Raw genomic sequence first — 45187 nt, forward strand, 5'->3', positions numbered from 1 at the left:
ACTGTCCAGCTTCGCGTGAAATCGCTGTCCAGCTTGCCGTGAAATCCGTGCCCACCTTCGCGTGAAATGCCTGTCCAGCTTGGCGCGAAATCGCTGTCCAGCTTGGTGTGAAATACGCAATCTAGGGGTCGCGCTAAGCACGAGCATCTCTACCTGCTCGCCCGCGACGCGATCGATTTCGTGCCGGCGATGTCGGGCAACTATCTGCCCGACGATGGCGTGGACGTCGTGACAGTCAGCTACGCCGTCGTCGGTAAGACATTCGATGTCCATTTGCGGGACGGCAACTGCTGCGGCGGGACCATCTTCACCTTCCGACGCAAAGGTCAATGACGGTGCCGCATCATGCTCCCCAACGTAAGGCCACGAGTGCAGCGGCGGCGTTAGTAATCGCCTGAATGACCGCCGCTGACGAGCCGAGCCACGTTAATGAAAGCACGGGGAAAGAATCACAAAAAATCGCTGAATTAATATCCGACGTCATCGCCTGCTGGCGGATAATCCTGTGACGGGCGCATGTGTCGCATACGTACGGAAAGTCTCGATGGACCTAGTCGCGGTTTGCGTAAGCAATCTGAAAAACTACCGATCGCGCTGTAGTTGAAACGCACCATGCGCAAGCTACATTGCCGCATTGGTTTGTCCAAAGCTTTTTTCAGCCTTGATCCATGAAATCCAGATACATCCCAGTTATTCCATTTCTGGCGCTAGGGCTTGCTGGATACGCTCAAACGGGCAATTGCGCAGACAATGTTTCTTCATTGGCCGGTGTCTACAGCTCAGCGCACCCAATTACGATCGACGGCGCCAAGGTGCCGACCAATGGGTACATCGAAATCGACCAGAATGGTCGAATCACGGCCTTCGAACAAGATGATGAAGGCCCCGCGTCCGTCGGGAGTGGATGCTACAGGTTGGCAGCCGGGACGGCGACCAACGCGGGGCTGCAGGGGCGCATTCTTACACTTGGCGTTTCGCCGCGCGGCGATGCCGTATATCAAACTCTCGCCGGTGACGGCGATACATTTGGGATTCTGGTTAAGCCCGCCGCGAGTGGAGACATGCAATGGTTCTTCCATTGGGGGCGCGCGAACAGTACGGTCACAATCAACGGAAGTAAGAATGTCGTCAATTCTCTGCAGCAGTTGTCCTATTCCATAAGCGGCCCTGCTTTAACTTCGCCGACGCCAGCGCAGTTGCGCGGCATGCTTTGCCACAGTGACACGTCGGAGCTGCCACACGTAAAGGTAAAACCAGATCCTGGTATTGCGGCGGCGAGCAATGCGGTGGCGGCGAATGCCCTCCATCAAAGGACCCTTCCAGCGAGCGTTGGCAACTCGTCCTCACCGCTGGCCGCCGCACTTCCGTTTGAGATCGGCAAACCTATCGACACCACCGCGTTAGGTAGGTTCGGCATTCCTTCAGGATCATCCAGGGCGAAGATCCTCATGGACTGGGCCCAAAAACTCGTATCCGACCCGGGCATCAAAGCTTACTTTTCCACCACCAATACCGATCCAACTACCGCGAGCACATTGGCCTTGTCGCATGCATCGGACATGCTGGACGGAATGCAGCGAATTTCGCGGGAAGACCGTGAGCAACTGATCGGCATCACAACACGCGCTCTCGACAGAGCGCCGCCGGATTGTGGAGGCGTGGGGAGTCTCCAGGCGATTATGTCGCGCTATCTCTCACTGGAAACGGAGAGTGACGAGGAGTTTCAGGCCCAATTGCACGCAACATTCGATCTGCTTAAACAGTCAACCCAGAACACGCCACCACCACAGATCACTGCGGCACAGCGGTTGCAGGGGCAACTTGCAGTCTCCACGTCTATCGCGAATGCTTTGAAGCAAGACCCCTCGGAGGCAGACGATCTTGGGCTGTTGATGAGCGGCAAACAGGCGGACCTTTCTCCCGCGGCATGGTGCAGGGCCACACGTTTCTATCGCGATGCTTTCAACAAGACCCCCCAGCCGGCACGTGACTGGGTCATGCTCGCCGCGCTCGAAGACCAGAAACGTCTTGCCTCCATACTCGTCCCGATGCTAAAGAACTTCAGTTCAATGCCTCGGGCCTCCCAGCAACCAATTGCGCCAACAGTGTTCGATTATGCAGAAGCGGTCCGACACCGTGTGCGTCCATGCATCGTCTGGAATGGAAAACCCGTTCATGGTGAAACGGTCCTCGAAGTGCGTTGCACGTCTTCGGGCAATCTCGAGTCGGTGAGAATTGTTCATTCAAGTGGCGATATGAACTGGGACCGTGCCGCTGTCATGGCGGTCAGACAAGCTGATCCAATGCCGCTGGATGAAAACGGCGAGGCTCCCCGCTCGTTCAAAATAACGCTGAGGCCCGGCATCTGATTCGCTTGCGGCGCGATTTTGCCGTCGCGAAACGCGATCTTCACCGGGAAATAGCCGTCGATGCCGCCTTGCGCGGCAACTTCCGCGAGACGGCGATCGGCGTCTCACGGCGATTCGATATCGACGTCGGCCAGTAAGAGATCAGCTAAACCGGCGCCCGCGACGAACCAGGCCGCGCCGTATCCGCCGCGCGCGGCGGCAGGCCAAGCTCCTCCGCATAGGAGTGAGCGCCGCCCGTCTCGCCGAGCGCGTATTGCAGGGCATGCCGGATCCGCAGCATTTCCAGTGGCGTGGACGCCCGCGCGACCAGCTTCAGGCCCGCGCCCAAGGTGCCTTTCTCGTGAGCGGGACGGATGAGCGGCTCCGAGATTCCATGCTTGGCGAGCAACTGCAAACCCGAAACATGCAAACGGCCCCCGCACGCGGCGTCCAGCGTGCGCTCGAAATCCTTCAGCACGTTGGCGTCACGGTGGTCCTCGCCCAGCATCTTCGCCGCGTCGGGCCATGCACCCCACAGCGCCTTTGCGATGAGCCGGCCGTGGTTGGCATGCTGACCTTGCGAACAGACTTCGTGAATAGCTTGCAGCACGCTCGCCGCATCGCCGCGCGTCGTGATGCGGCCGTCGTGCATCGCAACGAGTCCGTGCAGGTCGTGTCCCGTCCGGGCCGCGAGTTCGGTGCGCAGAAGCACCCACGGGTCCTGCGGCGCGGCCTCGAGTCCCGACGCGACATGACCCAGGAAGGAGCCGGTGTTCGCGCGCCGGATCACGCTCAGCGCGGCGATCAGCCCCGACCGGTAAGCCATGCTTTCGATCAGTCCGACCGTGGCTTCATAGCGCGTCTTGGGCTCGGGCGACAGCTTGAGCAGTTGCAGCGTATCGGCGTCGAAGTTTTGCGTGTGCTGCCGAACGTGGACGGCTTCGTGAAACACGCCTTCGGCCAGCGTCAGGAAGCCTTGGCGAAACGCGGGATCGAACACGTCGACGCGCGCACTGCGGTCGTAGGTTTTCATCAGCGAGCCTTCATCGGCGACCGACTGCTCGCCCGCGTAGCGGACCTTGCTGCGGATGCCGAACGCGTCGTTGACGTGCCGGCCGAATGCGTTGATCGCCTGCTCACGCTGCCGCGCGTTCCACTGCGACGGCGGCGTCGCGCGCAACTGGCTCAATTCGGGATCCGCGTCGATTGCGGACGCGTAGTGTTCCGCGCTGCCGAAGATGGCGCCAGCGAACGCGGCATCGAACACGCCCTTGGTCGTCGCCTCGCGCGCCCATGATCGGGACGTGCCGAACGGCTTCGCGATGTCGATCATCCGGGCGACGCCGCGCAGGCTGAGATGCTCGAAACCTTCGTGCGACTGAATCCGCGCCGACACGTCCTGCCAGGCGGGAGAACGGCGCAGCGCCTGAAGCTCGCGCAGAACGGTCGGATGCGCGGCGGGCAGCGGGCCTGGCGATTCGGCGCCCGCCAGCGCGCCCGCGTAAGCCGCCGCGGCGTCGCCGGATTTCAGCCCGTGCAGCAGCATATTCCACGGATTGACGGGGAGCGGCGAGGGCGCGGCGGTCCCCAACTGCCTGAGCCTTGCGAGCGCCTCGCCGCGCTGCGCGTGTCCGCCGGCGGCCGTCCTGACGGGCGCGTGCGCGAGCGGTTCCAGCGCCGCGTCCGACGACGACGCGCGGCGGGATGGCGACGCCTTCGAACCGGTCGCGCGGTTCGGCGATTCGGGCGCGGTGCCCGACACCGGCAGCGGAGTAGACGACGGATTCTGGATTCGGGAATTGAACATGGTCACACCGGCAATGTCGCGTAGTGGCGATATTGCGGGCAACGGGCGCGCGGGATAGGGCGGTCGCGGCGAAACACTATGCGGGGGAGCGAACCGAGCGGTGCTCGCGGACATCCGGCTCGCAGGGGAGCGCCGTGCCGGTCGCGCGAGGATGTTATGACCGACGGAGCCGAGCCAATGAAAAAGGAGTCACAGAAACCTGGAAGCGGAGCTCACGAACTTGCGCAGTTCGTCGAACTGGGTGACCAGTTCGAGACAGAGGATAAATGCCAGCATCGCGGACGGGCCGGGATGGCGTTCGATCCATCGCAACGATTGAGTCGCGTAACGCGCTCTAACGGAGCGCCGCGTCATGACATAGGTAATCGCGATGCCGATGGCGGCGCCCGCCAGGATATCGGTCGGATAGTGATAGCCGAGATAAGCGCGCGGAAGGCAAATGAAGATGGCGGTGTACAGGAGCGCAAGCACGCCGATTCCGCGCCAGACAATGAAAATGCCGGTCGCGACGGACATCCACAGCATGGCGTGATCGCTCGGAAACGAACTCCACGCCGTCAGCATGGCGTCCTGTTGCGCGGCGAATGGAAAGTGCAGATGAAGGTCGGGGTTCTGGATAGGACGTACCCGGAATGGCAACAGATCAGCGAGAAGCCTTCCCACGGCGAGCGCCAACAGACCGCTCATGATCGTCGCAATGACCATTTCGCGTTGCCGCTCGCGATGCTCGCCGGGTCGAAACCATATCCACCACAAAATGGGTATGAGCACGAGACCCTTGAACATATACAGATCGGCGACGGCTTTTATTGCATGGTTAACCAGAAGGCCGAAGCTCGGCCTGGTAAGCCACGTCTCGATGACCGCATCAAAGTTGTTCATGTTCTTGTCGGCAGTATGGAGCAGCGCGAGCAGGACGATGGCGCGGGGAAATCGGCCGCCGTCACTGGGTAACCCAGACTACCTCTGGTGTTGTGGCGTTGCAATCGATGCATTCGCTACTATGACGAATGATCGTAAGAAAATGATCTCGTGAACGGACGGATGCGATATAGACGATTGTTTTCCCGAGTCTTACGCCGCGACGCCTTCCACGAATTCTATGCGCAGGAATCTACGATAAAGTTTACAACCCACTCACCTCAAGAAAGAAAGCCCATGTTCGATCACGTCAAATTCGGAGTCAGCGACTATGCAGCAAGCAAAGCGTTCTTCCTCAAGGCACTCGAACCGCTTGGCGTAGCGATTGTCTCGGAGGGGACGCCGACGTACGGTGTCGAGCTTAGCTCACAGGGTGACGCTTCGTTGTGCCTGTACCAGACCGAGGAGAAGCCGGCGCATCTTCACCTGGCCTTTACGGCTGAGAACCGCCAGCAAGTCGAGGCTTTCTATCGCGCGGCTCTGGAGGCGGGTGGCATCGACAACGGTGCGCCTGGTCTGCGCCCGCACTACCACGCCAACTACTATGCAGCGTTTGTCATTGGTCCGGACGGGCATAACATCGAAGTGGTTTGCCACCAAGCCGAAGCCTAGGCCCGCCAAATAGAAAGCCACCCCCAATCAATCTTTTTTCTCCATGCCGAGTTTCGTTTAGCATCACTGCCACTTTCACAAGAAACACCACGAGACAATGGCACTCATCGCACGAAACATCCTCGGTATCGCCGTACTTCTTTTCATCGCCTACCTCTTCTCGACCAACCGCCGCGCCATTCGCTTACGGACTGTAATCAGCGCACTGCTGGTGCAGATCGGAATCGGCGCATTCATTCTCTTCGTGCCGCTCGGCAAGACCATCCTCGCGGCCGCGGCCTCCGGCGTCAATCATGTACTCGGCTACGGCAATGCGGGCATCGAGTTCCTGTTCGGCGGGCTCGTGCAATCGAAGATGTTTCAGGTATTCGGCGACGGCGGTTTCGTATTCGCCGTGCGCGTGCTACCGGCCATCATCTTCGTTACCGCGTTGATCTCCGTGCTGTATTACCTCGGCGTGATGCGCTGGATCGTGATCGTGCTCGGCACGCTGTTCCAGAAGCTGCTCGGCGTGTCGAAGCTCGAATCGTTCTCCGCCGTCACCACGATCTTTCTCGGCCAAAGCGAAATGCCCGCGGTGGTCAAGCCGTTCGCGCGCGACATGACCGGCGCCGAACTGTTCGCGGTGATGTCGAGCGGCATGGCGGCCGTCGCCGGCTCGGTGCTCGCGGGTTACGCGGGCCTCGGCGTGCGGATCGAATATCTGCTGGCCGCGTCGTTCATGGCGGTGCCGGGCGGCCTGCTGTTCGCCAAGATCATTCACCCGACGACGGAACCGAGCCGCGTGCAGCTCGACAACCTCCACTTCGATGAAAAACGTCCCGCCAACGTGATCGAAGCCGCGAGTTCCGGCGCGACCGTGGGCCTGAAAATCGCGGTGATGGTCGGCGCGATGCTGATCGCATTCGTCGGCTTGATCGCGTTGCTGAACGGCGTGGTGAGCGGCATCGGCGGCTGGTTCGGCCATCCGCAACTGTCGATGCAAGCGGTGCTCGGCACGGTGTTCGCGCCGCTCGCGTATCTGATCGGCGTGCCCTGGAACGAAGCGGCCGTCGCCGGCAATTTTCTCGGGCAGAAGGTCATTCTCAACGAGTTCGTCGCGTATGCGTCGCTCTCGCCGTATCTGAAGGACGCCGCGAGCGTGAGCGCGGCCGGTCTGCAAGCGCTCGATCCGCGTACCATTGCTATTCTGTCGTTTGCGTTGTGCGGCTTCGCGAACTTTTCGTCGATCGCGGTGTTGACCGGCGGTTTTAGCGCCGTCGCGCCGGGACGCCGCGCCGAAGTCGCGCGCTACGGCCTGCGTGTCGTGCTCGCCGCGACGCTCTCGAACCTGATGAGCGCGACGATCGCGGGCATGTTCGTTACGCTCAATTGAATCGAGGATCGCTGCATGAACATGGAACAACTGCTGGAGCGCGCGGGCGTCGCGCGCGACAAGGCTTATGCGCCTTATTCGAAATTCAAGGTCGGCGCCGCGCTGCTGACAAAAGACGGCAAGATATTCGACGGTTGCAACGTCGAGAACGCGTCTTACGGTTTGTGCAATTGCGCTGAACGTACCGCGTTTTTCAGCGCGATCGCCGCCGGTTATCAACGCAACCAGTTCGCCGCGCTCGCCGTGATCGGCGATACGGACGGCCCCATCGCGCCGTGCGGCGCGTGCCGCCAGGTGATCATCGAACTCGGCGGACCCGAGTTGCCGATTCGCCTCGGCAATCTGCGCGGCGTCACACGCGACACCACCGCGCGCGAACAACTGCCGGACGCGTTCTATCTATGAGCAAGCACAAGGTCATCTACGACACCGATCCGGGCGTGGACGATGCAATGGCGCTCGTTTTTCAGGCGCTACATCCGGACATTGAATTGCTCGGGCTGACGAGTGTGTTCGGCAACGCCACGATCGAAACGACCACGCACAATGCCCGTTTTCTCGCCGGACGGTTTGCGCCGGGCGTGCCGGTCGCGCAAGGCGCGGCGGCGCCGCTCAAGTGCCTCGCGCCAGAACCGCTCGCATGGATTCACGGCGACAACGGGCTCGGCAACATCGCGCTAGAAACCGGCGGGGAAGCGGCGCTCGACACGCGCCCCGCACATCGCTTCATCATCGACACGGTGCGCGCGCATCCCGGCGAGGTCACGCTGATCGCGGTCGGCCCGCTGACCAATCTTGCATTGGCGCTCGCCGACGATCCCGGAATCGCCTCGCTCGTCAAGCAGGTGGTGATCATGGGCGGCGCGTTCGGCACGGACGGGGTGTTCGGCAACGTCACGCCCGCGGCGGAAGCCAACATTCTCGGCGACCCGGATGCCGCCGACATCGTTTTCGGCGCGCCGTGGCCGGTGGCGATCGTCGGGCTCGACGTCACGCAGCGCACGATCATGAGCCGCGATTATCTGGCTTCGCTGCGCGATCGCGGCGACGCGGCGGGGCAGTTCGTGTGGGACGTGTCGCGTCATTACGAAAGTTTTCACGAGCAAAGCGCGCGGCTCGCTGGAATCTACACGCACGATTCGTCCGCGGTCGCCTATCTGTTGGCGCCGCATCTCTACACGACGCGCAGCGGTCCCGTGCGCGTGTTGACGGAAGGCATCGCGGCGGGGCACACCCTTCAGAAGCCTTCCACTATGCCGGTGCCCGCGCCGGATTGGGACAGCCGCCCCGAGTGCGAGGTTTGCGTGGACGTGGACGCGGCGGGAATGCTCGCGCTTTACGAACACACGATCTGCGGCACGCTTTAACCGGTCTATCGCATGGCACGGCGCCAACGATTGATAGGACAAAAACGCCAACGCCAGCCGTCATTGCATTGCAGCAAACCGCGCACGCGCAATCGTGGCCGATGTCGATCATCAATCTTTGCTACATTTCTGCACACGCACTGCGCCTGCGGCCCCGGAGTTTTCGCTTCCCGGCGCGGCGCGCGTGATCCATCTTCATCAAGAGGCGAAAGATGCGAATTCTAGTAGTAGGGGCAGGCGCGGTGGGCGGCTATTTCGGCGGACGTCTCGCGGCGGCGGGCCAGGACGTGACCTTTCTCGTGCGCGCGGGCCGTGCCGAAAAACTGCGGCGTGACGGGCTCGTCATCAGCAGCCCGCGCGGCGATCTGACGCTGCGCGACGTCAAGACGATTCTCGCCGGCGTGAGCGCCGAGCCGTTCGATCTGGTGCTGCTCAGTTGCAAAGCCTTTAGTCTCGACGACGCGATCGACTCCTTCGCGCCGCTCGTCGGCGAGTCCACGCTGATTCTGCCGATGCTCAACGGCATGCGCCATATCGACGTACTCACGGAAAAATTCGGCGCCGCGCGCGTGCTCGGCGGTCAGTGCGTGATCGCGGCGACGCTCAACCCCGAGCAGCACGTCGTACATCTGAACGAAATGCACGCGATCACCTTCGGCGAACTGGCGGGCGGCGCATCCGAGCGCGTGCAAGCGATCGCGGACGCGATGACCGGCGCGAATTTCGACGTGGTGGTGAGCGAGAACATTCTGCTGCGCATGTGGGAGAAGTGGGTGTTCCTCGCCACGCTGGCGGCGAGTACCTGCTCGATGCGCGGCTCGGTCGGCGATATTCTGGCGGCGCCGGACGGCAAGCGCGTGATCGAAAATCTGCTGGGCGAGTGCCGCGCGGTTGCCGAGCATAACGGCTTCACGATGGGGCCGGACTTCGACGCCCGCGCCACACAAACGCTGTTCACGCCGTCGCCGCTCACGGCTTCCATGTTGCGCGACATGGAAAACCACTCGCATACCGAGGCGGATCACATTCTCGGCGACCTGATCTCGCGCGGCGGCGACGCGCAAAAGGGCGAGCACGGCTTGTCGCTGTTACGTATCGCCTATACCCACCTGAAGACGTATGAAGCGAGGCAAACCCGCACGTCCTGAATGAACGGGCGGCGCGTCACGAAGCCTGATAATCGGAGGTGAAGCATGCCGAGCCCAACCGGATCGGTGCCCGCGCTCAGTGCCGCGTCGGCCACGATCTTTTCGATCGGCATTGTCTTTCTCGGCTACTGGGGCCTCTACGAGCCGACGGGATGGCGAGCCATCGACGTGATCGTGTTCGTGTTCGCGCTGATCGGTTTCGGCTGCCTCGGCCTCGTGCCGTGGATGGCGACGAGCCCCGTCGAGCCTGAAACGAGCGACGCGCGTATCCGCATCGCGCGCCACATGTTTCTTGCCGGCGTCGTGGCGATCTGGCTGGCGGTGGCGCTGTCGGTGATCTTCTGAGGCTCGTTGCACGGGCAAAAAAACGCGCGCCTTGCAGCAAACAAGGCGCGCGTTTCATTCAACGGAAAGCCGGCTTCAACGCTCGATCTGCCTGTTCCAGCGCGTGTCCCACTGCGCGCGATGCGCGTTGATCGTGTCCCAATCCACTACGGTCACCTTGCGCACCAGATCCTCGACATTGCCGAGACTTTGCTGCATCGGCGGCGTCATCTTGGCGAGACGATTGGTCGGAATCTGGCGGCCGGCTTCGGCGGCTTTCGTCTGCGCCGGCGCGGACAGCAGGAATTGCGCGAGCTTCTGCGCCAGTTGCGGATCGGGGCTATTGTTGACCACGCACAGATCCACCAGCAGCAACACCGGGCCTTCTTTCGGATTCACATAGCCGACCGGAATGCCCTTGTCCTGCAGATCGCCCACGGCGGTCGGCGTCAACGGGAACAGGCCCGCTTCGCCGGTCTGCACCATTTCGGAAATCTTCGCGGAGTTCGGAATGTACTCCACCACGTTCGGGCCCACCGTGCTCGCCCATTTCGTGAAGCCCGGCTCGACGTTCTGCTCGCTGCCGCCCATCAGGCGGTTGATCGCGAGAAAGCCGTGCAGGCCGAACGTGCTGCTCGACGCCGATTGAAACACCACTTTGCCCTTGTATTTCGGATCGCTGAAATCCATCCACGAAGTCGGCGGCGCCCAGCCTTTTTCTGCAAACAGCTTCTTGTTGTACGCGATGCCGGTCATGCCCAGTTGCACGCCCGCGCCCATGTCGTCCTTCATGCGCGCGAACGGATAGAGCTCCTTGAGCACCGGCGCGTCGTCGAGCTTCTTGCACACGCCCATGCTGACCGCGCGCGCCATCACGCCATCGTCGAGAAACACCACGTGGATTTGCGGATTGGTTTTGTTGGCGAGCAGCTTGGCGAGAATGTCCGACGACGTGCCGGGCACGACCACCACCTTCACGTTATTGGCTTTCTCGAACTCGGGCAGCACCTGGCTCGTATAGGCCTTTTCCATCGGGCCGCCGTTCATGCCGATGTAGATCGTTTTGGTCTGCGACCAGGCCGGCGCGGCCGCGCCGAACGCACACAATGCGGCGAGCGCCGCGATCGTCTTGAACAGTTTCATGGATCGACTCCTGGGGTTTCACTAAACGATGACTAGCGTTGATTCAAGCGGACAATCAAGCGACCGGTGAGGCAACAGCGGCAAAGCGATTGATCGAGAAAGCGTCGAGCGGTGTGGCCGTGGCGCCGTCGATCACGAGGTCGGCGAGCACTTCGCCGACGCCCGGCGCGAGTAAAAACCCGCCGCCCGAAAAACCGAACGCATGCAAGAGGCGCGGCGCCGTGCGGCTCGCGCCGATGATCGGATTGCCGTCCGGCGTTTCGCCCTCCACGCCGCTCCACGTGCGGATCAGCAGCGCCTCGCGCAGCGCGGGCAGCAGCGCGCAGGCGTCGCGCATCACGGCGCGCGTGGTTTCCGTCGACGGCTGACCGTATTCGCCGTCGCCCTGTCCGCGCCCGCCGCCGATCACGCAGTTGCCGCGCGCCACTTGCCGCGCGTAGATGCCGCCGCCATACACGCCGAGGTTGTGCGTGATGAAGAGCGGCAAGGGTTCGGTGACCCACAGGTTCGGGTAGATCGGTTTCATCGGCACCGTTTCGCCGAAGTAACCCGCCACCGTATTCGCCCATGCGCCGGCGGAATTGATGAGCCAGTCGGCGCTCATGCGCGTGTCGCCCGCGCGCAATTGAAAGCGCGTGCCGTCGTGCTGGATGTCGGTGAGTTCGGTTTGCTCGCGCACGTCCGCGCCCGCCGCGCGGGCCGCTCGCGCGAACGCGGGCGACACGAGACGCGGATTCGCATGACCGTCCGTCGCGCACAACGAGCCGCCGATTGCCGCCGCGCCGAGCCAGGGGTAGCGTTGGCGGAACGCCGCGCCGCTGATCAACTGCGCATGCAGTCCGTGGCCGCGCGCCATGTCGGCCCACGCCTGTAGCGCGACGAGATCGCCTTCGATGCGCGCAAGCCGCAAATGTCCCGACACGGTGAATTCGCCGTCGATGCCGATCAGCTCCGGCAAGCGGTCCCAGATGCGCCGCGCGCGCATGGCGAGCGGCATCTGTTCGGCCGGACGTCCCTGGCAGCGCACGCCGCCGTAGTTCACGCCGCTTGCTTGCGCGCCGCAATAGCGCCGCTCGAACAGGCCCACGCGCAAGCCGCGCCGCGCCAGCGCCAACGCGGCCGATGAACCGACCAGGCCGCCGCCCGCGATTGCGACGTCGTAGTGCAGGGCGTCACTCATCGCGCGCCTCCTCGGGAATCTCGGCGACGCCGTCGGCGTACAGGGCGGGTGAGAGCGGAATCGGCTTGACGGGCGGCTGGCTGCGCAGACGGCCAAGCGCATCGAGCGGCTTGCCGGTTTCCTCGCTCAGCAGCGTCAACGCGGCTTCGCCGCACATGCGTCCCTGGCAGCGGCCCATGCCGACGCGCGTGAGCGCTTTCAGGCGATTGATCTCGTTCGCTTCGCTGTCGCGGATGCAGCGACGCAAGGCGCCCGCGTCGATCTCCTCGCAGCGGCACACGATCATGTCGTCGGGCCATTGCGCGGCGCAGTGGGCAGGCGGCGCAAACGCCGTTTCGATGCCCTCGCGAAACACGGCGATGCGTTGCAGGCCGCGTTCGAGCGAGGCCGCGTCGCGCAGGCCGGGGCCACGCGGATGCGCGACGCCGAGGTCGTCGAGCAAGGCCAATGCGGCGCGGCGTCCGGCGAGTTCGGCGGCATCGGCGCCGGCAATGCCCGCGCCGTCGCCGGCGAGGTAGATGCCGCGCACGGAGCTGCGGCCGGCGGCGTCGAGTTCGGGCAGCCAGCAGCGGTTGCCGGCGTCGAAACGAAAGCGGCAACCGGCGAGATCGGCGAGTTGCGTTTCGGGCTTCAGGCCGAAGCTGATGCCGACCGCGTCGCAAGCGATGGTTTCGGTTGGCGCGCCGGAGCCTGACGCGCGCCATTCGATCGCCTGCACGCTTGCTTCGCCGCGTACGGCCAGCGAGTTCACCTTGCGTTCGATGCGCACGCCATGCGTTGTCAGCCAGGCGACGTAATAGAGGCCCTTGGCGAACGTGGCCGGCAGACGCGCGAGTTTCGGCGCGGCGGCGATCTGCTGCGACAGAGGACTCGTATCGAGCACGGCCGCCACATGCGCGCCCGCTTTCACGTATTGATACGCGACCAGGTACAGCAATGGCCCGGTGCCCGCGAGCACCACGCGTCGACCGATCGCGCAGCCTTGCGACTTCAACGCGACTTGCGCCGCGCCGAGCGTGTAGACGCCGGGCAAGGTCCAGCCCGGCACCGGCAGCACGCGATCCGTCGCGCCGCTCGCGATGATCAGATGCGAGAACGGCACGCCGATTTCGCGTCCCGCGTTAAGCGTATCCAGGCGGCCCGCTTCGCACGCCCAGGCCAGCGTGTCGGGACGATAGTCGAGATGCGGCAGAAGCGCGGCCATCGTCGTATGCAGGGCGTCGGCCTTGCGTGCCTCGAAGCCGTAGAGTGCTTTTTTCGAGCGCTGAAAGCCGCCGTTTGCGGGCGGTTGCCGATAGATCTGACCGCCCCAGCGCGCGTTTTCATCGAGCACGATCGGCCTGACGCCCGCTGCGACCAGCGTCTCGGCGGCGCGCACGCCCGCCGGTCCCGCGCCGACTATTACGATGCTGCGTGCGTCGGTCATTGGGCGTCTCCGTTCGTCACGGTGGCAACGCCAGTAGCCAGCCGCGTCACCACGCGCATGCCCTCGGCCACCAGCGTCGAGCATGCGCGCAAACGCAATCCGTCTTCGGTGCGCATCCAGCAGTCCTGGCATGCGCCGATCAAACAGAAGCCCGCGCGCGGCGCGCCGCTGAATTCGCTTTCGCGCACGCGGCGTTGCTGCATCAGCACCGCGGTCAATAAGGTATCGCCGTGCAGCGCGGTGACTTCCTGACCGTCGAGAAAGAAGCGCAGCGGTTCACGCTGCGTTTCCGCGACGCGCACGAATTGCGGCTCACGCCTCGGCGTGGCGGCATCGGGAGACGGCAAGTTCGACGGCATGGGAGAGCGTGCGGTGGAGGACATCAATGCTGGCCGATCAGAATCCGGTTGAGCCCATACACGCGATCGAGCAGCAGCATCGCGCCGGCGGTGATGAAGATCACCAGCGCGGACACGGAGGCCATCATCGGATCGATCGATTCGGTCGCGTACATGTACATGCGCACCGGCAGCGTGACGGTTTGCGGCGAGGTGACGAAAATCGACATCGTCAATTCGTCGAAGCTGTTGATGAAGGCGAGCAGCCAGCCGCCGGTAATGCCCGGCAGAATCATCGGAAAGGTGATGCGGCGAAACGTGGTCCACGCATCGGCGCCGAGCGAGTGCGCCGCGTGTTCGACGCTGCGGTCCTGTCCGCTGATCGAGGCCAGCACCAGGCGCATCACGAACGGCGTGATGATGATCATGTGCGCGAGCACGAGCCACGCGAACGAGCCGGTCGCGCCGATGAGCGCGAAAAAGCGCAGCAGCGCGATGCCGAGCACGAGGCCGGGAATCACCAGCGGCGAGAGCAGCAGGCCGTTGAGAAAGCCGCGGCCCGGAAAGCGCGCGCGGCCGATCGCCAACGCGGCGGGCAGTGCGACGATCAACGACAAGGTTGCGGAGGCGAACGCCAGCTTCAGGCTGTTGACGAACGCCGAGATGAAATCGGGGTAGTTGAGGATCGCGCGAAACCACCGCAGCGAGACGCCGTGCGTGGGCAGCGTGAGCGTTTCGTCCGGTGTGAAGGCGACCAGCACGACGATCACGAGCGGCGCGAGCACGAACGCAATGACGAGCGTGTGGAAAATCAGCGCGATGGGTCCGTTCTTTCTCATGATGTTCTCACTCGGCGGGCCGATTAATTAACCCAGGCTTCTGGTGTACTTGCGTTCCAGAACCCGGTAGTAAGTGAGCATCACGATCAGATTCGCGACCAGCAACAGCAGCGCGATGGTCGCGCCGAGCGGCCAGTTCAGCGAGCCGAGGAATTCGTCATAGACGGCGGTGGCGGCAACTTTCAGCCGCCGTCCGCCGAGCAGGCCGGGAATCGCGAAGGCGCTCGCGGAAAGCCCGAACACCATCAGGCTGCCCGACAGAATGCCCGGCGTGAGTTGCGGCAGCACGATGCGGCGCAGCGTGGTGGCGGGCGAGGCCATCAGCGAAAGCGCGGCGTTTTCCGTTTGCGGGTCGAGCTTTTGCAACGCGGTCCACACCGGAATCACCATGAACGGCAGCATCACGTGCACCAGTGCGATGACGATCGCGAAGGTGGTGTATTCGAGCTTGTACGGCCCGAGTCCGAACAGGCCGAACGCCTGATTCACGAGGCCGTTGGTGTTGAGTAGCATGCTCCAGCCGAAGGCGCGCACCACCACCGACACCAGCAAGGGCGCGAGAATCACCAGCAGGAACATCGAGCGATACGGATCGCGCATGCGCGACAGCACATACGCTTCGGGCGTGCCGATCACGACGCACAGCAGCGTGACCAGAGATGCGATGCCGAAGGTGCGCAGGAAAATCGTGTGGAAATACGACGAGCCCAGCACTTCCGCGTAATTGCCGAACTGGAATGCCGCGAGCGGCCCGCTGGCCGGGTCGAAGCGATAGAAGGTGAGCACGAGCGTCATCAGGAGCGGCACCAGCACGAGCGCCGCGAAGAGCAGGAACGCGGGCAGGCACATCAGCCATAGCGGCAAGAACGCGTGCCACGGCGCGCGCCTGGCGTGGCCGGCGTTCATGCCGCTGTCGTCGGCAGCGGGCAGCGTGCTAGCCATGTTGCGCATCCCGTTGAATGAAGCGGATCGCTTCGCTGTTCCAGTCGACGCCGACCGCCGCGCCTTCCGGCAGCGGCTCGCTGCCTTCGTTCTGACAGCACACCAGCACTTCGCCGAGGCGGCTGTCGAGGCGATACAGCCATTGGCTGCCGAGGAAGAAGCGGCTCGTCACGGTGGCCGGCACGCGTCCCGCGTTCGGCGCGCACAGGCGCAGCTTTTCCGGGCGGATGCACAAGGTCACCGCATCGCCGACGTCGATCACGCGCTCGCGCATCGGCAGTTGCCTGGTGTGGCCGGTTTCGGCGAGGTCGTGGCCGAGGTCGATGCGGATCGCGTCGCCGTCGCGCGCGATCACGGTGCCCGGCAGCATGTTGGCCTTGCCGATGAACTGCGAAACGAAGCGGTTCTCGGGGCGTTCATAGGCTTCGTATGGCGTGTCGATCTGCGTGATGCGGCCGGCTTCCATCACCACCACGCGATCGCTGATCGACAGCGCTTCCGACTGATCGTGCGTGACCATGATGGTGGTCGTGCCGATCTTGCGTTGAATCGCGCGCAGTTCGAACTGCATGTCCTCGCGCAGTTTGGCGTCGAGATTCGACATGGGTTCGTCGAGCAGCAGCACCGGCGGCGCGATCACGATTGCGCGGGCCAGCGCCACGCGTTGCCGCTGTCCGCCGGACAACTCGCGCGGAAAGCGATGCGCGAGCGTGTCGAGCCGCACCAGCGCGAGCACTTCACGCACGCGTTCGTTGCGCTCGGCCTTGCCGACGTTGCGCATTTCCAGCCCGAAGCCGACGTTGTCGGCCACGCTCATGTGCGGAAACAGCGCATAGCTCTGGAACACGATGCCGAGGCCGCGCCGGTTCGGCTTCATGTGCGTGATGTCGCGGCCGTCGAGCGTGATGCGCCCGCGTGTCGTTTCCACGAAGCCCGCGATCATTTGCAGCGTGGTGGTCTTGCCGCAGCCGGACGGCCCGAGCAACGAAACGAACTCGCCTTTTTCCACCGACAGGTTCACGTCGGCGACTGCTTGCAGGTCGCCGAACGATTTCGTTACGTCCGTGAGTGTGAGGAACGACATGATCTTGCCTTTGGATGTGCGACGCCCGTTCAATCGACTGCTGCCTCGATGGAGCCGACTCTAGCCAGCCAAATTACATGGCGTCAATTTCAAATTCCGTTTGGCGGTAGAGGATTAGAAAAAATTCCATTCGATGGAATGTATTCGGGCGAAGCCACGGCAACCGTTCCGCTGCGTGAGCTACGGAAAACCCCTATGAATTACCGCGCTCACCGTCTTGTAAAAGGATCGGCCCGAACATTCCATTCGAAGATAAAACGCTCTATAGTGTTCCGGCCAATGAAATAGCTGAGATCGCTAACGATGAATGCCGCCGCCAAACGAGATACCGACACCGCACTCGCCGAAACGGGCAATGCGCCCGGCACAGGCATGTTGGAGCGCGCGTTCGCGGTGGTCCGCGCGTTATCCGAAGCGCAACCCGAGGGCGGCCGCGTCACGCGTCTCGCGAAAGCGGTGGGGCTCACGCAAGGCACCGTGCATCGCATCCTGCATGCGTTGATCGCCCAGGGCATCGTCGAACAGGACGAGAACTCGAAGCTGTACCGTCTGAGTGTCGACTTTTTCGCGCTCGCCGCGCAGGCCGGCAATCCGAGCGGCATGCGCACGCTATGCCGTCCCGCCTTGCTGCGGCTGTGCGCCAGTCTGGGCGACACGATCTTTCTATTGGTCAAAAGCAGTTTCGACGCGGTGTGTCTCGACATCTGCGAAGGGCCGTTTCCGATCCGCTCGTTCACCGGCGATATCGGCGGGCGCGTGGCATTGGGCGTTGGCCAAGGGAGTCTCGCGATTCTCGCGTTCCTGCCGGAAGCGGAGCGTGAGGAGATCATTCGCTTCAACGTGCCGCGTATTCGCGGCTACGGCGTGCTCGACGAAGTGTATTTGCGCACCGAGATCGAACGCGTGCGTCAGTTGGGCTACGCGGGCCGCAACAGCGGCGTACTCGACGGCATGGCGGGCGTGGCCGTGCCGATTCTGGACCGTACCGGCGTGGCGGTGGCGGCCTTGAGCGTCGGCACGCTGGCGGCGCGTCTCGGCGACGACCGCTTGCCGATGGTGGTCGAATTGCTGCGCCGTCAGGCGGATGCGATCGGTCCGCAAACCAATCCGTTCGATGTCGCGTTGCGCCGGCCGATGCACGGCTTGTCGCGCGCGATGACAACCGAGCGGATCACCGGCTAGACGAGGCATGAAAAAGGCGTCACGTGGAATCAACCGGCGTGACGCCATTCGGAAGCCGCGAAAACCGTTGCGTTTAGCGCCTAGAACACCTTCACCGGCACATTCACCACCAGCCGGTATTCCATGTTGTTGCCGTCCGAGTAGTGGTACTGGCCGTTGTGCCACATCGCGATGAAGGTGATCTTCGTGTCCTTGAAGCGGCCGCTTTGCAGCGTATAGCTCGGAATGAAGCCGAACTCGTGATGATGGCCGTGCACGGGCTCACCGTTCTTCCAGTACAGATCATGCAGCGGGGCCGAAGGCGAGGCATTCTCCGCCGCGCCCGCCGACCCGTCCGCGCCCCAGCCATAGGCGCCCCAGAACATCGCCTTGAGTCCCGGCAAGCCGGCGTACTTGCCGTCGAACGTATAGCGCAATTGCAACGACTGCTCGTGCGGCGCGTTGTAGTCCACATCCATCGAGTTGGTGAGGTAGATGCCGTTGGTCTCGTTGATGTAGTCGAAGAACTGGTCGCCGAGCACCTGCTGGTAGCCGAGCAGCAGCGCGTGCGGGCCGTGCTGCGCGGACACCGAGAGGCTGTACGCGTTGCTGTTGATATGCCCCTGGCGCGAGGCGCCGGTGTCGTGCGTCGAGTAGACGTTCGCGAGGCCGCTCCACTTGATCGTGCCGGGATCGCCGAACGATTGCGACACGGAACCGTAGTATTGACGCCAGACGTCGTCGGCCTGGTCGATATATAAGGACATCTCGCCGTTTTTGGCGTAATGCCAGGTGCCGCCCACATAGGTCACGCGGTCGATACGCGTGCCGCCGTAGGAAGTCGTCAGGTTGCTCAGGTTCGTATGGCCGCGGGCATCGACCTTGGTGAAGCTGCCGGCTTCGAGCGTGGTGTGCACCAGATCGTTGCTGACCAGCGAGACACCCAGGAAAGTCGGCGGCAACGCGCGATTGTCGTGGGGTTCGAGGAACGGATTGGCGACCGTCTGCAAGCCGTACTTCACCACCGTTTCCGAAATGCGCCCCTTGATGTCGTACATGCCGGGGTAGGCCCACGCGAGTTGCCGCGAACCCCCGCCGTCCTTGCCGACGTGCACCATGTTGCCCGCGCCGTTGCCGCCGTCGAGCTTGAGCGCGGCGAACAGCGACGCGTCCACGCCGAAGCCGATCAGCCCTTGCGTGTAGCCCGATTCATAGTTGACTTGCGCGCCTTGCACCCACGCGTGGCGATAAAGCGAGGGCGGCCCCTCGAAGTAATCCGAGTAGTTGCGGAACTGCAGGTTCAAATGGCTATCGGCGATGAAGCCCTTGCTCGCTGCCTGGCTCGACGGCGGCGTGGGCGGCGTGACGGTCTGATCGGCTTCCGCGTTGACGATTGCGTTGGTGGTATCCGGCTGATCGTTGCGCACCTGGCCGCCCGAATTCGCCCTGCGCTTGTTCGCGGTCTCGGCTTGCGCCTGCTGCGTGGGGGACGACAACGTTTGCGCGAGTGTTTGAGTGCTGGACGTGCTGGAGGTGGGCTGCGTTACGGCATCGTCGGCGTAGGCACTCGCGGCGACAGTTAGAGCGGGGAGGGTGAATGCGCAGCAAAGGAGGGTAGCTGTGCCGGATTTTTTTGAGCGGTTTTTTGTTGGGTTATTCATTAACGGTGTCTCCGTTTATTGTGGTGAATCCTTGGCTGGCGGTTAGCCAGTCCACGTTTACCGCTCGTCACAGAAACGACAGGACGAGCGGATCCAACGGCGCGACGGCCCGTCGCGCCGGGGAATACGGTTTTAAGTTCTCAGGCTGTGTGCTTTAGCTGTTCGCCAAGGGCGCTTCCTCCGGGGCGTGCCCCACGCGAATGCAGGCCACGCGCGTCGCGTTCGCACCGTGCGTGACGGGCTGCGGAATCTGCGTGGCGCAAGCGTCGATCGCATCCGGGCAGCGCGTGCGAAACGCGCAACCGGAAGGCGGATTCAGCGGCGACGCGATCTCGCCGCGCAACAGCAGATGACGCCGCGCGCGTTCGACGGCCGGATCGGGCACCGGCACGGCGGAGAGCAACGCGCGCGTGTACGGATGACGCGGCGTGCGGTACACGTCGCGCTTGTCGCCGAACTCCATCACACGTCCGAGGTACATCACCAGCACGCGGTGGCTGATCGCCTTGACGACCGCGAGATCGTGCGCGACGAACAGCAGCGAGAGCGACAACTCGCGTTGCAGATCGCGCAGCAGGTTGACGATCTGCGCCTGGATTGACACATCGAGCGCGGACACCGGTTCGTCGCAGATCACCAGTTGCGGCTCGCCGATCAAGGCGCGCGCGATGCCGACGCGCTGGCACTGTCCGCCGGAAAACTCATGGGGATAGCGGCGCAAGTGCTGCGCGTTGAGGCCGACGCGTTCGAGCATGGTCAGCACGCGCCGCTGCACGTCGGTGCGCGCAAGGTTCTGGCCGTGCGTGAGCAGCGGCTCCGCGACGATCTGTTCGATCGTCATGCGCGGGTCGAGCGAGGCGAGCGGGTCCTGGAAAATCATCTGCACGTCGCGGCGCAAGCGCGAGGTATTGCGTGTCGTGCTCGAAGTCGACGCGGGCAGCACGGTTTCGTCGCCGAGCCAGCGCACGCTGCCGCTCGCCACCGGCGCGAGTCCGACGATCGCGCGCGCGAGCGTGGATTTGCCGCAACCCGATTCGCCGACGAGCCCGACGGTTTCGCCGCGCCGCACGTCGAACGACACGCCGTCCACCGCGCGCAGCGTCGTCTTGCCGGACCACGGAAAGCCGCCGCGCGGCACGCCGAATTGCACCTTGAGATTCTCGACCGACAGCAGCGTGGCCGCGTTCTGGTTAGCAAGAGGAGTCGCGTTCATGCGTGTTGTGCCTCGATGATTTCCGCAACCGGCCGATGGCACGCGCGCAACGCGTCGAGATAGCCCTCTGCCGCGGCAAGCGGCGGACGCGATTCGCGGCACCGCTCGCTGCAAAACGCGCAGCGCGGCGCGAATGCGCAGCCCGCGCCGACTTCGCCGGGCAGCGGCGGATTGCCGGGAATGGTTTGCAGCGGACGGTCGTCGTCTTCGTCGGTGAGGCGCGGCAGCGCGTTCAGCAAGCCGAGCGTGTACGGATGCGTCGGCGCGGCGAACAGCGCGGCGGCGCTCGCCTGCTCGACGGTCTGGCCGGCGTACATCACCATCACGTCGTCGCATAGACCGGCGACCACGCCCATGTCGTGCGTGATCAGAATGATCGCGGTGCCGCGTTCGCGATTCAGCTCGCGCAGCAATTCGATGATCTGCGCCTGCACGGTGACGTCGAGCGCGGTGGTGGGTTCGTCGGCGATCAGGATTTCCGGCTCGGAGAGCAGCGCCATGGCGATCATCACGCGCTGGCGCATGCCGCCGGAGAACTCGTGCGGATACATGCCGATGCGCCGCGCGGCGTCGGGAATGCGCACGGATTCGAGCGTTTCGATCGCACGGCGGCGCGCTTCGCGGCGCGGCATCTTGCGGTGCAGTTGCAGCGTTTCGGTCATCTGCCGTTCGATCGTGAGGAACGGATTGAGCGAGGTCATCGGGTCCTGGAAGATCATGCCGATGCGGTCGCCGCGAATCCTGTTGAGCTCCGCTTCAGTCATGGTCAGCAGATTTTTGCCGCGATAGCTCGCCGTGCCCGACACGCGGCCGTTGCCCGCCAGCAGACCCAGCAGCGCCATCACGGTCTGACTCTTGCCCGATCCCGATTCGCCGACAATGCCGAACGTCCGGCCGGCTTCCAATGAAAACGACACGCCCTGCACCGCGTCGACGGGTGCGCCTTCGCGGCGCGTAAAGCGCACGCCGAGGTCCTTGACTTCGAGTAGCGGCATGTCAGCGGTCCTTCGGATCGAATGCGTCGCGCAAACCGTCGCCGACGAAATTCACGCAATACAGCGTCACGCACAGCATCACGGCGGGGCACAGCAGGAGCCACGGCATGGATTCGAGCTTCTGCGCGCCGTCCTGGATCAGCACGCCCCAGCTCGTCATCGGTTCCTGCACGCCGAGGCCGAGAAACGACAGCACCGATTCGGTCAGCACGATGTTCGGCACCGTCACGCTCGCGTACACGACGACCACGCCGAACAGATTCGGCACGATGTGGCGCGCGATGATCGAGCGCGAACTCACGCCGATCGCGCGGGCCGCGTCGATGAATTCGCGCGAGCGCAGCGACAGCGTCTGGCCGCGCACCACGCGCGCCATGTCGAGCCAGGAGAATGCGCTGATCGTCAGCACGACCAGATAGAACGCGCGGCCGAATAGGGTCATCATCAGGATCGCGATCAGCATGTAGGGGATCGCGTACATCATGTCGACGATGCGCATCATCACCGCGTCGACGCGGCCGCCCAGATAGCCGGCGCTCGCGCCGTAGGCGACGCCGATCAGCCCCGATACCAGCGTGCCGAGCAGGCCGACTTCGAGCGACACGCGCCCGCCTTGCAGCGTGCGCGCGAGCAGGTCGCGGCCGAGTTCGTCGGTGCCGAACCAGTGCGCGTTTTGCCAGGTGGGCGGCAGGCTGATCGCGCTCCAGTCGCTGTCGATCGGTCCGTTCGGCAAGAGCCACGGACCGGCCACGCAGGCGATCACGATCAGAAGCAGCACGACGGAGCCGGTCAACGCCGCGCGATTGCGCACGAAGCGCATGGCGGCGGTGGCGAGCGGCCCGCGCGAGCGCGGCGCTCCGGCGATGGCCGCGAGCGGATCGAGCGCCGCGGCGGTCGTTTGAAGAGAGCGGGACATGGATCAGTACCGGATGCGCGGATCGAGCCATGCATACGCGAGGTCGACCAGCAGATTGAACAGCACGGCGATCGCCGTGGTCAGCACGACGAGGCCGAGCACGAGCGTGTAGTCGCGATTGATCGCCCCGTTGACGACCAGTTGGCCGACGCCCGGCAGCGCGAACACCGATTCGGTGACCACCGCCGCGGTGATCGACGAGATGCACACCGAGCCGAGCAGCGACACGACCGGCATCAACGCGGGCTTGAGCGCGTGGCGCAACACGATCGTGCGGCCCGGCAGACCCTTGGCGCGCGCCGTGCGGATGAAGTTGCCCGACAGCACCTCGATCATGCTGCCGCGCATCACGCGGGCGATCGCGGCGACGTTGATGAAGGTGAGCAGCACGATCGGCAGCACGCGATAGCGCCATTCGCCTTCGCCCCAGCCGCCGGCCGGCAGCCAGCCGTGACCTTCGGAGGTTCTGAGCAGAATCGCGAAGATCCACACCAGCACCGGGCCGAGAACGAACGGCGGCACCACGTTGCCGATATTGCCGAGCACCATCACCGCGTGATCGACGAAACGGTCGCGCCGCACGGCGGCGAGCGTGCCGAGCGTGACGCCGATCACGAGCGCGATCGGCACCGACACGCCGCCCACGCCGAGGCTCACCGGCAACGCCTTCCACACCAGATCGTTGACCGACCAGTCGGCGTAGCGGAACGACGGCCCGAGATCGCCGTGCAGCAGCGAGCCGAGGTAGTGCAGGTATTGCAGCCACAACGGTTCGTCGAGGTGATATTTGGCGTTGAGGTTCGCGAGCACGGCCGCCGACAATTGCTTCTCGGTGTCGAACGGCCCGCCCGGCGTGAGGTGCAGCAGCAGGTAGCACGCGGTGATCACGGCGAGAATCGTCGGGATCGCCCAGAGCGTGCGGCGCAGCGTGTAAGCCAGCATGACGGTGCTCCCGCGCTTAGTGCTTGATCAGATACATGTCTTGCGTGGCGCGCTGATCGACGTAATTGGTCGACGTGTAGCCGCCGACATACGGCTTCACCAGCCGCACCGCCGAATACTGGAAGAGCGGCACCATCGGGTAGTCGTTCATCGCCAGATCGTGCGCCTGCGTGAGCATGGCGGTGCGTTTCGCGTCGTCGAGTTGCTGGTTGGCTTCATCGACCAGTTTGTCGACTTGCGGATTGCAATAGCGCTGATCGTTCTGCACGCTGTGGCAGCGTATCAAGTCAAAATACGACATGGCGTCGTTGTAGTCGACGAACCAGCCGTCGCGCGAGGCTTGCACCTTGCCGTCGTGGCGCTGCTTGAGCAGCACCTTGTACTCCACGTTCTCCAGTTTCGCGTTCACGCCGAGCTTGGTGCGCCATTCGGAGGAGGCGAATAGCGCGACCTTTTTATGCAGATCGTTGGTGTTGTACGTGAAGGTGAAGGTGAGCGGCTTCGCGTCCGAATAGCCGGCGGCCTTCAGCAGATTGCGTGCGTATTCCACGCGCCTGGGCATCGGCCAGGCGGCCCAGTCAGGCTTGAAGACCGCCGCGCCTTGCGTGCCCTTGGAGATCAGGCCGTACATCGGCAATTCGCCGTCCGCGGTCAGACGCTGGGTCAGCAGGTCGCGATCCAGCACCATCGACAGCGCCTGGCGCACGCGCTTGTCCTTGAACACCGGGTCTTCGTTGTTCAGGCTGTAGTAATACGTGGCGATCTGCAGGCCGGTTTTCAGTTCGGAGCCGAACTGCTTGCCGACTTGCGTATAGACGCCCGACGGAATCGTATAGGTGTAGTCGAACTGGCCGGCCTGATACATGCGCATCGCCGTTTCGTCGTTTTCGATCGGCAGGTAGGTCACTTTCGTGATCACGACCTTGCCGGCATTCCAGTACGTGCTGCTTTTCGTGCCCACGAGGCGGTTGCTCGGCTGCCAGTCGGTCAGCGCATAAGGACCGTTGCCGACGAAGTTGCCGGGCCGGGTCCACTCGCCGCCGAACTTCGTCACGACCGCGCGGTTGACCGGAACCATCGTCGGCATGGCGGTGAGTTGCGGGAAGAACGCGGCCGGCACCTCGGTGGTGACTTCCAGCGTGTACGGATCGGGCGCGCGCACGCCGAGGCTCGTCATCGGCGCTTTGCCGGCGAGAATCGCCTTGGCGTTCTTCACGAATTCGACCAGCACCGTGTACTTCGAGCCGGTTTTCGGATCGAGCACGCGCTGCCATGCATAGACGAAGTCCGCCGCCGTGACCGGCTGCCCGTTGCTCCAGCGCGCGTCGTGGCGCAGCTTGAACACCCATGTGTCGGGCCCGGTGCGCGTCCACGATTGGGCGACGCCCGGCACGACCGCGCCGGCCGCGTCGATGCGCGTCAGACCTTCGAACAGGTCGAGCGCGATCGTATTGCCGGTCCAGGATTCGACGTGCGCGGGGTCGAGCGATTCGGTTTCGGCGGGCACCTGGCGGGTCAATTCCTGGCTGGCGGCGAGCGTGACGCCGGCGGGCACGTTGACTGCGAATGCGGAAGACTGAAACGTAAGGACGAGCGCGGTCAGCGCCGTCGCGTAGGCAAACGGGGTTTTCATCGGTTGAGATCGCGGATAAGGTCGAGAGAAGAACGCGTGGCGCGAGAGCGCCTGGTTATCTGCGTGGCTCGGGCCAGGGCGGCCCTTGTTGCTTGTCCGGCATCGAGGATTCCTTGCATTTGTTAATGCAGGCAATCCCTGACCGGCTCAACCGGAAAAGTTGCCTGCTCTTTAGAACAGTCTCGGTGTGCCCACCCAGACGACCACCGACTCGATACGCGCGGTGTTCATCCAGCTATGCGGCACCGTCGATTCGTAATGCGCGCTGTCTCCCGCGTGCAATACGAACGTCTTGCCTTCCAGCGTCAACGACACTTCGCCGTCGATCACGTAAATGAACTCTTCTCCGGCATGCGTCGTGACCTCGGAGCGCTTCTGCCCTGGCGGCATCCTGACGAGGATCGCTTCAAGCTGACGACCGCCCGTCAGATTGGTCAGCCGCGCGAACAGATTGGCCGAATCCGCAAAACCGAAAAACTTCAACTGATCCCCGCGACTCACGCAGCGTTCCTCGCTGGGTGTGTCGACGAAATACTGCACCGTTACGCCAAGCGCGCCGGCAATCCCGGCCAGCGAAGTGATGGACGGTGACGCCAGGCCGCGCTCGACTTGCGACAGGAACGGCTTGGAAATACCCGCCGCGGTTGCCGTGTCATCCAGCGTGCGCTTGAGCCGTTGCCGCAGCGCGCGGATCTTGCTGCCTAGTTCAAGTGCCGGATTGCTCTTTTGAATTGTCGTGACCATAGCAGGAGGAAATTAGCCCGTCAAAATTTGTTTGATATAAGTAAATATGGTTTGATCGCGGCTTGGACCGAGGCGCGGGCGATTGAACCCCTGGTCGTGGAAGGAACCGCTTTTAGAGACAGGCTCTATGTTGCCAGAAGCGAACGCGGCTCCCGCCAATTCGGCTTTGACGATGCCGAAAACAGCAGTGTTGCAAAGGGTGACGGCATTTATGCTGACTGAGTATTAGCGGGAATAAACGCATGGCGTCTTGAAGGGCGTATGCCGGGTAAACGCCGCGAGCGAGAACAAAAAAATGGCGCGCCGTTTCACACGGCGCGCCATTTTGCATTTATCCGCAGCGCGTCAGCGCCGCGTATCCAACGCTTTACTCCGGCATCTTCCTGAACGAAACCGCAATCCGGTTCCAGCCGTTGATCGCGATGAGCAACAAGGTCAGATCGCTGATCTCCTGATCGGTGAAATGCGGTTTGACCGCTTCCCACACCGCGTCCGGCACATGCGTTTGCGCGACCAGCGTGACGGCTTCCGTCCATTCGAGCGCCGCGCGTTCGCGCTCGGTGAAAAACGGCGCTTCACGCCAGGCGGCTATCGTGGCGAGACGCCGGTCGGTTTCGCCGTGCTTGCGCGCGTCCGCGACGTGCATGTCGAGGCAGAACGCGCAGCCGTTCAGTTGCGACGCGCGAATCCGCACCAGTTCCGCAAGCGTCTTGTCGACCGTGCTTTTGCCGATGGTTTCCTCGAGCGCGAGCATCGCGCGCGTGCCGCTCGGGTTGGCCTTGTAGAAGTCGAGACGTGCCTGCATGAGTTTCTCCTTTCGTAAATGTCCGCTCGTGGCGCGACGACGGAGGTAAGCTTACGATCGCCATTGGTCTTTCGGAATAACCATTTTCTGGATATTCGAGGTAACCACTCAAATGGAAATCCACATCGCCGTCGAAGGGCATCACGATCTGTCGGGACAGATTTATCGGCAGTTGCGCGCCGGCATTCTCGAAGGACGTCTTGCCGGCGGCACGCGCTTGCCGTCCACGCGCGATCTCGCCACGCAACTGGGCGTGTCGCGCAAGACCACGCTCGACGTATTCGAGCGGCTTCTGTCCGAGGGCTATCTCAGCGCTCGCGCGGGTTCGGGCACCTTCGTCGCCGACGGCCTGGAGCGTCTGCCCTCGGAGCGCTCGCCGCACGCGCGGGCCGCCGAAGCGGCCCGCGAACGGGCCAAGGCGAGGGCGAAGGGCGCGGCGCGCGCGCAACCGCTGTGGGAAGCGATGCCCGAGACCCTGCCGTTGCCGCGACCTTCGGTGAGGTCGCCGCAAGACTTCGTCGGCGGCGCGACGGACAAGACGCTGTTTCCCTTCGACGTCTGGCGCCGCTGCGTGAATCACGCGTTGCGTGCGCAAGCGCGCGCGCCGGGCACCTATCGCGATGCGGCGGGCGAGCAGGAGTTGCGCCTCGCGATCTCGCGCTACCTCGCGTTCAACCGCGCGGTGTCGAGCAACTGGGAAGACGTGATCGTGACGCAAGGCGCGCAGCACGCACTCGATCTGATGGCGCGCATCACGTTGCGCCCCGGCGAGATCGCGGCTGTCGAAGACCCCGGCTATCCGCCGGCGCTCGCGTGTTTCAAAGCCACGGGCGCGCGCGTCGCGCCGGTGCCGGTGGATGGCGAAGGGCTGATCGTGAGCAAGCTGCCGGACAAGGCGCGGCTCGTCTACGTGACCCCTTCGCATCAGTTTCCGCTCGGCATGCCGATGAGTCTGGAGCGGCGCGTCGAGTTGCTCGAATGGGCGCAGAAACGCGGCGCGGTGATCATCGAGGACGACTACGACTGCGAGTACCGTTTCGAGGGCCGTCCGATGGAGCCGCTGAAAAGCCTCGATCGCGCCGGGCTCGTCGCCTACGTCGGCACGTTTTCGAAGACGATCTTTCCCGAGTTGCGGGTCGGCTACATGGTGCCGCCGGCTTCGCTGTTCGGCGCGCTCTTCAAGGCGCGGCAGATCGCGGACTGGCACGGCTGCACGCTCACGCAAACCGCGCTTGCGTCTTTCATGCTCAACGGCGACTTCGCCAAGCATCTGCGGCGCACGCACAAGGCGTATGCGGCGCGGCGCGCGATGTTGCTGGAGCATCTGCGCGGCGGCCTCGCGCCGTGGCTGGAACCGATCGTGCCGACGGCCGGTATCCACATGGCTGCGCGCCTAAGAGCGCCGTTGACGGAGCAGGCGGTCGTGGGCGCGGCGCGTGAAGCGTCGATCGGTCTGTACGGAATCGCGCCGTTTTATCAGCGCGTGAAGCCGCAGGCAGGCTTGATATTCGGCTATGGCGCCATCGCCGTGGAGCACATCGACGCGGCGCTCACGAGGCTCGCGCAGATACTTCCGCGCCTTGTGCGCTGATCGTCTCGCGAAGAAAACACCGCTATTCATGCGGTGAAATGGCTTGTAACGCGCGTTACGAGTTCGTATCGCCGACCTCGCGAGATTCGCTAACGGACCGGTTTACCCGCTAAAACAAGCCTCAAAATGCGTTGCGCAGTCTGCGCCACGCAACAAACCTTGGCCGTTATACATAAAAGAGTCGCGCAAATCGTGCGAGCGCTTGTAGAATCCGGCGTTGAAGCGTGCACATACCGTGTGCGCTTCGTGCAATTCACTGACCACAACAGGTAGGAGAAACATGCCGACTTCCGCAAAAAAGGTGGCCAAGAAGGCTGCCCCGGTACCGACCAAAAAGGTTGCTGCAAAGAAAGCCCCTGCGAAGAAAGCCGTCGCAGCTAAGAAGGTCGCCGTGAAGGCGTCCAGCGCACCGTCGCCGATCAAGGACACCTTCACGAAGGCCTCGCTGGCTGCACACGTCGCTGAACGCGCCGCGGTGGAACCGAAGGCTGCCAAGGCCGTGCTGGCCGCGCTCGAAGACACGATCCTCGGCGCCGTGCACAAGAAGGGCGCTGGCGAATTCACGCTGTCGGGTCTTCTGAAGATCGTCGTGCAAGCCGTGCCGGCGAAGAAGCGCCGCTTCGGCAAGGACCCGTTCTCGGGCGAAGAGCGTTGGTTCCCGGCCAAGCCGGCTAGCGTGCGCATCAAGGCACGTCCGCTGAAGAAACTGAAAGACGCTGCCGCAGGCTGATCGCGCTTCATGCGTTGGCAGGGGGTTAACGCCACGGCGCTTAACCTTCGCTTAACCTTCGCTTAACGTTGTTAACGTCGCGAGGTTAACATTGCGAAGTTAAGTTGCTTAACGCTTGAGCCGATCCCTGGTGCAAGAAGCTGTCCGAATCCCCGTGGGTGCAAATCCACGGGGATTTTTCATGCGCGTGCGAAGCAGCTTGCGAATTCCGCCGCCGCGCCAGGATGCATTCTCCTGAGCGCGCACCGCCGTCGCCGGGGATGCACCGTACTAGCGCATCATGGGCCGCCGCAGTACGATGGCGACGAGGGCCATGCCGGTCGGATGCGCTGTTCGCGTGCATAGTCAGCGTTTCACGCGCGGGCAAGCCCAATGGCATAGCGCTTGCTTCAACGATTGTCGAACACCGAATGCGCAGCGCATTCGCCTTCTATCCGACAACAAGAGCGGGGCGTGACATGCGATGCTATGACGAGATGCGTCATCACGACGATGCCGTGCGGCCACACTACGCACGCTTCGAGCGATGGCTGGTGAAGCAGGGTAATGAAGCGATCGCGCGCAAGCGCGCGGAAGCCGACCTGCTGTTTCGCCGGGTCGGCATCACCTTCGCGGTGAACGGCGACCTGTCGGGCACCGAACGGCTGATTCCCTTCGATCTGATTCCGCGCATCATTCCGCGCAGCGAATGGCAGACACTCGAAGCCGGTTTGCGCCAACGGGTGCGGGCACTCAATCTGTTCATCCACGACGTCTATCACGAGCGCAATATCGTGCGCGCCGGCATCGTGCCGGCCGAGCAGGTTTATACCAACGCGCAGTACCGGCCGGAGATGCAGGGCGTGGACGTGCCGCTCGGTGTTTACGCGCATATCGCCGGCGTCGACGTGGTGCGCGCGGGCGACGACGGTGCGTTCTACGTGCTCGAAGACAACCTGCGGGTGCCGTCGGGCGTGTCGTACATGCTCGAAAACCGCAAGATGATGATGCGGCTGTTCCCCGAACTGTTCGTGCAGAACCGCATCGCGCCGGTCGCGCATTATCCCGATCTGCTGCTCGACACGTTGCGCTCCGTCGCGCCGGAAGGCGTCGACGATCCGGTCGTGGTCGTGCTCACGCCGGGCATGTACAACTCCGCGTATTTCGAGCACACGTTCCTTGCGCAGCAGATGGGCGTGGAACTGGTGGAAGGCAAGGATCTCTTCGTCGACGACAACTACGTGTTCATGCGCACCACCCAGGGGCCGAAGCGCGTGGACGTGATCTACCGCCGCGTCGACGACGATTTTCTCGACCCGCTCGCGTTTCGCAACGATTCGGCGCTGGGCGTGCCCGGCTTGCTGACCGCGTATCGCGCCGGTCGCGTCGCGCTGGCGAACGCGATGGGCACCGGCATCGCCGACGACAAATCGATCTACCCGTTCGTGCCGGAGATGATCGAGTTTTACCTCGGCGAAAAGCCGATCCTCAATAACGTCCCCACGTTCCAGTGCCGCAAGCCGGACGATCTGGCCTACACGCTCGCGCATCTGCCGGAACTGGTCGTCAAGGAAGTGCACGGCGCGGGCGGCTACGGGATGCTGGTGGGACCGGCTTCGACGAAGGCCGAAATCGAGTCGTTCCGCGAGCGCCTGATCGCGCGGCCGGCGGGTTATATCGCGCAGCCCACGCTGGCGCTTTCCGCGTGCCCGACGTTCGTTGAGTCGGGCATCGCGCCGCGCCATATCGACTTGCGTCCGTTCGTGCTGTCCGGCAAGACCGTCACGATGGTGGCGGGCGGCCTGACGCGCGTGGCGTTGCAGGAAGGCTCGCTCGTCGTCAATTCGTCGCAGGGAGGCGGCACCAAGGATACCTGGATGGTCGACTGACGCGGTTGCCGTCGCGGTTGCCCGTGCCGCTGCATTTCATGCCGCGATTCATGCGGCGGTTCATGCAGTGCTTCACGCAACCGCGCCCGCAGCCCAACGCGCCGGCCGGCGCTCGACGCGCCGCCGGCGCACACGGATAACCAGCGCGGACCCTTTACCTTTGCAAAGGTCCCGCGTCATCAGATACGGAACGCCGTCATGCTAAGCCGCACCGCCGATCACCTCTTCTGGATGGCCCGCTACATGGAGCGCGCGGAGAACACCGCCCGCATGCTCGACATCAACCTCAAGGCGCTGCTGTTGCCGCAGACGCCCGAACAGGAGGCGCGCGCGCAACGCTCGGTGCTGCGCATCTCCGAACTGGAAAGCGCGTTCTCGCAGCGCTACGACGAACCGACTCGCGAGCACGTGCTCGATTTCATGGTGGCGGATGCGACCAACCCGTCGAGCATCCATTCGTGCCTGCATGCCGCGCGTGAGAACGCCCGCGCCGTGCGCGGCACCTTGACCACCGAATGGTGGGAAACCATCAACGATACGTGGCTCGAATTCAACGAACGCGCGGCGTCAGGGCAAGCCGCGAGCAATCCGGGCGCGCTGTTCGAGTGGGTCAAGTTCCGCTCGCATCTTTCGCGCGGCGTGACGATCGGCACCGCGCTGCAGGACGACGCGTTCTTCTTCACGCAGCTCGGTACTTTTCTCGAGCGCGCGGACAACACCGCGCGGATTCTCGACGTGCGCTTTGCCGACGTCGAGCCGAATTCACGCGACGCGGCGCGCCAGCTCGAAGACTTCTATTACTGGACCTCGATCCTGAGTTCGGTGTCGGCGCTGGAAATCTATCGCAAGGTGTATCGCGACGTGGTCACGCCGGCGCGCGTGGTCGAACTGATGATCCTGAATCAGCAAATGCCGCGTTCGCTGCTTGCGTCGCTGGAAGGCGTCTGCGCCAATCTGGCGATGCTGCGCACCTCGGGCTCGAACCAGTGCGAGCGGTTTGCCGGCAAGCTGCGCGCCGAACTGCTGTACTCCGACATCCGGCAGATTTTCGAAACCGGCCTGCACGCCTATCTGACGCAGTTCCTTGCTCGCGTGTTCGAGCTCGGCAATCTGGTTGCGCGTACCTATCTGATGCTGCCAGTCGCCTGACGGAGTTCTTTTTATGTACCTGACGATCCGCCACGACACTTCCTATCGCTACGAAGCGACTGTCCATTACTCGATCCAGCAACTGCGTCTGACGCCGATGAGCGGCGCCTCGCAGGTGGTGCGGCGCTGGAGCATCGACGCGCCCGGCAAGCTCGACGCGACCTTCGACGCCTACGGCAACGCGCTGCACACGCTCGTGATCAACAAGCCGCATAGCGAGATTCGTCTGCACGTGTCGGGAGAGGTGGACACGATTCCGCTCGTCGACGGCTATCTGCCCGACGGCGTGGGCCCGATTCCGCTCGAGCATTTCACCTGCGCCACGCGGCTCACCGAAGCCGATGCGGCGATCCGCGAACTGGCCGATTCCGTGCCGAGCCTCGCGAGTTCGAGCAATCTGATCGCGCTGTCCGAACAGATTCTGCAGCGCGTGAAGTACAACCCCGGCATCACCGAGGTCACCAGCACCGCCGCGCAGGCGCTCGAACTCGGCAACGGCGTGTGCCAGGACCATGCGCATCTGATGCTGGCGTGCTGCCGCGCGCGCGGCGTTCCGGCGCGCTACGTGAGCGGCTACATCGAACCGGGCGACGTTCCGCATGCGGCGAGCCACGCATGGGTCGACGTGTGGCTGGAAGGCAAGGGCTGGATTTCCGTCGACGTCACGCACGCGGCGTTTGCCAGCGAGATCTACTGCCGGCTCGCGGTCGCGCGCGACTATGAAGCCGCCGCGCCGGTGCGCGGCCGGCGCATCGGCGGGCTGGAAGAACAGCTCAAGGTGTCCGTTACCGTGAGCGCGCAACTGTCGCAATAGCGGCCGGCGGCCGCGGAGGGTGGCGTGCTCCCGGCTTGCCGGGGACGCCGGCGAGCGCCAGCCCTCACAACCATTCAGTTTGGACCTGCAAAGGCCGTAATACGGCATGGATGCGCGTGCGCGCCGCATTACAATAGCGCCGTTCAGTCGTTTTTTTGCGGGTACTTCCTATGACTTATTGTGTCGCGATGTCCGTCGAAGAAGGGCTCGTGTTCCTCTCGGACACGCGCACCAATGCGGGCGTCGATCACATCAGCACCGCGCGCAAGATGTCGGTGTTCGAGCAGCCCGGCGAGCGCATGCTCGTGCTGCTTGGGGCCGGCAATCTGTCGCTCACGCAGGCGGTGCTGCACGAGTTGTCCGAGCCCGTGGATGCTTCGCAGCCGACACTTTGGAGCGCGCCCACCATGGCCGACGCCGCGCGCGTGATCGGCCGCGCGGTGCGTTCCGTGCATCAGCGCGAGGCCGAGGCGTTGCAGGAATTCGGCGTCGACTTCAATTGCAGCTTCATTCTCGGCGGGCAGATCGCCGGCAACCGGCCGCGCCTGTTCATGATTTACGCGGCGGGCAACTTCATCGAAGCGTCGGCCGTGAATCCGTATTTCCAGATCGGCGAGGCCAAGTACGGCAAGCCGATCATCGATCGCGTGTTGACGCCGTCCACACCGCTCGACGAAGCCGCCAAGTGCGCGCTGATCTCGATGGATTCGACGCTGCGCTCGAACCTGTCTGTCGGGCTGCCGCTCGATCTGCTGGTCTACGAAAAGGACGCGCTGTGCGTCACGCGTTTCGTCTCGGTCGACCACGACAACGCGTACTTCGAGATGATCCACCGCACGTGGGGCGAGCGGCTGCGCCAGGTGTTCGGCGAGATCCCCGATCCCGACTGGCAGGCTTCGCCCAATGTGCCGCTGTTGCAGCGCGAGCGGGCGCTAGTGCTGCACCGCGCGCCGGTGGGCGCGGATGGTATCGAGCATGAGTTCGACGCCACGCCTGCGCAGACGTTGGCGCAGGCGGACAAAGGCAAGGGGCAGCGGCGGTAGCCGGTTAACTATGACCGCGCTTGCCGGCTCTCGGCGGCGCGAATTGGATCAAGGTCGTCACGGGTCTTATCCAGGGCTTGCTGGCGGCCTTTTTTGTTTCCGTCGCGGATCTTGCGGCGCGAAAGCGGCGCTTCCTCAGGTTAAGCGCCGTGCCCGGGCCAGTGCACACCGCGCGCACCCCAACCACGGGACGAAAAAAACCAGCCACGGGCTTTCGCCCGTGGCTGGTTTTCAACTGCGTGTTGCTTCAGCAGTCCGTCAAGCTCGATTAGAACTTGTGGCGGATGCCCAGGCTGACGATCTCTTGCGAGCTGGTAGCCGAGTTGTAGCCATACGAGCCGATTGCCGCGCCGGCGTTGACCAGCGTGCCGTCCGAAGCACGTTGCTGGCCGCTTGCGTGTTGATACGCGCCGACCAGGTAGATGTCCGTGCGCTTCGACAGGTTGTAGTCGCCGCCGATGGAAGCCTGGTGGTACGTTGCGCTCGAGTCGCCGTTGGCCTTCGTGTACGTGTAGCCCACGCCAACCAGCATGGCCGGCGTTGCCTGGTAACCCAGGTATGCGCCGATGACGTGGAACTTCTCGGTCGAACCGAAGCCCGAGTTCGCGTCCGGCTTGTACTGTGCGTTGCTGTAACGCACGTTGGCCGTGAACGGACCTGCCACGTATTGCGCAGCGACCGAAGCAATGCCGATCGACTTGGCAGCGGCGTATGCGCCGTTGATCTGGTTGTCGAACGTGCCGTCCGACGTGCTGCCGTTCCAGCCCGGCGTGCCGGCCACCGTGCGGCTAGCCAGCGTGTTGCCGTTGTTGGCGCGGAAGTAGCCCGCTGCCACGCTGAACGGACCCGTTGCGAACGTTGCGGCGCCCGACCACGTTTGGCCCGAACCCGTTTGACCGGCCACGCCGCCGAATGCGTACATGCCTTCGAACTGGAAGCCGCCCCACACCGGCGAGGTGTACTTGACGGCGCTATTCGTGCGCGAGGAGTTGTCGTTGTTGTCGACGTCGCCCGGCGTGGTGAAGGTCGAACCGAAGTAGTTGTCAGCCGTCAGCGGTTGAACGAGGTCGACCACCGGATCGTACTGACGACCCAGCGTGACGGTACCGAACGAGTCGTTCGTCAGACCGACATACGCTTGACGACCGAACATCTTGCCGCCCTGACCGAGCCTGCCGCTATTGATGTCGAAGCCGTTTTCCAACTGGAAGATCGCCTTCAGACCGCCGCCCAGGTCTTCCGTACCCTTCAAGCCGAAACGGTTGCCTTGCAGGTTGCCGCCCACCAGGCCGACCTGGTTGCTGTTCTTGCCGGAAGCGTCGACGGTGTTGTGTGCGTACTGGATCGATTCATCGATCAAACCGTACAGGGTAACGCTGCTTTGAGCATGTGCCACGCCGGTGACGCTCAGAAGCGCCAGCGAGAGGGTAGACAGTGCGAGTCGTTTCATCCATTTCTCCACGCAGATGATTGGTTTCGTTGTTGCGAAAAGGAGAATAGCTCACCGGCTCTATCGGCACGAACTGGAAAAAAAAGAGTGTCGCCAAAATGTGACAAACAGCGGAAAGCCTTGTATTTACAGCGCGTTAAGAATTGTTGCCATTTGAGCAATAGTTATTCGTTGACTGAGCATTATTGTTGTTTTCCTGACAGTGGCGGCTGCACTACCTCCACTTTGGGTAGAGATTTGAAGGTTGTTTGTAATCTAGTCGTCTAACTGGAGGCCCTGGTCGCTGGCGTCGCTATCAAGAAGGCGGCGTGCTTCGTTTGATGAGCGTGCTGGACAGACTTCCAGCGTTGTGCGTTGGCGCAATTCACCAGCGGAGCGACGGCTCGGCAGGTCATTGCCGACGCGTGTTCTCGTCCGCGTGGCGGCGGCGTGCCAGCGCCACGGCGGCCAGCCCCGAAGCGGCTGCGAGCAGCACCGAAGTCCACGGGTGCCGCTTGACGTAGCGGTCGGCCGCGGCCGCCTTGCGACCGGCTTCGAGCAGCGCTACCGCGGCGACACGGATGGCCTGTTCCTCGGCGAGGGCAACGCTGCGGCTGACCTTGGCCGCAGCCGTGGTCACACCCGCCGAACCTTGCTTGCGCGGTCGCACGCGTAAACCCGAGCCTGCCGACGCGCCGGCAAGCGCCCCGGCGCTCGACGTGCGGACCGTCCGCGCCGCGCCATCGGCGGCGGCCGCCTCGCCCGTTCGTGGCGCCGCATCATCCGCGGATACCGTCGACGCCGCCAGCACCGAAGCGAGCTTCGCGCGGCTGCCGGGCGGCGTGTTGTCCTGCATGCCCCAGCCTCCGCGCGGATCGTGCATGCGCCCGCGCGCCGCCGAAAACTCCGCGCCGAGCAGGAGCACGGCGGCCGAGAAATACAGCCACATGAGCAGCACGGCGAGCGAACCGGCCGCGCCGAACGAACTGGTGATGCCCGCGTGCGCGAGATACAGCGCGAACAGCTTCTTGCCGGCCGAAAACAGCACGGCCGCAACGACTCCGCCGACCAAGGCATCGCGCCAGCGCACGTGCGCGTCCGGCAGAAATTTGAGCAGGCCGGCGAAGGCGAACGCCAGCACCACCAGACCGACGCTGAGTTGCAGCAGATTGCCGATCACCACATAAGGCGAGTCGCCCCACAGCCATTTGCCGACGAACGTGATGACCGTATCGAGCACCAGCGACACGATCAGCAGAAACGCGACGCCGAGCACCAGCCCGAACGAGATCAGCCGCACCCGCACCAGCGCGACGAGGCTCGACCAGCGCGGTCCGGTATACGGCCATACCACATTGAGCGCGCTATTGAGCGACGAGAAGGTGGCCGACGCGCCGATCGCCAGCATCGTGAACGAAATGATCGCCGCGACGCCGCCCGCGCTGCCGCTGTGATGCGCGTTCTCGACGATGGTCTGGACGCCCGCGGCGGCCTGGTCGCCGAGCAGGCCGTGAATGTGATCGAACAGTTCGCCGCGCGCGGCTTCGGCGCCGAAGAACCAGCCGGCCACCGCGATTACCATGACCAGGGTCGGCGCAAGCGAGAAGGCCGCGTAGAACGCGATGCTGGCGGCCATCGCGGCGCAGCGATTTTCGGAGAACTGCCTGAAGGCGCCGATTGCCCAGTTGGCCTGCTTGCGTGCCACGAGTTGCAGGTGCTCTGCGGAAAGCGTGTCGATATCCATGATCGTCGTTCTCGATGAGTCCGTCCTCGCGGCGGATGCGGCGTGCCCGCGCGGTGAACTACCTCGGCGCGGCGTTCGCATCCTGCCTTTCGCAAGCCTTATGCCTGTGACTATAACAAGCGCCGTCAGCGGGACGTGCCGTTAGAATGCCGGGAATCCTTGCTCCCTCTGATCACCATGCACTCGCACGAACTCGTACAGCAGCTCGACATCATTGCCGCGGAGAACCTTGGCTCGCACTTGCCGGCGCACGTCGTCGCCCAGTTGCCGGCACGCGGTGTGACCGTCTTCGCCGTCAGCGACGACGCCTCGGACACCGCCGAATTCAGCGCACGCTACGGCTTCGGCCTGGAGGACTGCGCGAACACGATCGTGATCCGCTACAGGAAGGAGGGCGCCGAACATTACGCGGCGTTGGTCTCGCTGGGTTCGCTGCGCCTGGACATCAACGGCGCGGTGAAGACGGCGCTCGGCGCGCAGCGGCTTTCGTTCGCCAAACGCGAGGCCGCGGTGGAGCATAGCGGCATGGAGTTCGGCGGCATTACGGCTTTCGGCTTGCCGGACGACTGGCGCATCCTGGTCGATGCCGCGGTGATGGAGCGCTCGCAGATCGTGATGGGCGCGGGCGTGCGCGCCGCCAAACTGCTGCTCGCACCCGAGGTGTTGCGGCAGTGGCCCCGCTGCGAAGTCGCTTCGCTGACGGTGGCGCCCGAGTAAGGTCACTCGGGCTTGTCACGCAAGCTCGCCGCGCAAGCCGCTCACGCGCCGGCGAAATAGCCTTCGAGAATATCCGCCACGCGCCATAGCGAGCACGGCCGCCGGCAGTGGCCGTCGAAACCGCCTTGTTTCAGCGAGCCGATCGGATCGAGCGGCCAGAGGTTGCTCATGGCGAGCAGCAGTAAGTCGGCGTTCGATGGGTCGGCGCGCACCGCGCGCGTGAACTGGTAGTCCGAGGCGGAGTCGAGCCGCGTATCGAGCAGGATCGCATGCGGCTTCCACCGGTTCATGAAGGATTTCACCTTCGGCAGGTCGGCGGCGTAGATCGCCTCGTAACCCTTTAGCGACAGCAGCAGCACCAGCGATTCGCCGATCGCCTTGTCGCGATGCGCGACCAGCACGCGGCGCGATAGCGTCGGCTGTACCGCGCTGCGGCGCTTCCAGATTGCAAACTCGGTTTCATCGTCAAGCGAGACCCGTCTCGTCACAATGGACTCCCCGGAAGACCGCGCACCGAAACGTCCAATGTAGTGAAAACAAAAGTCCGTGGGGAGTCTTATCGCGATCTTTCTCGACTATTACGTTTGGTCAGCGTTCGCATAACAGCTACGCGAACTCGATACCGGCCCGGCTCAGCAAGTGCCGGTTGCGGGCGGAGAGATTCTTCATACGGAGTTGCTTGCCGGCTTTTCGATAGCGTTCGTAGAGACCTTGCAAGGCCGCCAGCGCGGAATGATCCGCAAGCAGCAACTGACTGCAATCGATCGTGACGTGGCCGGGATCCCCGGCCGGGTCGAAAAGCTCGTGAAAGCGCGTGGTCGACGCGAAAAACAGCGTGCCGCGCGGCAGGTAGATCTTGTCGCCGGTGTGATCCTCGACATGCGCGTGAATTTCGCGGGCATGCTGCCATGCGAAGCTGAGCGCGGCGATCACGATGCCGCACAACACGGCGATCGCGAGGTCGGTGAACACCGTGATGATCGTGACCGCGACGATCACCAGCGCGTCGTTGCGCGGCACCTTGCCGAGCACCCGCAGCGAGCCCCACGCGAAGGTTTGCTGCGCGACCACGAACATCACGCCGACCAGCGCCGCCAGCGGAATCCGCTCGATCAGCGGCGACAGAAACAGGATATACATCAGGATCATCACGCCGCTGACGATGCCCGACAGCCGCGAGCGGCCGCCCGAGTTCAGATTGATCATCGTCTGCCCGATCATCGCGCAACCGCCCATGCCGCCGAACAGACCCGAGGCGATATTCGCCGCGCCCAGCGCGAGACATTCGCGGTTCGGCTGCCCGCGCGTTTCGGTGATCTCGTCCGTCAGATTGAAGGTGAGCAGCGTTTCCAGCAGGCCGACGGTCGCCATCAGCACCGCGTAGGGCAGCACCACCTGCAAGGTGTTCAGATCGAGCGGCACGTCCGGCATGCGCAGGCTCGGCAGGCTGCCGGCAACGTGCGCCATGTCGCCGAGCGTGCGCGTGGGCAGATGCAGCCACTGCGTGAAGAGTCCCACGCCGACGATCGCCACCAGCGCGGGCGGCGCGGCGCGTGTGAGCCGCGGCAGCAGATAGACGATCAGCATCGTGAGCGCGACGAGACCGCACATCGTCAGCAACGCGCCGCCGTGCAGCCAGGGTTCGCCTTGCGGCGTGCGCTGCCTGAAGTGCGCGAGCTGCGCCATTGCGATGACGATCGCGAGCCCGTTGACGAAACCCAGCATCACCGGATGCGGAACCATGCGGATCAGCTTGCCGAGCCGCAACGCGCCGAACAGCACCATCAGGATGCCGCTGAGGATCACGGTGGCGAGCAGATATTGCGCGCCATGCTGCACGACGAGCGCCACGATGACCACCGCCATCGACCCGGCCGCGCCGGAAATCATGCCCGGCCGCCCGCCGAACAGCGCGGTGAGCGTGCAGATGAAGAAGGCGCCGTAGAGGCCCATCAACGGATTGAGGTGGGCGACCAGCGCGAAGGCGATGCATTCGGGCACCAGCGCGAACGACGAGGTCAGACCGGCGAGCACATTGCTCCGGATGCCGGGAAGGTTGGCGAGCCAACTTCGAGTGGGACTAGCGGTGTTCATCTTCAACGATACGGGAAGCGGGCGCAGAAACGGCGTGGCGATGCACGCGGCCCGACATGGGATGGCTGCCTCGGCCTGAGACGACGATGGCCGGGCAAGCGTGCGAAAGGCGCGGATTTTACAGCAGTGCGGCCCTTGCGGCCGTGAAGGCGGGCGACGCCTGGTGAGAGGCGGGCAAGCCCGCCGCCTGAAACGCCACGCGGCCGCTGAGACGGCCGCGCGGCAATGAGCGTATTCGCTCAGATCATCAGACGTGAAATCTTGGTGCCTTCGAGCGACACGCCCGCCATCAAGCCCGCGTTGGTGAGCACGAAAGCTTCGACCGGGCTGGTGGCGGTGGAGGTGTCGACCGCGCCGTTCGCGCCCACGTTCAGCACGGCGACCGTGGCATCCGCGCCTGCGGCCCAGCCCTGGCTGCCGAGGAATTTATCGAGCGCTTCCTGCGTCATGAACAGGAAGATCAGCGCCTTCGACTGCGCGCCGATCTGCAAGCCGAACGAGCCCGCCACCGTGCTGTAGTAGCCGGCCGTGCGGCCGCCCACGCGCAACGCGCCTTCGCCGTACTGGCCGCCGACCCAGAAGCCCGCCGAGATGACGGAGGGAAACACCAGCACGCCGCGCGCCTTGGCGACGAGTTCACGCGAGCCATTGACGTTCGTATAGAGGCGCGAAAGCGTGGAGTCGACACCCGCATTGATCGTGTCGCGCTTGCTCGCATTCACCGCCGACGACGAACTGGACGATGGCGAGGTGGTGGTGCAGCCGGCGAGGCCAAGGCCGGCGGTGGCGAGAGCCGCGCTGGTGGTCATGATGAATTGTCGTCTGCGCATGATTGTTCTCCGGGTGCGTTCGTGTTCGTTATAGGAAGTTCGGCGTTGCTGTCCGCGCTAGGCCGCGCGCGAGCGCGCCGGGCCAAACGTGTGACGCGTTAACCGGGCAGCAGTTCCCGTGCCCGGCGCGCGGCATGACCTCGCGGCATGCGCTCAACGCCCCGCGCGGCGGCGAAAACCCCACCATCCGGCGAGCGCGGTGAAGCTCACCACCATCAGCACCATGACCCAGAAGCCGTGCCGGTTTTCCGCGAGCGGAATGCCGCCGACGTTCATGCCGAACAGCCCGGCAATGATGTTGATCGGCAACGCGAGCACCGTCACGAGCGTCAGCGTGAAGAGCGTGCGATTGCTTTGCTCGGTGAGCCGCGCGGCGATCTCTTCCTGCAGCAGCTTGATGCGCTCGGCAAGACCGGACAGGTCGCCGAGCACCAGCGAGAATTCTTCCGTCGAGTCTCGCAGACTCTGCACGTCCCGCTGCGAGAGCCAGATGGGCGGCCTCACCAGCAGCCGGAAGATCGAACCGGGCTCGGGCGCCAGCAGTCGTTGCAGGCGCACGAGCACGCGCCGCATCGCGCCCAGGTCGCGACGGTTGTCGAAGGTTCTGCGGGAGAGAAACTGATCCTCGAGCCGGTCCACCTCGGTACTGCTTCGGCGCACGATCGTGACGAGCAGATCGGCCTGGTCGCGCAACAGGTGAATCAGCAATTCGGCCGGCGTTTCGAAGATTTCGCCTTCGCGCACCGATGCGCGCAGGCGGTCGACGGAACGCAGTTGCTTCAGCCGCGCCGTGATCATGATCCGCTCATGGGTGTAAACCCATAGCGTGGCGATGTCGGACGGCGTTTGCTCGAAATCGAACATCACGTCGTTGACCACGGCGAGCAACGCGCCATGTTGATGTTCGATCCGCGTCGAGTGCGAGCCTTCGCGCAATGCCTCGAAAAAGGTCTCGGGCAGGTCGAGATGCGCGCGCATCCACTTTTCGCTGGACACGTGCGCGAGATTGAAATGCAGCCAGAGAAATTGGCCGTCGCCCCTGGACGGTTGCGGCACGGGTTGATTCCTGTCGTCGTCAGCGACGCCGGCGTGCTCGCGCGCATTGTCGGCGAGCCATTGGGCGGCGCCGTCCGTGTCGATCGATACGCCGGGCTCGCCCGCTGAAAAACGGAAGCCGCACACGAGGCCCGAGCGATCCGCACCATAAGTGACAGGCGCAACATTCAGGTTCATAAGCCGTTCGAGAAGAGCGTTCCACAGCCGCGCATTCTGACACATCATATTGAGCTGGTGTCCGCCGCACGGGCCTCGAGAGGATGGCGGCGGACACGCCGGTGTCACGATCGCGGTGTAGGGCGCTCGTCCCTTCGGCCTTTGCCTTTAGCGCACGGCTGGCTGAATGTTCTGGTTGTGACGGAACAGGTTGTGCGGATCGTAGCGGCCTTTCACGGCGACGAGGCGCTCGTAGTTCGGGCCATACGCATCGGCCACCCGGCCGCCTTCTTCCTGCGTCATGAAGTTGACGTAGACGCTGCCCAACGCGAACGGCGCGGCGGCGTCGAAGAACGCGCGCGCCCAGCCGATGCAGCGCTCGTCATCGCTTGCGTCGTCCCAACGGCCATGCACGTTCATCGCATACTGCGTGTCGCGGCTCGAGTAGGCGGTGGCCTCGACCGGCACGCGGCTGGTCTGCGCGCCGATCTGACCGAAAAAGATCTCGCATTGCGGCGACGGCAACGTGTCGATCGCAGCGAGCAGCGCATCGATCAACCCGTCTTCTATGACGCCGATATTGTGCGACTTCCAGTAATTGCGCGCGCCCGGCGTGAGCAGTGGATCGAACGCCTGTTGCCACATCGCGTAGGGCATTGGTCCCAGATGTTCGCCGACGGGTGTGCCGAAGCCTCGCACGAACTCGACGGCGAGCGGTCCGTTGTCGACCGGGCCGGAGTAGCACATGGCGAATACGATCACCGGCTTGCCGTGCGCTTCGGGCGGCAGAAACGGTAGCGGCGGCGCGAGCCGCAGCACCGCCCATACGCTCAGATCCTCGGGCATGTCGGCCGCCGCCGCGCGGTATTGAGCGAGGGCGTCCCTCGCCTGATCGAGCGGCAGCACGACGAGGCCGCCGTATACCAGCGGGCCGACCGGATGCAGCGCGAATTCGAAGAGCGTGACGACGCCGAAATTGCCGCCGCCGCCGCGAATCGCCCAGAACAGATCTTCGTGCGAATCGGCGCTTGCGTGGAGCAGCTCGCCGTCGGCGGTGACGATGTCCGCGGATAGCAGATTGTCCACCGTCATGCCGTATTTGCGGCTGAGCCAGCCGAAGCCGCCGCCGAGCGTCAAGCCCGCCACGCCCGTGGTCGAGTTGATGCCGAGCGGCGTGGCGAGGCCGAACGCCTGCGCCTCATGATCGAAGTCGGCGAGCGTCGCGCCCGGTTCGACGTAGGCGCGTCGCGCCGCCGGATCGATACGCACGGATTTCATCGGCGACAGGTCGATCACCAGGCCGTCGTCGCACAACGCGCTGCCGGCGATGTTGTGGCCGCCGCCGCGCATCGCGAGCGGCAGGTCGTTGTCGCGCGCGAAGGCGACGCCGCGGCGCACGTCCGCGACGCCCGCGCAACGCAGGATCATCGCGGGGCGTTTGTCGATCATTGCATTCCAGATGCTGCGGGCTTCGTCGAAGCCCGCGTCGTCGGGCAGCAGCAGTTCGCCGCGCACGGCCGTTTTCAGTTCGTCGATGGCGCTACTGGACACCTGAGCCATGGCACACCTCGTGAGATAGTGGAAGACGCTCCCGGCGCACTATTCAGCCGATCAAATCAAAAACGAATATGCGTTGGGCAATTTGGTCTGTTTCAGTAAACGGGCCGGCATCCTTAAGTCAAACATAGGTTTACCCGCGCTTTGCGCCGCCGCTGTGCGAAGCTCATGCAGCAAGCGTCCGCGGGGCGCGCGGTCACTGCAGCGTGTACCGGTGGCGTGGATGATGGGAATGCTTCGGAAAAAAAGCGGCGAGGCGAACTCATCGGGCATGCCGCCTGGCAATGACGTGTCCGCGTTTTCATTGGCTCGGTGTTTCTCGTGCGTTGGCGAAGTCCAACGATAGATGGCGCGATAACAGTGTGGAACGCTCTGGTGTCGGCTGTCTGTGGGATTGCTCTCACTCGCGCTATCGCAATCCACCTGCTGTGTTCGGATAAGTACTTATCGAAGCGATCCGACTAGCCATAGCCCACTTATTTTCCTGTACGTGTCGGCACTCGCGGTGCGAGATCCGTTGCAGCGATTCGATTCATTCGGCGACGCAAAAGCCGGAAGTAAAGGTAATGGCTCGGATTGCGTATGCAGCAGAACGTATAGCGGAATCCGCGAATCCGGCAATTGACGATTGCCGACATTCCCATTGCGAAATTAATGGAAACGCCTCGGCGGTATCGCATTGCGTGGGCTAACGCACCGTCACTCGATGACGCTCCGCATAACTTTAGCCTCCATCAGGCCCTGATGCGTGCGTTAGCGGTTTTGTTCGCGCATCGCTAGTCGTTTCTCTCGGATCACCTCGAATCGGAACGGGATTTTCCGCGAGAAAGAAGATGCCGGATGCGATGCGTTCCGCTGTAACGCGAGGCAATGCCGACTGGGCTTTGAAGTTTCATTTTGCACAGTGAGCTGAGATTCACTCGTTATCCAGTCCGGTCTTTCGATAAAAAAATGGGGAGCATGAAATGAAAAAGCAAAACGGGGACGCGCGGGCGTTGGGGACGCGCAAGGCGGTATTGGCGGCTGCCGTGAGTCTGTATGCGGCGATGGCGGGCGCTGAAACTAATCCTGCATTATTTGCCGCACCGCCGGTCAGTCCGGCGGAGATGATCGTCGCGCAAGCATTGCCAATCGATTGCCCGATGTTCGACACGCCAGGTTGTAAGCAGGAAGCCGATAGCTTGTCGACGTCTGTCGGAATCGGCGTGGCTGCCGCCGCGGCTGAGGGTCCGGGTTCAGCGGAGGCCGGAGGGGCTCCGGGCAGTGATGGAAGTGGGACCGCGTCGGCAGGCTTGGGAGCGGGCGGCGCGCGAGGAGGCGCGAACTCGGGGGCGGCAGGAGTCGGTGCGGGGAGTCCGGGTAGTGGGGGGCAAGGAGGCGTGGCTGCGGGTGGTGGGGGCGGCGGTGGTGCGGGTGCGGGCGATGGGGGAACAGGAAGTGGTGGTTCAGGCAGTTCGTCGCGGACGAGCCGGACATGTGCGTCGC

At 63.7% G+C, this 45187-nt stretch carries 40 protein-coding genes; 15 read left to right on the forward strand and 25 right to left on the reverse strand.

Features of this window, described 5'->3' with window-relative positions; genetic code table 11:
- Positions 1 to 330, reverse strand: a 330-nt coding sequence (locus ACTJLC_RS29115) for a hypothetical protein (RefSeq protein ID WP_440846011.1), incomplete at its 3' end; no start/stop codon positions are given.
- 338 nt (positions 331 to 668) lie between these two features.
- Between ACTJLC_RS29115 and ACTJLC_RS29120 the strand changes: the two genes are divergently transcribed.
- A complete protein-coding gene (locus ACTJLC_RS29120) occupies positions 669 to 2369 on the forward strand; it encodes an energy transducer TonB (RefSeq protein ID WP_310129496.1) in 1701 nt (566 codons plus the stop codon).
- Between the two features lie 145 nt (positions 2370 to 2514).
- On the opposite strand, the gene ACTJLC_RS29125 is transcribed toward ACTJLC_RS29120, so the two are convergent.
- Both ACTJLC_RS29125 and ACTJLC_RS29130 read right to left on the reverse strand, forming a co-directional pair.
- Positions 2515 to 4155: a hypothetical protein gene (locus tag ACTJLC_RS29125; protein ID WP_310129494.1), complete on the reverse strand. Its 1641-nt coding sequence runs from the start codon at positions 4153 to 4155 to the stop codon at positions 2515 to 2517.
- A 189-nt stretch (positions 4156 to 4344) separates the two neighbouring features.
- A complete protein-coding gene (locus ACTJLC_RS29130) occupies positions 4345 to 5037 on the reverse strand; it encodes a phosphatase PAP2 family protein (protein ID WP_073430855.1) in 693 nt (230 codons plus the stop codon).
- 276 nt (positions 5038 to 5313) lie between these two features.
- Here ACTJLC_RS29130 and ACTJLC_RS29135 point away from each other — a divergent pair, with 276 nt between their 5' ends.
- The 6 genes from ACTJLC_RS29135 to ACTJLC_RS29160 all read left to right on the forward strand — a co-directional run bounded on the left by ACTJLC_RS29135 (position 5314) and on the right by ACTJLC_RS29160 (position 9923).
- Entirely contained in the window at positions 5314 to 5688 is a 375-nt protein-coding gene (locus tag ACTJLC_RS29135; RefSeq protein ID WP_083082596.1) for a VOC family protein, read from the forward strand.
- A gap of 97 nt (positions 5689 to 5785) precedes the next feature.
- Positions 5786 to 7063, forward strand: coding sequence for a NupC/NupG family nucleoside CNT transporter (locus ACTJLC_RS29140; protein ID WP_244745928.1), 1278 nt, complete (start codon positions 5786 to 5788; stop codon positions 7061 to 7063).
- A 15-nt stretch (positions 7064 to 7078) separates the two neighbouring features.
- A complete protein-coding gene (locus ACTJLC_RS29145) occupies positions 7079 to 7468 on the forward strand; it encodes a cytidine deaminase (protein WP_310129491.1) in 390 nt (129 codons plus the stop codon).
- Complete coding sequence (locus ACTJLC_RS29150; protein WP_310129489.1) at positions 7465 to 8430, forward strand: nucleoside hydrolase; 966 nt, start codon at positions 7465 to 7467, stop codon at positions 8428 to 8430. Before ACTJLC_RS29145 ends, ACTJLC_RS29150 begins: the two co-directional genes overlap by 4 nt.
- A 212-nt stretch (positions 8431 to 8642) precedes the next feature.
- On the forward strand, positions 8643 to 9578 hold the full coding sequence (gene panE / locus ACTJLC_RS29155; RefSeq protein ID WP_073430861.1) for a 2-dehydropantoate 2-reductase: 936 nt from the start codon (positions 8643 to 8645) through the stop codon (positions 9576 to 9578).
- Between the two features lie 45 nt (positions 9579 to 9623).
- Entirely contained in the window at positions 9624 to 9923 is a 300-nt protein-coding gene (locus ACTJLC_RS29160; protein WP_073430862.1) for a hypothetical protein, read from the forward strand.
- Between the two features lie 75 nt (positions 9924 to 9998).
- Here the strand turns inward: ACTJLC_RS29160 and ACTJLC_RS29165 are convergent, their stop codons facing one another.
- The 7 genes from ACTJLC_RS29165 to ACTJLC_RS29195 are packed head-to-tail and all read right to left on the reverse strand — an operon-like array spanning position 9999 to position 16854.
- The gene (locus tag ACTJLC_RS29165; RefSeq protein ID WP_073430863.1) at positions 9999 to 11045 is read right to left on the reverse strand and encodes an ABC transporter substrate-binding protein; all 1047 of its coding nucleotides are present in this window, start codon (positions 11043 to 11045) and stop codon (positions 9999 to 10001) included.
- A gap of 55 nt (positions 11046 to 11100) precedes the next feature.
- Positions 11101 to 12225 carry an NAD(P)/FAD-dependent oxidoreductase gene (locus tag ACTJLC_RS29170; RefSeq protein WP_310129486.1) on the reverse strand — a complete coding sequence of 375 codons (1125 nt, stop codon included), beginning with the start codon at positions 12223 to 12225 and terminating at the stop codon, positions 11101 to 11103.
- Positions 12218 to 13651 carry an NAD(P)/FAD-dependent oxidoreductase gene (locus tag ACTJLC_RS29175; protein ID WP_310129484.1) on the reverse strand — a complete coding sequence of 478 codons (1434 nt, stop codon included), beginning with the start codon at positions 13649 to 13651 and terminating at the stop codon, positions 12218 to 12220. Before ACTJLC_RS29175 ends, ACTJLC_RS29170 begins: the two co-directional genes overlap by 8 nt.
- The gene (locus tag ACTJLC_RS29180; RefSeq protein WP_310126617.1) at positions 13648 to 14010 is read right to left on the reverse strand and encodes a (2Fe-2S)-binding protein; all 363 of its coding nucleotides are present in this window, start codon (positions 14008 to 14010) and stop codon (positions 13648 to 13650) included. Before ACTJLC_RS29180 ends, ACTJLC_RS29175 begins: the two co-directional genes overlap by 4 nt.
- A 23-nt stretch (positions 14011 to 14033) precedes the next feature.
- Entirely contained in the window at positions 14034 to 14828 is a 795-nt protein-coding gene (locus tag ACTJLC_RS29185) for an ABC transporter permease (protein WP_083082580.1), read from the reverse strand.
- Positions 14829 to 14855: 27 nt separating this feature from the next.
- A complete protein-coding gene (locus tag ACTJLC_RS29190; protein WP_310126619.1) occupies positions 14856 to 15770 on the reverse strand; it encodes an ABC transporter permease in 915 nt (304 codons plus the stop codon).
- Positions 15763 to 16854: an ABC transporter ATP-binding protein gene (locus ACTJLC_RS29195; protein ID WP_073430868.1), complete on the reverse strand. Its 1092-nt coding sequence runs from the start codon at positions 16852 to 16854 to the stop codon at positions 15763 to 15765. The genes ACTJLC_RS29190 and ACTJLC_RS29195 overlap by 8 nt, the downstream gene beginning before the upstream one ends.
- 303 nt (positions 16855 to 17157) lie before the next feature.
- Between ACTJLC_RS29195 and ACTJLC_RS29200 the strand changes: the two genes are divergently transcribed.
- Positions 17158 to 18036 (forward strand): IclR family transcriptional regulator, encoded by an 879-nt coding sequence (locus ACTJLC_RS29200; RefSeq protein WP_310126622.1) that lies wholly within the window; start codon positions 17158 to 17160, stop codon positions 18034 to 18036.
- Positions 18037 to 18116: 80 nt separating this feature from the next.
- On the opposite strand, the gene ACTJLC_RS29205 is transcribed toward ACTJLC_RS29200, so the two are convergent.
- From ACTJLC_RS29205 to ACTJLC_RS29240, 8 genes are all read right to left on the reverse strand, one after another.
- Positions 18117 to 19676, reverse strand: coding sequence for an OprD family outer membrane porin (locus tag ACTJLC_RS29205; protein ID WP_310129482.1), 1560 nt, complete (start codon positions 19674 to 19676; stop codon positions 18117 to 18119).
- 154 nt (positions 19677 to 19830) lie between these two features.
- On the reverse strand, positions 19831 to 20889 hold the full coding sequence (locus ACTJLC_RS29210; protein ID WP_310129480.1) for an ABC transporter ATP-binding protein: 1059 nt from the start codon (positions 20887 to 20889) through the stop codon (positions 19831 to 19833).
- Positions 20886 to 21884: an ABC transporter ATP-binding protein gene (locus tag ACTJLC_RS29215; protein ID WP_310129479.1), complete on the reverse strand. Its 999-nt coding sequence runs from the start codon at positions 21882 to 21884 to the stop codon at positions 20886 to 20888. The genes ACTJLC_RS29210 and ACTJLC_RS29215 overlap by 4 nt, the downstream gene beginning before the upstream one ends.
- A gap of 1 nt (position 21885) precedes the next feature.
- The gene (locus ACTJLC_RS29220; RefSeq protein ID WP_310129477.1) at positions 21886 to 22800 is read right to left on the reverse strand and encodes an ABC transporter permease; all 915 of its coding nucleotides are present in this window, start codon (positions 22798 to 22800) and stop codon (positions 21886 to 21888) included.
- Positions 22801 to 22803: 3 nt separating this feature from the next.
- Positions 22804 to 23742 (reverse strand): ABC transporter permease subunit, encoded by a 939-nt coding sequence (locus ACTJLC_RS29225; RefSeq protein WP_083082571.1) that lies wholly within the window; start codon positions 23740 to 23742, stop codon positions 22804 to 22806.
- Between the two features lie 16 nt (positions 23743 to 23758).
- Positions 23759 to 25375, reverse strand: a complete 1617-nt coding sequence (locus ACTJLC_RS29230; protein WP_244745946.1) for a peptide ABC transporter substrate-binding protein — start codon at positions 25373 to 25375, stop codon at positions 23759 to 23761.
- A 171-nt stretch (positions 25376 to 25546) separates the two neighbouring features.
- Entirely contained in the window at positions 25547 to 26119 is a 573-nt protein-coding gene (locus ACTJLC_RS29235) for a cupin domain-containing protein (protein ID WP_073432490.1), read from the reverse strand.
- Between the two features lie 367 nt (positions 26120 to 26486).
- Positions 26487 to 26924 (reverse strand): carboxymuconolactone decarboxylase family protein, encoded by a 438-nt coding sequence (locus ACTJLC_RS29240; RefSeq protein WP_244745948.1) that lies wholly within the window; start codon positions 26922 to 26924, stop codon positions 26487 to 26489.
- Between the two features lie 112 nt (positions 26925 to 27036).
- Between ACTJLC_RS29240 and pdxR the strand changes: the two genes are divergently transcribed.
- The 6 genes from pdxR to ACTJLC_RS29270 all read left to right on the forward strand — a co-directional run bounded on the left by pdxR (position 27037) and on the right by ACTJLC_RS29270 (position 34119).
- Positions 27037 to 28515, forward strand: a complete 1479-nt coding sequence (pdxR, locus tag ACTJLC_RS29245; protein ID WP_244745951.1) for a MocR-like pyridoxine biosynthesis transcription factor PdxR — start codon at positions 27037 to 27039, stop codon at positions 28513 to 28515.
- Positions 28516 to 28795: 280 nt separating this feature from the next.
- A complete protein-coding gene (locus ACTJLC_RS29250; protein WP_073432487.1) occupies positions 28796 to 29245 on the forward strand; it encodes an HU family DNA-binding protein in 450 nt (149 codons plus the stop codon).
- A 458-nt stretch (positions 29246 to 29703) separates the two neighbouring features.
- Positions 29704 to 31113 (forward strand): circularly permuted type 2 ATP-grasp protein, encoded by a 1410-nt coding sequence (locus ACTJLC_RS29255; RefSeq protein ID WP_073432497.1) that lies wholly within the window; start codon positions 29704 to 29706, stop codon positions 31111 to 31113.
- A gap of 198 nt (positions 31114 to 31311) precedes the next feature.
- Positions 31312 to 32262, forward strand: a complete 951-nt coding sequence (locus ACTJLC_RS29260) for an alpha-E domain-containing protein (protein ID WP_073432486.1) — start codon at positions 31312 to 31314, stop codon at positions 32260 to 32262.
- A gap of 13 nt (positions 32263 to 32275) precedes the next feature.
- On the forward strand, positions 32276 to 33076 hold the full coding sequence (locus ACTJLC_RS29265) for a transglutaminase family protein (protein ID WP_073432485.1): 801 nt from the start codon (positions 32276 to 32278) through the stop codon (positions 33074 to 33076).
- A 170-nt stretch (positions 33077 to 33246) separates the two neighbouring features.
- Entirely contained in the window at positions 33247 to 34119 is an 873-nt protein-coding gene (locus ACTJLC_RS29270) for a proteasome-type protease (protein ID WP_073432484.1), read from the forward strand.
- A gap of 268 nt (positions 34120 to 34387) precedes the next feature.
- On the opposite strand, the gene ACTJLC_RS29275 is transcribed toward ACTJLC_RS29270, so the two are convergent.
- Both ACTJLC_RS29275 and ACTJLC_RS29280 read right to left on the reverse strand, forming a co-directional pair.
- Entirely contained in the window at positions 34388 to 35569 is a 1182-nt protein-coding gene (locus tag ACTJLC_RS29275; protein ID WP_073432483.1) for a porin, read from the reverse strand.
- Between the two features lie 391 nt (positions 35570 to 35960).
- Positions 35961 to 37292, reverse strand: a complete 1332-nt coding sequence (locus ACTJLC_RS29280; RefSeq protein WP_244745955.1) for a YihY/virulence factor BrkB family protein — start codon at positions 37290 to 37292, stop codon at positions 35961 to 35963.
- A 177-nt stretch (positions 37293 to 37469) separates the two neighbouring features.
- Between ACTJLC_RS29280 and ACTJLC_RS29285 the strand changes: the two genes are divergently transcribed.
- Positions 37470 to 38009, forward strand: coding sequence for a YbaK/EbsC family protein (locus tag ACTJLC_RS29285; RefSeq protein ID WP_244746109.1), 540 nt, complete (start codon positions 37470 to 37472; stop codon positions 38007 to 38009).
- 41 nt (positions 38010 to 38050) lie between these two features.
- On the opposite strand, the gene ACTJLC_RS29290 is transcribed toward ACTJLC_RS29285, so the two are convergent.
- The 5 genes from ACTJLC_RS29290 to ACTJLC_RS29310 all read right to left on the reverse strand — a co-directional run bounded on the left by ACTJLC_RS29290 (position 38051) and on the right by ACTJLC_RS29310 (position 43705).
- Positions 38051 to 38497 (reverse strand): histidine kinase, encoded by a 447-nt coding sequence (locus tag ACTJLC_RS29290; RefSeq protein WP_073432481.1) that lies wholly within the window; start codon positions 38495 to 38497, stop codon positions 38051 to 38053.
- A 118-nt stretch (positions 38498 to 38615) separates the two neighbouring features.
- Positions 38616 to 40103, reverse strand: a complete 1488-nt coding sequence (locus ACTJLC_RS29295; protein ID WP_436263967.1) for a SulP family inorganic anion transporter — start codon at positions 40101 to 40103, stop codon at positions 38616 to 38618.
- 239 nt (positions 40104 to 40342) lie between these two features.
- Positions 40343 to 40933 (reverse strand): BPSL1445 family SYLF domain-containing lipoprotein, encoded by a 591-nt coding sequence (locus ACTJLC_RS29300; protein WP_073432479.1) that lies wholly within the window; start codon positions 40931 to 40933, stop codon positions 40343 to 40345.
- 153 nt (positions 40934 to 41086) lie between these two features.
- Entirely contained in the window at positions 41087 to 42166 is a 1080-nt protein-coding gene (locus ACTJLC_RS29305) for a transporter (RefSeq protein WP_073432478.1), read from the reverse strand.
- A gap of 147 nt (positions 42167 to 42313) precedes the next feature.
- A complete protein-coding gene (locus ACTJLC_RS29310) occupies positions 42314 to 43705 on the reverse strand; it encodes an FAD-binding oxidoreductase (protein ID WP_114163841.1) in 1392 nt (463 codons plus the stop codon).
- Between the last annotated feature and the right edge of the window lie 1482 nt (positions 43706 to 45187).

Origin of the sequence: Paraburkholderia sp. 22099, assembly GCF_052045835.1 — a bacterium.
Lineage (GTDB): Bacteria > Pseudomonadota > Gammaproteobacteria > Burkholderiales > Burkholderiaceae > Paraburkholderia > Paraburkholderia terricola.

Excerpts from the sequence above, each read along its gene's own strand:
- ACTJLC_RS29120 (WP_310129496.1), top strand. The coding sequence starts at position 669 with ATGAAATCCAGATACATCCCAGTTATTCCATTTCTGGCGCTAGGGCTT.
- ACTJLC_RS29125 (WP_310129494.1), bottom strand. The coding sequence starts at position 4,155 with ATGTTCAATTCCCGAATCCAGAATCCGTCGTCTACTCCGCTGCCGGTG.
- ACTJLC_RS29130 (WP_073430855.1), bottom strand. The coding sequence starts at position 5,037 with ATGAACAACTTTGATGCGGTCATCGAGACGTGGCTTACCAGGCCGAGC.
- ACTJLC_RS29135 (WP_083082596.1), top strand. The coding sequence starts at position 5,314 with ATGTTCGATCACGTCAAATTCGGAGTCAGCGACTATGCAGCAAGCAAA.
- ACTJLC_RS29140 (WP_244745928.1), top strand. The coding sequence starts at position 5,786 with ATGGCACTCATCGCACGAAACATCCTCGGTATCGCCGTACTTCTTTTC.
- ACTJLC_RS29145 (WP_310129491.1), top strand. The coding sequence starts at position 7,079 with ATGAACATGGAACAACTGCTGGAGCGCGCGGGCGTCGCGCGCGACAAG.
- ACTJLC_RS29150 (WP_310129489.1), top strand. The coding sequence starts at position 7,465 with ATGAGCAAGCACAAGGTCATCTACGACACCGATCCGGGCGTGGACGAT.
- panE (WP_073430861.1), top strand. The coding sequence starts at position 8,643 with ATGCGAATTCTAGTAGTAGGGGCAGGCGCGGTGGGCGGCTATTTCGGC.
- ACTJLC_RS29160 (WP_073430862.1), top strand. The coding sequence starts at position 9,624 with ATGCCGAGCCCAACCGGATCGGTGCCCGCGCTCAGTGCCGCGTCGGCC.
- ACTJLC_RS29165 (WP_073430863.1), bottom strand. The coding sequence starts at position 11,045 with ATGAAACTGTTCAAGACGATCGCGGCGCTCGCCGCATTGTGTGCGTTC.
- ACTJLC_RS29170 (WP_310129486.1), bottom strand. The coding sequence starts at position 12,225 with ATGAGTGACGCCCTGCACTACGACGTCGCAATCGCGGGCGGCGGCCTG.
- ACTJLC_RS29175 (WP_310129484.1), bottom strand. The coding sequence starts at position 13,651 with ATGACCGACGCACGCAGCATCGTAATAGTCGGCGCGGGACCGGCGGGC.
- ACTJLC_RS29180 (WP_310126617.1), bottom strand. The coding sequence starts at position 14,010 with ATGCCGTCGAACTTGCCGTCTCCCGATGCCGCCACGCCGAGGCGTGAG.
- ACTJLC_RS29185 (WP_083082580.1), bottom strand. The coding sequence starts at position 14,828 with ATGAGAAAGAACGGACCCATCGCGCTGATTTTCCACACGCTCGTCATT.
- ACTJLC_RS29190 (WP_310126619.1), bottom strand. The coding sequence starts at position 15,770 with ATGGCTAGCACGCTGCCCGCTGCCGACGACAGCGGCATGAACGCCGGC.
- ACTJLC_RS29195 (WP_073430868.1), bottom strand. The coding sequence starts at position 16,854 with ATGTCGTTCCTCACACTCACGGACGTAACGAAATCGTTCGGCGACCTG.
- ACTJLC_RS29200 (WP_310126622.1), top strand. The coding sequence starts at position 17,158 with ATGAATGCCGCCGCCAAACGAGATACCGACACCGCACTCGCCGAAACG.
- ACTJLC_RS29205 (WP_310129482.1), bottom strand. The coding sequence starts at position 19,676 with ATGAATAACCCAACAAAAAACCGCTCAAAAAAATCCGGCACAGCTACC.
- ACTJLC_RS29210 (WP_310129480.1), bottom strand. The coding sequence starts at position 20,889 with ATGAACGCGACTCCTCTTGCTAACCAGAACGCGGCCACGCTGCTGTCG.
- ACTJLC_RS29215 (WP_310129479.1), bottom strand. The coding sequence starts at position 21,884 with ATGCCGCTACTCGAAGTCAAGGACCTCGGCGTGCGCTTTACGCGCCGC.
- ACTJLC_RS29220 (WP_310129477.1), bottom strand. The coding sequence starts at position 22,800 with ATGTCCCGCTCTCTTCAAACGACCGCCGCGGCGCTCGATCCGCTCGCG.
- ACTJLC_RS29225 (WP_083082571.1), bottom strand. The coding sequence starts at position 23,742 with ATGCTGGCTTACACGCTGCGCCGCACGCTCTGGGCGATCCCGACGATT.
- ACTJLC_RS29230 (WP_244745946.1), bottom strand. The coding sequence starts at position 25,375 with ATGAAAACCCCGTTTGCCTACGCGACGGCGCTGACCGCGCTCGTCCTT.
- ACTJLC_RS29235 (WP_073432490.1), bottom strand. The coding sequence starts at position 26,119 with ATGGTCACGACAATTCAAAAGAGCAATCCGGCACTTGAACTAGGCAGC.
- ACTJLC_RS29240 (WP_244745948.1), bottom strand. The coding sequence starts at position 26,924 with ATGCAGGCACGTCTCGACTTCTACAAGGCCAACCCGAGCGGCACGCGC.
- pdxR (WP_244745951.1), top strand. The coding sequence starts at position 27,037 with ATGGAAATCCACATCGCCGTCGAAGGGCATCACGATCTGTCGGGACAG.
- ACTJLC_RS29250 (WP_073432487.1), top strand. The coding sequence starts at position 28,796 with ATGCCGACTTCCGCAAAAAAGGTGGCCAAGAAGGCTGCCCCGGTACCG.
- ACTJLC_RS29255 (WP_073432497.1), top strand. The coding sequence starts at position 29,704 with ATGCGATGCTATGACGAGATGCGTCATCACGACGATGCCGTGCGGCCA.
- ACTJLC_RS29260 (WP_073432486.1), top strand. The coding sequence starts at position 31,312 with ATGCTAAGCCGCACCGCCGATCACCTCTTCTGGATGGCCCGCTACATG.
- ACTJLC_RS29265 (WP_073432485.1), top strand. The coding sequence starts at position 32,276 with ATGTACCTGACGATCCGCCACGACACTTCCTATCGCTACGAAGCGACT.
- ACTJLC_RS29270 (WP_073432484.1), top strand. The coding sequence starts at position 33,247 with ATGACTTATTGTGTCGCGATGTCCGTCGAAGAAGGGCTCGTGTTCCTC.
- ACTJLC_RS29275 (WP_073432483.1), bottom strand. The coding sequence starts at position 35,569 with ATGAAACGACTCGCACTGTCTACCCTCTCGCTGGCGCTTCTGAGCGTC.
- ACTJLC_RS29280 (WP_244745955.1), bottom strand. The coding sequence starts at position 37,292 with ATGGATATCGACACGCTTTCCGCAGAGCACCTGCAACTCGTGGCACGC.
- ACTJLC_RS29285 (WP_244746109.1), top strand. The coding sequence starts at position 37,470 with ATGCACTCGCACGAACTCGTACAGCAGCTCGACATCATTGCCGCGGAG.
- ACTJLC_RS29295 (WP_436263967.1), bottom strand. The coding sequence starts at position 40,103 with ATGAACACCGCTAGTCCCACTCGAAGTTGGCTCGCCAACCTTCCCGGC.
- ACTJLC_RS29300 (WP_073432479.1), bottom strand. The coding sequence starts at position 40,933 with ATGCGCAGACGACAATTCATCATGACCACCAGCGCGGCTCTCGCCACC.
- ACTJLC_RS29305 (WP_073432478.1), bottom strand. The coding sequence starts at position 42,166 with ATGAACCTGAATGTTGCGCCTGTCACTTATGGTGCGGATCGCTCGGGC.
- ACTJLC_RS29310 (WP_114163841.1), bottom strand. The coding sequence starts at position 43,705 with ATGGCTCAGGTGTCCAGTAGCGCCATCGACGAACTGAAAACGGCCGTG.